We start from the raw sequence: 48,401 nt of genomic DNA on the forward strand, positions 1-48,401 counted from the left end.
GCAGGCCACCGGCATCGGACCGGCACGTTCCGGCTTCGCCCACACCATCAGGCGACACCAGAACCACACATAGACTCACGAACCGCCCACTCAGAGCATGATGAGCAGACGTGTCTCCGGCTTGAGCTTCCTATTCACCGAACGACTCTGTACGTACACCTCCAACTTGGGGTTGTTCCCCGCCTTCACGGAGACGGTCCCCTGGACATCCGTGCCGAACAAAAGGCTGCGTGCCGCGTCGCCCGTATAGGCGCGGTCGGTGTCCTTCTCGACCACGATGACTTCCTTGTTCTGCTGAACCTGAGCCCGGGCGCCCAACTGGTAGTAGCACGAACCACGTTCGTACGTCACGCCCGGATGCGAGTTGACGAAGGGGCGAATCTCGACCTCCTTGTCGACTTTCAGGAGCCGGTACTTGTCAGCCGGAATCGGTTCGAGGTTCGCCCGCACCTCGTCAACCGATATGTCCTGGCCAACGGCGAACAGGTTCTTCGTGCCGCGCACCCCCTGCTCTCGCCCGCGGAGGAAGCTGGTGGCGGCAGCGCGCACGGTACCGATCGCCTCCTCGACGCCCTTCTGGGAATCCGCATCCCAGATGGCGATGTTCCCGGCCGGGAAACCGTAGTTCTGGGCGGTGCGCTTGGCCAGGGAGTTGGGAACGAGGATCGCGGAAGTCCAGTGGCCCGGAAGCCCGCTCATCTTCGCCGCGATCTTGTCGAGCCAAGGGCCAAGGATGGCCATGTCGCCGTCGTGCCGCCTGTCGCCGCCGGAGGCGTTCTCCTCACCGTCCGTCACGACGATCTGGAGGAAGCTGTGCTCGCCGTATTCCTCCCAAATATGGCCCAGGTCGTCCAGGGACTTCAGAGAAGCCTCGATGAGGGCCGTAGCGCCATTGTTGACCTGGTACAGCCCCCGCATGGACGGCAGATGCTTCACGTCCATGTCCCAGACCAGGTTCTCCACCTTGTGGTCGAAGGAGTAGAGGCTGATCCGTGTCTCGTGGCCGAGGCTGTCCGACTCGGCCTTCAACCCCGCCACGAACTCGTCCACAACTCGAATGAGTTGACTCTGGTGCGGACGCATTGAACCCGAACAGTCCACTACCAGCGCGACGTGATTCACCTTGTGCTGGATCTTGTTTGCGGACACGTTTGTGCTCCCCCTCCGAGGCTCCCCGAGTGATGTCTTCACTTTATGGGGAGGCACTGACAACGGCGTTTGACGCTCATTCACCTGCCTGCATCTAGTGCTGGATTCCTCATCGGATGTACACATACCGGCGTCGTAGTTGGCGGGTGGGCGGGGCTGGCCGACCCCAGATCCAGGGCCTGGCACGGGCGTTGAGTTGCCGGGTGGCCACGGCCGTGGCTGCGTGATGTCGTCGGGGTTGGCGAAGGACCGCCCGGCCAGGGCGGTCTTGCGGAAGATCTGCCACCAGCCTTCCTGCATGTTCAGCCAGCACGCGCCGACCGGGATGAACGCGTGGCGGATCCGGGGGTGGTCCTCCAGCCAGGTCCGGGTGGACAGGTTGTTGTGGGAGGACAGGTTGTCGGTGACGATCCAGATCTCGCCGGTCGGGTCGGCGTCCTCGACCAGTTGCAGGAATTGCTGGTAGAAGACGCTGTTGCGGGAGGAAGCGGCCATAGTGATCTGCTGGCCGTCCCGGACACGTAAGCCCCCGTAGACCCAGGCCTTCTGCGGCCCGCGGCTGTAGTCGATCTCGGACTTGATCCGGTGCCCGTCCGGTGACCAGCCCGGCGCGGGCGGGAAGGTTCGCGGGATCACCGGCCCCAGCTCGTCGGCGCAGATGACGGTGGGGATCCGGTGTCAGGGCGCGAGTACCGATCCATTGCCGGACCGGAGGGCGCTCCCCTCCTCCATGCTCGCGTGCCGTCGGTTCACCCTCGCAGCCCCCTTCGCAGCAACCTCCGGTCAGGGTGCGGGAGTCGACTGCGAAGACGTACGCGGCGGAACACAAAGCCGGGGCGCTCCTGGCGCGTGCCACAGTGGTCCTCTCCCGCACGCGTGCCCGACGCACCGCCGCTCGTCCACGCCGACAGCTTCGACATACCGGTTCTCTTCCGCGACGGGCCCGCGGACAAGCCCCGTACGCAGTGGCGTACTGCCAAGCACGCACCGTGGAATGGAGCGGACGGCTTGCCTGCGGCCGACGGCTGGTACGCGCCGACGTCCACGTGGCGGGAGATCATCAAGGCCGCCACGGAGGTCGGCCGTGACGTCACCCCGCAGCTGCAGAACCAGCCTCGGTATGCGCGCGGGGAACTCGTCGCCCGAGTATCCCCCGCTGTACGCCTATCTCGGGATGCACGACGTCACCCCCAGACACCCCGTGCCGGACACAGTGGGCCGGCGCCTGACCCTAAATCCGGTCTAGGCGTACGGCACCGAGCGGACCGCGAAGAACGCCGCCGCCTACCGGCTAGGCATGACGATGGCCGAGTGGGCGTGCCGCTCTCTGCTGGGCCTCGCGCAGGCCGAGCATCTCGAACTCGGCGGCCCCGTACCCGCCTTGCACAACGCGTTCAAGAACCCAGGCGCAAAGCTGCCCGATCTGTGGGGTCGACATGAGACGGAGGGCATGTACTGGCTGATCGAGGCCAAGGGCGGCAACGTCGGCGTGGGTGTGCTCCGCAAGGGGTGGGCGCAGCTGGAGTCCGGCAGCAAGATCCTCAGCCCGTACGCCCACCGCGCCGTCCTGGTCGGCGCCTCCGTACGACCGGGGGGAGACCTCTTCCTCACCATCGACCACGACCTCCACCCCGGCAAACTGCCGTTCCCGCCCCCCGTTACCTTTTTCGTGGCTCCGCAATGGGGCCTCCGGCCTTCGGGTCCGGCATGACTTCCGCCCCTTGTTGCGGTTGATGATCCGGGGGGTGGTGTCACCGGGTCCGGAGGCATCGACGGACCGCTGATGAGGGGCTTGAGCACCGGCTTCACCCGGGCCGGAAGAGCTCTCCGTAACGTGGGTGTGGCAGCTCGATGCCGAGGCAAGGCCGGACGAAAGCGTGAGCGGAGGGGCTCGCACGTGATCGACACCGAAGACATCGACGTCTTCCTCGGCCTGGACGTCGGCAAGGGCGAACACCACGCCACCGCCGTCACCCCGGCCGGGAAGAAGGCCTTCGACAAGCGACTGCCCAATACCGAGCCCAAGCTCCGCGAGCTGTTCGCCAAGCTGCAGGCCAAGCACGGAACGGTGCTGGTCGTGGTCGACCAGCCGGCCTCGATCGGGGCCCTGCCGCTGGCGGTCGCGCGGGACATGGGCTGCCCCGTGGCCTACCTTCCGGGCCTCACGATGCGGCGGATCGCCGACCTCTACCCCGGCGAGGCCAAGACGGATGCGAAGGACGCATTCATCATCGCCGACGCGGCCCGCGCGATGCCGCACACCCTGCGGGCGATCGACGGCGAGGACGAGACGATCGCCGAGCTGGAGATGACCGTCGGGTTCGACGACGACCTGGCCGGCGAGGCCACCAGGGTCGCAAACCGGCTCCATGGCCTGCTGACCCAAATCCACCCTTCGCTGGAGCGGGTGCTGGGGCCGCGGTTGCAGCACCCGGCGGTGCTGGCCTTGCTGGAGCGGTTCGGGTCACCGGCCCAGATCCGCAAGGCCGGACGGCGGCGGCTGGTCACGCTGTTACGGCCGAAGGCCCCGCGGATGGCCGAGCGACTGGTCGAGGAGATCTTCACCGCTCTGGACGAGCAGACCGTCACCGTTCCGGGCACCGAGGCAGCCGCTCTGATCGTCCCGAGCCTGGCCGGATCCCTGGCTGCTGTCCTTGACCAGCGCAAGCTGCTGGCCGGGCGGATCGAGGAACTGCTGGAGGCTCACCCTCTTTCGAAGGTCCTGACGTCGATGCCAGGGGTCGGCGTCAGGACCGGAGCCCGGATCCTGATCGAGGTCGGTGACGGCAGCACGTTCCCGACCGCCGGCCATCGCCGCCTACGCCGGTCTCGCCCCGGCAACCCGCAGTTCAGCGTCCTCAATCCGCGGCGAACAGCCCTCGAGGAGAGGAAACAAGCAGCTCAAGAGAGCCTTCTTCCTCTCCGCGTTCGCCGCCCTGGGCGAACCAGCATCGCGGGCCTACTACGACAAGAAGATCGCCCAGGGCAAGCACCACACGCAGGCCCTGCTCTGCCTCGCCAGACGACGGGCAGACGTCCTCTTCGCGATGCTCCGCGACGGAACCTTCTACGAACCTCAACCCGCCAAGTCAGGCTGAATCGCCGAGAGCCCGCCGTGCTTCAGCCCACAGCCGCTCGAACTCCTCCGCGGAGATCTCGGCCGCCTGCGGCTGGTCCTGCCAGCCGTCCATGGGACCTTCGGCGAGAACGCCGTACTGCCGTTCATAGCGGAACATCGCCGCGAGATCTGCATGATCACGCAAGTGCAGCACCTCTTCCAAGGAGGCTGCTGTCACCGGACGCGAGTCCTGCCCCCGGACCTCAACCTGTCGCGCTGCCCAGCCTTCGTCATCGGCCTCGAAATACAGCCACAGATCTTCGTCCTCGTAGTAGGTGCGGAACCAGGTCGTCATGCCGCCATCCTGACCCACGACCTTGACCAAAGAGATAGGGGCACCCCCCCCGGTCCGATGAAGACGGGGGATCGGCGAGGCCGGGAAATCTTGAGGACCACCTCGGCGAGAGCGACGACGCGCTCATCGGCGCGGCCCGCGCCCAGATGCTCACCTACCTCGCTCTGAGCTCCGCGCCCGCCTCGCTGCTGCGGACCGTGCCCGTGCCCGCCGACCGCACCTCCCGCCGCCGGCGTACCGGATTGACCACGCCCCTGGAGCAGGACGCCCTTACCCAGGCCCTACGGGCCGACGCCCGCGGCGCAGAGACCCAAGCCGAGCAGCACATCCTCCGCGCGGGTGTTCGCTCGATGGGTTTGGACGACTTCCTCACCTGCCGCATTCCCGGGACCGAGGTCCACCTCGGCATGTCCCGCCGCCTGTTCGCCGCCTGCGAGCGCCTCCATCAAGAGGACCTGGTCATCGCCCGGCGCACCCCAGGACTTCGTGCCGAGGACCAGCAGCCCGACACCGAGCACATCAGCGAGGAAGCGCAGGAGGAAATGCGCCTCACCCGCCGACGGATCTTTCGCGAACAGCAGGAAGAAGCCCGCCCACGACTTCGCCCGATGCTCCGCGATGCCTACGAACAGGGCTCGACGAGCGAGTGGAGTGATCTTCTGCACCGCCACCAGGAACCGCAGCTCGATCTCAGAGGGCGGTTCGTGAGTCTTTGAGTGTTTCTGTCGTCGCCTGATGGTGTGGGTGCGGGCGGAATCCGCTGGTCCACAACTGGTGGTCTGTTGGGGTGGTGGGGTGAGTGAACGCATGCCGTACCCAAGCGACTTATCGGATGGGCAGTGGTTGTTGATTGAGCCGGTGATCACGGCGTGGAAGGACCGGCACCGCTCGGTCAGTGGTCACCAGGGCGCCTATGCGATGCGGGAGATCGTGAACGCGATCCTCAATCAGGGCCGGACCGGCTGCCAGTGGGCTTACCTCCCACACGACCTGCCGCCGAAGAGCGCGACGTACTACTACTTCGCCGCCTGGCGGGACGACGGGACTGACCAGGTCATTCATGAACTCCTGCGCTGCCAGGTCCGTGAGAAGGCTCGCCGATTAGAGGACCCGACCCTGGTGGTGCTGGACACCCAGAGTGTCCACGCGGCTGCCGGGGTCCCCGCCTCCACGACCGGCCGGGACGCGGCGAAAAGGGTGCCGGGCCGCAAGCGGGGACTGGCCGTGGACGTGCTGGGCCTGGTCATCGCCGTCACCGTCCTCGCCGCGAGCGCGCACGACAACGCCGCGGGCATCACGCTGCTGGACCAGGTCGCCGAGCACACCGGCGGGACCGTCGAGAAGGGCCTGGTCGACCAGGGCTTCAAGAACCAAGTCGTCATCCACGGCGCCGGCCTGGGCATCGACGTCGAGATCGTCGAACGCAACCCGCAGGACAAGGGGTTCGTGCCGCAGCCGAAGCGGTGGAGGGTCGAGATCTGTCAAGCACAGTGCACTCATGGAGTCTGATGCTCTGCTGTGCCGACAGGCTCGGCCCAGATGCGGCGGCTGTACCAGCCTGGCGGGCGTGTCCGGCGTTCGCGGAGTTCGGTGAGTTTTTGCTGGTCGGCATGGGCGATGAGGCGGTGGGGCCAGCGGCTTTCCCGGCGGGTGGTGATCCAGCCGCGGTTGATCCAGGCGTAGAGGGTGGAGGTCGTCATGTCCAGTTCGGCGGCCAGGTGCTTGAGCCACCACTCGTTGGGGCCGGGTTCCTCGCCGGGTGGTGCGGGGCGGTGTCGGTGGACACGGCCTGCGGGGCAGTCCAGGCGGCGCATGAGGTCGCGGACGGTGGCTGCCGCGATGCGTTTGCCGCCTTTCGCGGGCCGGAAGCCCTCGGCTTCCAGGTGGTCGGCGATCCTGCTGGGGCCGATGCCCTGGCCTGCGAGTTCGCGGATCCGGGCGGTCAGTTGGGGGTAGTAGCTGAGCTGCTCCAGTCGCTGGACCGGGCGGACGAGTTGTCCCGAGGTGGTGGTGCCGCCGGCCCAGACGATCGTGATCTTCACCTGCTCGCTGGTGCCGAGCACGGTGACGATGACCTTGTCGATGACCGCGCGGATGATCTCCTTGCGGTCCGCGCTCGTGGTGCTGTGCGCCCGCCATAAACCCTCGATGTCGCCGGCCAGAGTCGTGATGGTCTGCCGCTCAGAGGGAGTGAGGATGTGCGGACTGCTGCGGGTGAAGCGGTCGTATTCCTCGCCGAGCCGTTGCTGGACGGCGAGTGCTTCCTCCCACTCCTTCTCCAACTGGCGCACGACCAGGCGGTTCTCCGGCTCGGCGAGATGATGGCTGCGGCGGGCCCGGTCTGCGTTGTGCGCGGCACGCTCCAACCGCTGCGACCACAGCTGTTCCAGTTCGGCCCGCTCGGCCAGGACCTGGTCGGCCGCACGCAGGGACACCTCGACGGCGGCGGGCGTGAGGGCGGCGAGGACCTCCTGTTCGACGAAGGCATCCACGCAGGCGGAGTTGAGCAGCTGGCAGTCTTTCTCCGCGCCGTAGTTGGTCTTGTCGCGGGCGCACACGTATTCGGGCAGGGCCTTGCTGTGCTGGGTGTGGTAGCGCACGCTCATGCGCCGATGGCAGCGTCCGCAGTGCACCAGCCCGGCCGCGAGCGCGGGGCCGCCCCGGATGGCGCCCATGGCTTCGGCGCGGGCGCGGTTGGCCGCCAGCTTCACCTCGTTCGCCTCGAACTGGGCGACAGTGATGTAGGCGGGCAGGACATTCGGGATCATCACATGCCATCCGTCCCGGGCGCGGACGACCCGTCCGGTGCTCGGCCGGGCCGGGTCCTGGCGGCGCGGGTCGACCCGACGCCGCCCATAGGCATAGATACCGGCATAGGCGGGATTGTGCAGCAGGTTCTGCAGCGTCATCCGGTTCGGCCTTCGCCATTCCAGAGTGCCCTTGTCCGGACCCTGGCGCAGCCGGATACCCAACTGGATGTCGTGGTCCACGAGATAGCGCAGCACACCGTGCAACGTGCCGAGCCGCTCGAACTGCGAAGACCAGACGGATCACAGTCTGCACCTGCTCGTCCGGATCAAAAGCGACCTCCCCCGACGGGCGCCGGACATAGCCGCTGGGCAGGGCGAAGGCCAACTCGCCGCGGCGGGCCTTGTTCAACCGCCCGCTCCACATCCGTTGCTTGATCAGGTGCAGTTCGGCCTCGCTCATCGTGCCCTTGAGCCCCAGCAGCAGCCTGTCGTTGTACTCGGCCGGGTCGTAGACACCGTCGGTGTCCGCCAGTACCGCACCCGACAGGGCGCACAGCTCGATCAGCTGGTACCAGTCCCTGCCGGAGCGGGCCAGCCGGGACATCTCGATCCCCAGCACGAGACCGACGTGGTCCAGCCCGATCTCGGTGACCAGACGCTGAAAGCCCGTGCGGGCGACCGCACTCGACCCCGACCTGCCCAGGTCCTCGTCGATCACCAGGACCCGGTCCGCCTGCCAGCCGAGCGCGACCGCCCGGTCCACCAGGGCGTACTGCAACCGGGTCGATTCCTGGTGGTCGACGAGTTGCTGGCGGGTGGACTGGCGGACATAGATCACCGCGAGCCGCTGCAGATGACGGTCGTCAATCTTGCTGCCGGGACGCTCCCACGGCATCACCGAGGCCATCGCTGGTCCCGCTCACTCGCCGTCGCGGCGGCGGACAACGCGCGGCTCGCCAGCCGCATCAGCTGCCCCACCACCGCCTGCCGGTTCACCTCGGGCAGCGCCGCCCACACCTGCCCATCCGGCACCACCGGAATCGTTCTCTGGGGCCGACGTCACTGTCGTCGCGCATGACGACCTGTTCCCCTCGTCGCTCAGCCCGCCCCGCAACCGTGGCGCCACAGCGACCAACCGCAGCAGGCCCTCACGGCCGATTATCGGCGTCCGCTCACTGCTTTGACTATCCATAAGCGCAGTGTGCTTGGGCGATGGAGCAGACCTACGGGATCCTGATACTGCACCGGCGCCTGGTCCGCGACTACGAACACCGCCCGGCCTCCTCCGCCTCCCGCGTCTATTGGGCCATGACCCACGTCATGGCCCGCCGGCTCACCGGCGCGAACACTCCCACCTGGCGCGACCCGCAGACGGTGACCGCGTGAACATCCAGCCCCTGCTCGACACGCTCGGCATCCAAGAGGACGCCGCCCGGGCCCTGGCCGACGACCTCCGCACACAGATCACCGAACTGCAGGCGCGGCTGCGGGAAGCCGAGACCCACCTCGAGCACCTGGCCATCACCTGCAAGACCGTCACCGCCCTCAGCGAACGGCTCCCCGCCCACCCGGACTCGCCCGACCTGCCCGAGCACCCGGACTACCCCCGCATCCTCGCCGTCTTCAACGAGGCCACCGGCCCCCTCCGGGCCCGCGATGTCTGCGAAGCCCTCGACCACGAACTGCTGCCGAAGAACATCGAGGGCACCCGCGCCAAGCTGAAACGCCTGGTCAAGCTCGATGTCCTCGCCGAGGTCGACGCCGGCAGCTTCACCAGGAACCACTAGCCGACCGAGCACCGCGATCAACAGCCCTGACTCTGTCTCACCCGCGAACGACACACTCCACGAACCGCCTCCCGATAGGTCAGATAAGGCAGGCGTCGAGCGTTACTGCGCACCGCTTGACGGCGATCGAAAGCGGGCCACGATCTGGTGTGCGTACTGATCCTCCGGGCCGAAGTCCTGGACTGCTCGATGGGCCTCCTGGGCCCGATGTGTCTCGCACAGCAGCCGAGCAAGGACGTACAGAGCGTCACGGTCACCATCTTTGGCGCGGCTGCGCAGCGCCGCCTCCATCCCCCGCTCGCGAAGCGATCTGTTGAGTCTCCGACGTGCATGGACATCCGTAAGAGCGAGTTCCGTGAGTTCGGAGAACCGCTCCGCACGGGCGAGCAAATCCATGTGCCACAGATGGTTGTCGTGCATGTAGTGATCGGTGGAGTAGCACTCGGCGCGAGCGCTTACCAACGCGATAGCCGCATCCCAATCCCGAAGCTGTTCCGCTGCCCGGGCCTGCTCGAACCACTCCACGGGACGAGTATCGCGTAGCGCTGTCTCGTACAGCGTGGTGGGAATGGTCGCCGATGAAGGTCCGCGAGGCCCATGCGCCTACCGTCGCCTGTCAAATGCTCTCAAAACGACCTCTCAGGGGAGACGACGATCTCCTCGAAGCCGCAACGCCCGAGACCTACCTGGCCGTCAGCTGGCACAATCTGCCGCCGAGTCGCACCTGAGCAGGGCAGCCGGCCCGGATCGGCTCGGAGAGCGATTCAAGGGAGGCATCGGCCTGGCAGCCAGGTCGTCCGCGACCCGTTCGAATCCCTGACGACAGGCGGCCACGCCGCTGCGCCTTCGCCGCGCGGAACGGCTCACGCGGCCCTGACCTGAGCCGGGCGGGCCTCCTCGCTTGGTGCGGCCGGACATCGCTCGTACGGTCGTGGATGCCACAGAACTACCCGAGGAACGACAGCCGGATCTGACGGTTGTGATTCGAGACGTTGGTGTCCACCAAACTCCGTTAAGACAACCTCAGCGTACCCGGACGTCGCTGAGCCCCGGCAGGTCGGGCTCTCCCTCGGCTACTTCATCGTTCGTGAGTGACAGCTTGCGGCGGGTTCGGTCGAAGAGCTTCGCGGCCGGCTCGGATTCGAGAGCCTGGATCTGTTCGGCGGCCACCGCGAAGTGAGACCCAAGTGCTCAGCCCGGGGCCCGGAGCGAGTCGAGAGCCGCATCGACGGTGCGGCTCAGGGAACGTGCGTCGCCGCCCGCCCGCGACCGCACGTTCACCCCGTAAGCGAGCAGCGCGAGCAGCTCAGCCGCCGAGGCCGGATCGACAGAATCCGCCAACTGTCCATCCTTTCTTGCCATTTCGAGCGCGGAGCGGAGCGCGTCGCACAGCCCCTGGTGGTGTCGGTCGAGGACGGCCCGCACCTCCAGGTCGTCGCTCTCCGCGCCCGCGTGCGCGTTGGACACCAGGCAGCCCCAGCGCGCGTGCTCTCCCGACGTGCGCGCGGTGATCAGGCCGCGGAAGAAGTCCGCGACCGTGGGCAGCCCCCGCCCGTCCTCTGCGAGCTGCCGGAAGACGGGCTGCGAGCGAGCCGCCACATAGCGGTTCAGTGCGGCGAGGTAGAGCTGCTGCTTGCCGCCGTAGGTGGAGTAAAGGCTGGAGCGGTTGAGCCCCGTGGCGTTCACGATGTCCTGCACTCCGGTGGCCGCCACGCCCTGCTTCCAGAACAGGCGGACCACGGTCTCCAGGGTCGCGTCCGGATCGAAGTGCTTGATGTCCGCCATGCCTCACCTCGCCACCATCTTGGAACAGTGGTTTCAAGATACCGCCCCGACCGCTATCTTGAAACGAGCGTTCCAAGTTCTCGGGGGCGGGCCCTTCACACCTGCCCCCCGCCGCACGGGAAGGACACCGCCCAGTCATGGGTCCAGGTGCTGTTCTCGGGACGGAGGGGACGGTCGGGCGCGAGCGCCACGACCGTCCCCTCCGTCGTGACAGGGCTCAGCGGCCGCGCTTATGCGGTTGCGGCACCTCCAGTTCCTCCAACTGCGGCTCGTCCCCGTCCTGGATCCGCCGCCAGGCCTCGCGGTAGAGAGCGGCGACGGGCCGGGTGGGCACCACGACGCCCAGGACGGACTTCCCGCCCTCGAGCAGGTCGTACATCGGCAGCTTCCACCGCTCCAGCGGCAGGTGCGGGATCTCGAGCCGGGTCCAGCCGCCGGGCAGGAACAGCGAGCGTCCGGCCTTGGAGCGGTTGCCCTCCACAACGAGGTCGGTGGCGGCGAGTTCGGCACGGGCGGCACGGAGCCGGGCCGTTCCGCCGCGCTGCTTCGTCCAGCCGGTCCAGCGGGCGGTGTTGCGGTCGGTGGGGTCCGGCATGGCGAGCAGCATCAGATAGATGACGGCGGCGTCCTCGCCGATGCCGTACCGCTTGGCCACCTCCGTGACGAGGCCGGGTACGGAGCGTGCGGGATCCTGCGGCCACCACTGTCCGTCGGCGTCGCGCTCACCCGCCACCGGGTTCCCGGGGTCGGCGAGCAGTTCGGCGAACGGCTGGTCGTGGACCAGGCGCAGCGCGGTCTCCTGGGCGTTCGGCCGTTCACCGGTGAACAGCGCCGACAGGTGCGGGTCGGTTCCGGCCGCGTCCAGCAGCGCGGGCCGGATGGCGGCGACAGGCTCGGCTCCCCCGGTGCCCAGCACGACCGCGCCATAGCGTACGAAGTCCTCGCCGGACTCCGTGGGATCTCCGGCGGCCCGCCGGTACGCCTCCCAGTCGGTCCGCCGATCGACACCGATCAGCAGCCCCGGGTGGGCCAGCCGCTCGCGCAGCGCGGTCAGTACGCCGGGCAAGGTGGCGCGGATCGGGTCGCCGGACGGGAGACGGTGGGCGAGCCATGCGGCCAGGGCCACCGCGCCCTTCAGGACGGTGCCGTCGAAGCCGGGTGTCTTCTCGGCGGACTGCGGGGAGTAGCGGCCGAACGTCCAGGTCAGGTCCTGGGCCAGCCGGGGCTCGGCGGTCACGTCGAGGAAGCCGCGCAGTGCCTCGGCCGGTGCCCATCCCGGGGAGTCCACCGTGCGGGCCGCGTCGTGGAGCAGTTCCTCGGGAATGGGCGTGCGCCGGCCCAGCCGCTCGTTCCAGACCTCGGCGGCGCGGGCGGCGTCGGGGCCGTCCGTCCACAGCCGGGACGGCTCGACGGGGAGCAGCGCCGCCACGACCGCCCGACGGGCGCCCGGGTCGAGGGAGCTCAACTCGTCCTCGGCGACGCGCGCGTCGGCCGTCTTCACGCCGATCGTCCTCAGCGTCGCGGAGGGCACCGCCTCGCGGTTGTCGTCGATCATGGGCATACCGGCGACCACCAGCCGGGCCATGGTCGGGGTGACGCCGGTGAGCCGGGCGAACTCCTCGGCGGCCGCCGGGAACCAGGGCGCCGGGCCGCGCTGGGCGAGCTCGGCGCGGAACGCCTCGACCCAGCCGGGCGCCCGCGTCGGCTCCGGGACGAACGGCTCGTCGGAGACGAGGGAGTACGGCGCCGGTACCTCGAACCGGCCGGACGGGTCGTGGTGGATGGCTCCGTAGTGCAGGCCCCGGGTGTCGTCGGCGTACCACCCGCGGACGAAGTCGTACCAGATCTCGGGAAAGGCGAGGAACGCGCCGCCGTCGAGATCGAGCACGGTCGCCCTCGTGGCACCACGTATGGCGTCGGGCCCCTCGAACAGACCGCGGTCGAGTCGCAGCCCGACCCGGCGCCAGTGGCCGGGGTCCGGCTCGGTGAGTCCCTGCGCGTCCAGTTCCGCGAGGAACGCGTCCAGCGCCCGCCGATGTTCCTCCATGGTGGCCTGTGAGCTGGCCCGCAGTGCCAGTACGGCGGGCAGCTCGGGCAGGGCCAGCGCGTTCAGGTGCGCCAACGACTCGTTCTTGACGAGCTCGAGGTGTGTGCGGCCCGCGGGCGCCGGTTGGGCCAGGCCCCGCATCGACCGGCCGAGCAACTGGGGCAGGTCGAAGAGGTACTGGCAGGAGTCGTAGAAGTGTCCGTAGAAGGTCGTGCGGCTCCTGTTCGCGGTGAGGCCGACGCCGTTCAGCGCCGAGGCGAGCAGGCGGTCGCCCACCTTGGGCCGTGGCTCCTCCGGGACGTTCCCCGTGCCGGCCGATTTGAGCCGCGCGCGTGCCGCGTCCAGGACGCGCTGCTGCTCGGCGGCGTACCGCACCACCCCGGTGATACCCGCGCGCAGTGCCTCATGGCCGACCTCGGGCAGCAGCGTCCGGACCAGTCCGGGTACCAGGTCCTGGTCGTCCGTCCTCGGCTCATCCTCGTTCCCGGCGTCCCGCGGCCGCTCCGCGACGGCCCCGGTGAGCAGGGCCGCCGCGGTCTCCTCGTCGATCCGGCGGAGCGCCGCGGAGCCCTGCGGGTCGCGGGGCTGAAGCAGATGCCAGTAGCGCAGGGGCGGCAGCAGCGCGGTACCCGCGGCAAAGGGGCCGGGACCCTGGGCCTGCCCGACCTCGGTGACCACCGTGCCGTCCGCGTCCAGCAGTTGGATGCCGAGCCAGTTACCGGTCACGGCCAGCGGCCGGTCGGCGCCGGGGAACCAGAGCGCGTGCAGTGGAACCTTGTCCCTGTGGGACGGCACGACGACCGAGCGGCCGGCCAGGTCCTCGCCCCGCCGCGAGCCGTCGGGCAGCTTCACCACGCGCCAGCCGAGGATTCCGTCGACGGGCGCGCACATCGGCCCCGGTACGGCGGAGGGAGCGGGCCGCAGCCAGCCGGACTCCAGAGCGCTTCCCTCCGGTGCGGTGCGCACGCCCTCACCGAACCACTCCGGCTCTCCGGGTTCCCCCAGCGTGTCCCCGGCCGGGTCGTAGGCGTGCCACGCGCTGTGCCCGTCCTTGGCCCAGTCCTTGACCCACACCCAGTACGACGTGCCGTCCCCGATCACCTGCCGCCGCTGCGGCACGACGGTGTCCCCTCGGCGCAGCACTCCGTGACCGGTGGTCCGGCCGCCCCCGGGAAGCGGGAGGGAGGCGGGGGATATGTCACCGCTTATCCCGTTTTCCCCGTCCACCTTGCTGAAGTAGGAGTGGTGCGCGGAGCCTCCGACCTGCATCGGCGCCGAGTCCGCGGTGGGGTGCCAGTAACCCTGCCCGCCGAAGGTGGACGAGTACCACCAGACGAACAGTTCGCCGTCCACGTACTGACAGCCGACCCTGTGGAGCCCGTAGTCCGGGACGTCCGGCGGGAGGCACAGCTCGTGCGTGAGGACCGTGCCCTCCGCTCCGATCACGCGGACCTGCCTACCGACCCGCACGATGAGGTACGGCCAGGCGTCGTTGACCTCGACCCGCTTGGCCCGGTCGGGCGAACCCACCGCTTCCTCCCAGGCGGGCCAGCCCAGTTCGTCGAGGATGCCGGTGCGCAGGGCGCGGGCCAGCGCCGGAACCATGCCGGTGGCCAGTGCTTCCCGTACCGCCTCCTCGGCGACCGCCAGCACCTCTCCCGGCAGCCAGCTCAGCGTGCGCAGGGCGCCGGGGAAGCTGGAGATTCCGGGCAGTTCCGAGGTGATGTACGTCCGGCTGACCTCCCCCACCCATTCGGCGAGCATCGGTCGCCCACCGGGGGACTTGGCCAGGGCGAGGACGGTCTCCTTGTGGTTCGCCCTGGCGTCCTCGGGGCAGCCGCGCCGGAAGGCCGGGCGGAAGCGGGTGTGGGCCTCCAGCGCGACGAGATCGCGCCGGTCGTCGCAGGCCGCCCACGCGTTCAGGCCGAGCCTCTGCCTCTCCTGGGGTTCCGCCACCGGTATGCGCAGGGACAGGAGCTGGTCGAGGAGGTTCACATCACTGACCGGAGGCGGCAACGTGCCGCCGGTGGCGTCCAGTTCGGTGCGCAGCGTGTCGGCCATACGATCGACGAGCGGATACAGCTCCGCCGGGGCGAGGTGATTGTTGTCCGCGCGGCACAACTGGAGGAACCTGCGCGTCCATCCGGCCGTACCGTCGGGGGACCGTACTTCGGCCGGGAGCGTGCTGTCGCACAGCCCGGCGGTGGCGCCGGACTCCTCCAGCAGGTCCAGCCACCGGGACAGTTCCGCGCCCTCCCACTCCGTGGGCATCAGTCCCAGCAGGGTGCCGCGGAAGGCGGGCTCCCGCCGGGTCAGTTCCAGCAGGGCGGCGCGGTGCGTCTTCCACCAGCCGAGCGGCGCCTTGACCGTGCCGGGCAGCACCAGCATCTCGCGCAGATAGGCGATCTCCTCGGCGAGGGCGTTCCTGCCCGCGACCGCCTTCGCCAGCCGGCGCAGATCCGTCGCGCCCGGGCTCGACGGAGGCAGTCCATGTGCCGCGAGCCGGACGAAGAGCCCGCGCAGGTGACGGAACGCCGTCGCGACCGGGACCCGGGACGACAGTCCCTTGGCGTAGCCGGAGAGGACCTTCGTCGGCATGGCGTCGGCCAGGGCGAACTCAAGGAAGACGGCGTCCATGCGCGCCTCGTCGAACGGCAGCCCGTGTGCCGTCTCGGCCTTGCGCGCGTTGACGAACATCTGGGACGCGTACGCCTTCTCGCTGGCGGCCAGGAACACGCGCCCCGCCTGCTCGTAGAAGGTCGGCAGGAAGTGCGGTACGGACCCCGCGAGCCGTTCGCCGATCGACTCGTAGGTCGCACGGGCCCTCTTCGGGCTCGATCTCGCCTTCCGCGCCACCTTGTTCATCTCCTCGACCAGGGACATGGCGAGGTGACCGTCCGAGGGGTGACGGACCAGCACCCATTCGGGGAAGCCCAGGGCCCGGGGCCGGCCGAGACCGACCTCCACCGGCTCGCCGTCGGGTTCGAGGCCGAGGAAGCCGGGGCGCGGGCCCTCGGACTGTTCCGTGGCGGTCAGGCGTACGACGATCCGGCCGTCCAGGCCCGGATGCCGGTAGGTCTGGGTGAACATGGGCACGGCGCGGTCGCCCGCCCCGGTGGTGTCCGGCGGCAGTACCGCACCGGCGCGCAGCAGTTCCTCAGGGTCCGCCGGCGCCGCGTTCCGCGTCGTCGGGTCGTTCATGCGTGCGTGCCTTTCGTGGGTGTGCGTACCGCCGTGTCGTTCGCGTTCACGCGGCGCCGTCCGTGGTCACGGTGCGGTCGGCATGCAGGGCCGCGGCCATGCGCATGCCCTCGGACCAGGCCACGGGGCCGACCTCGGTCAGTGGCAGGCGCCGGTGACCGTCCTCGTCGTTCCAGGTCAGCCTGCCGGTCCAGGCCTTCTCCTCGGTGTAGGGATTGCTCATGCCGACCGAGGCCGTGACGATGCGCCCGGCGTCCCTGATCCGGTCCACGACGCTACTGCCGGAGATCTTGTAGCCAAGGGACGTGGCACGGACGGAGAGGTGGAACCACGAGCGGTACTCGGCCTCGGCGAACTCGGTGATCGCGTCAGTTCCACTGTCGATCCCGTCGGGTTTGTGCCAGGTGGCGCGATGGATCTGCTCGACACCCTGAACGACGCCCAACTCGGCCGCGAAGGCACGGAGTTCCTCCAGGTCCGAGAGGAGGACCGGATGGGGCATCGTCACCGTGCGGGGAGTCAGGCGAACGGTCTCGCCGTCCAGGTTCACCACCCGCAGTTCACCCGAGTCGTCCGCGTCGCGCAGAAATCCGACCTCGTCGGGGTTGTCCCCGACGATGACGATGTCGCGCAGCGCCGACTGCCATGCCTCGTCGGGCCAGAGCCGGGCCAGCAGCCCGGTCGGCACCGGCAGCGAGGACACCATCCAGATGTCGACCTGTGCCGCGCACTCGGCGGCATGCCATTCCAACCACTCGGCGAACCGCTGAAGTTCCTGTACTTCGGGGCGGTCCCGTATCTCCTCCGGCACGGCCCCCGCCCGTCCGGGCGGGGCCTCTGCCGATGCGGACCGGGACCGGGCCACCACCCGCCCCTCCACCAGAGCGACTTCATATGTGTCGCCCGCTGCCAGCCAAGCCATCCGTTCCTCGCCTCTCCCACCGCTCGGAATCCGGCACAGCGCGTCCGGCGGCCCGGATCGGCACGCCCCGCTGTGACGATGGCGAGACTAGGGGCACCCACCGACAATCCGCGGGTACCTCTTGCTGACGACTCTCGATGCGCTTGGAACCGCCGGACTGCATCAGCTGCAGATAGTCGATCACGACCAGCCGGAGATCATTGCGCTGCTTGAGGCGGCGGCACTTGGCACGGATTCGCGGAGCAAGCCTGGACAGAGCCAGCCGCGTCGCAGCAGGGGCCAGATGCCTTCGACCAGGTCGAGGTCGGGGGCGTGGGGTGGCAGGTAGTCAATGGTCAGCCAGTCCCGGGGCGGCGAACTCTCGCAGTCCTGCAGCCTTGCGGGCGTTGAGATTGTCCCGGACGACGATCGGTCCGCCGAGCTGAGTGTGGGCGGCGATGAGCAGGTCGCGGTAGTCACGCCAGGTACCGATCGCCCTCCAGGAACGGTCGGTCCAAGGAACACTCGACGTCCCGCGAGGCCATCATCGATCCGGGCGGCGTCTCGTTTGGTGTGGCCGGAAGTCGCTCCTACAGTGACGGCGTATGTGCTCCTACCCCAGGAACGACAACCGCACCTGACGGTTGTGATTCGAGACGTTCGTGTCGACCAGGCACACGGACTGCCAGGTGCCCAGCTCCAGGCTCCCGCCGATCACGGGGAGCGTGGCGTGGGGCGGGACGAAGGCGGGCAGCACGTGGTCGCGGCCGTGACCGGCGCTGCCGTGGCGGTGCTGCCAACGGTCGTCCGCGGGGAGCAGGGTGTGCAGCGCGGCCAGCAGGTCGTCGTCGCTGCCAGCGCCGGTCTCGATCACCGCGATGCCGGCGGTTGCATGCGGTACGAACACATTGAGCAGGCCGTCGCGGCCACCGGCGGTCTCCCTCAGGAAGGCCTCGCAGTCGCGGGTGAGGTCGATGACGGTCTCCCGGGAGCCGGTGGTGACGTTCAGGACACGTGTGGTGAAGGCATCGGACATGTCCCCATCCTCGCGCAACGGCACGGAGCCGGGCGTACGTCGAAGGCCGAGGGGTGCGTGCGCGCGGGGCGCGCGCTCGCTGGCTGTCGAGGGGGGCTCGGCTCTGGGGAAGATCCCGGACTCCCCCGGAGTTGGTAGAAACGTGAACGACATCGAGGCGCGTGGCGCGGTACAGCAGGTGGACGTGGTCGTCATAGGCGCTGGGCAGGCGGGTCTGTCCAGCGCCTATCACCTGCGCAGGACGGGGTTCGAGCCGGACCGTGACTTCGTCGTCCTCGATCACTCGCCGCGCCCCGGTGGCGCCTGGCAGTTCCGGTGGCCGACCCTCACCTACGGCAAGGTGCACGGGATGCATGCGCTGCCGGGCATGGAACTGACCGGCGCCGACCCCGCGCGCCCCTCGTCGGAGGTCATCGGCGCTTACTTCGACACCTACGAACGGGCCTTCGATCTCCAGGTGCGGCGGCCTGTGGACGTACGCGCGGTGCGCGACGGGGACGCCGGGCGGCTGCTCGTCGAGACCTCGGCGGGCAACTGGTCGGCGCGGGCGCTGATCAATGCGACCGGCACCTGGGACCGGCCGTTCTGGCCGCACTACCCCGGGCAGGAGACCTTCCGCGGGCGGCAGCTGCACACCGTGCAGTACCGCGGTCCGCAGGAGTTCACCGGGCTGCGGGTGATCGTCGTCGGCGGTGGGGCGTCGGGGACTCAGCACCTCATGGAGATCGCGCCCTATGCGGCCGCGACCAGTTGGGTCACTCGCCGCCCTCCGGTCTTCCGCGAGGGACCCTTCGATGAGAACGTCGGGAGGTCGGCCGTCGCACTTGTCGAGGAACGGGTCCGGAAGGGGCTTACGCCCCGGAGTGTCGTGTCGGTGACCGGTCTGCCGCTGAACGATGCGATCCGGCAGGCCCGCGCGGACGGCATCCTGGACCGGCTGCCGATGTTCGACCGGATCACCCCGCACGGTGTGGAGTGGAACGACGGACGCCGCATCGACGCCGATGTGATTCTGTGGGCGACCGGATTCCGTGCCGCGATCGACCATCTGGCACCGCTGCAACTCAGGGGGTCGGGTGGCGGTATCCGTATGGAGGGCACCCGCGTGGCCGCCGATCCGCGCCTTCATCTCGTGGGGTACGGGCCTTCGGCGAGCACCATCGGCGCCAACAGGGCAGGTCGAGCCGCTGTCCGGGACATCAGACGGCTGCTGGCCCGGGACGCGATCGATGTCGCGGCGTGAGGCCTGACGCTCGCGGGCAAGGTCGAGCCTGGTCATGAGAGCCGGTCCCAGTCCGGCCCGGATCGCGGGCCGGGTACCGGGACCCGCAGACCCTCGCTCAGCCGCTCTGCGCCGGGCCCCGGCTCTGGTGGAGTCGGTTGAACTCCTCGACGTTCCTCTGCTGTTCCTCGAAGTTCGTGGTGAAGCGGGTGTCGCCCGGCTTGACCGTCACGAAGTACAGCCAGTCGCCCGCCGGTGGGCTGATCGTCGCCAGCAGCGCGTCCTCGCCGGGGTTGGCGATCGGCGTGGGAGGCAGCCCCATGCGGATGTAGGTGTTGTAGGGGCTGTCGATCTGAGTGTCGTTCTCGCTGGTCCGCAGCGTGCTGCGGTTCAGCGCGTAGTTGATGGTGGCGTCCATCTGCAACGGCATGCCGCTGTTCAGCCGGTTGTAGATGACCCGGGCCACCTTGCCCATGTCGTCCTTGGTCTCGGCCTCGGCCTGGACGATGCTGGCGATGGTGATGGTCTGATAGAGGCTCATCGGGTTGCGCTGGGGACCGGCGGTCAGCTGGTCGCCGTTGAACTTCTCGTTGGCCGTCCTGACCATGTACGACAGCACCGACTCGGGGGTCGACTTGCTGTTCAGGGGATACGTGGCAGGGAAGAGGTAGCCCTCAGGGTTTCCCTTTGCGTCGGGGGGAAGGTGCAGTTTGGCCTTGGGAATCGACTTCTTGGTGGTGCCTGCCGGCACGCCGAGGGCGTTGTCGATCGCGGCGTACACCTGACTGGTGCGCCATCCCTCAGGGATCGTCAGAGACGCGGGCCGGGTACTAACGATGTCCGTGCGCAACAGCGGAACCGCCACGGCGGCGGCCACCACGCAGGCTCCGGTCGCAATGAGGACGATCCGGCCCCGGCGCGTCAGTCGGGTCCTTCTCCGTCGCGGAGTGTTGATCTGCATGCGGGCACGCTAACCCGCACATTGCAACAAACCCGGCATATCTTCATCTTGTCGGCTCCAGTTGGGCGTCTCGGTGGACGAGGGCGGCGTAACGGCCGTCCTGCTCGAGCAGCTCGTCATGGGTGCCGCTCTCCGCCACGCGCCCGGAGTCGAGCACGACGATCTGGTCGGCGGACCGGATCGTGGACAGCCGGTGGGCGATGGTGATGGTGGTCCGGTCGGCGGACAGAGCGTCGATGGCGTCCTGCACCGCATGTTCGGTACGGGTGTCCAGGGCGCTCGTGGCCTCGTCGAGAATCAGCACGGGTGGGTCTCGCAGGATGGTGCGGGCGATGGCCAGTCGCTGCTTCTCCCCTCCGGAGAAGCGGTGGCCGCGTTCGCCGACGACCGTGTCATAGCCGTCGGGCAGGGACGCGATGTGGTCGTGGATCTGGGCGGCCTTGGCTGCCGCGTACAGCTCTTCGTCCGTGGCGTCGGGCTTGGCGAACCGCAGGTTCTCGGCGACCGATGCATGGAAGAGATATGTCTCCTGGGAGACGACGCCGACTGCGCGGGCGAGCGTGTCGAAGTCCAGGTCTCGCACATCGACGCCGTCGATGGCCACTCGGCCGCCCGTGACGTCGTAGAGCCTGGGCACCAGATAGCTGAGAGTGCTCTTGCCCGCGCCGGTCTGGCCCACGACGGCCAGGCTGCCGCCTGCGGGGACCGTCACGTCGATGCCGTCGAGGACGGGCCCGCTCTTGTCGTCGTAGCGGAACTCGACGTCCTCGAAACGGACCTCACCGACGATCTTGTCGAGGTGGACCGGGCTCTCGGGCTCGGTGATGTCGACCGGCAGGTCGAGGTACTCGAAGATGCGCTGGAAGAGCGCGAGCGAGGTCTGTATCTGGACGCCGGTGGACAGCAGGCTCACCGTGGGGCGGAACATGCCCTGCTGGAGGGAGACGAAGGCGACGAGGGTGCCGATCGAGACGGAGGGACCGCCGAGCTGGGATGCGATGCCCGCGGCCCAGTAGATGACGGCCGGCATGGCGGCCATGACGATCGTGATGACGGCCATGCGCCAGCGCCCCGCCATGTTCGACTTCACCTCGAGGTCGACCAGTTGCTCGGACTCGTCCGCGAAGGACCGGGTAAGGGACTCGGCCCGGCCCATGGTGCGGCCGAGGAGAATGCCGCTGACGGAGAGGGACTCGGTCACGGTGGCGGCCATCGCGGCCATCTGCTTCTGCCGCTTGGTGGCGATCTTCTTGCGCTCGCGGCCGACTCGCCGGCTGATCCACACGAAGACCGGGAGCAGGAGCAGCGACACGACGGTGAGACGCCAGTCGAGGGCGAGCATCGCGACGATGCTCGCGACGACACTGGTGAGGTTCGAGACGAGCGAGGTCGCGGTGGACGTGACCGTCGCCTGCATGCCGCCGATGTCGTTGGCGATGCGCGACTGGACCTCGCCGGTCCGGGTTCTGGTGAAGAAGGCGAGGGACATGCGCTGCAGCCGGCCGTAGACAGCCGTGCGCAGGTCGTGCATGACGCGCTGGCCCACCGTGGTGGAGATGAGGGTCTGCAGGACGCCGAAGACGCTCGTGACGACGGCACTGAGGATCATGCCGAGCGCGAGCAGGCTCAGCAGACCCGTACGGCCCTGCGGGATCGCGGTGTCGAGGATCTCCTTCAGCAGGAAGGGTGTGGCGATCGAGACCAGCGATGAGGCGCAGACGAGCAGCCCGACGACGGTGAGGCGGCCTTGATAGGGCCGGAAGAGCCGGAGGATGCGGCGCACCTGTCGCGGCTGGTCCGGATCGGGTGTCGGGGGTGTCCAGGTCGGTTCGTCGGGATGCATGGGCTCCTACGGGTGTGCGACTGAGGGCGCCGGCCTGGACAGACCGACGGCGGCGAACGAAGGGAGCATAGCTCATTGTTACCTATACTCACAATGAACGAGGTCCTGATATCGTTCCCGCTATGACCACCCCGGACGCCGACGGCCTGCTCGCCGAGCAGCTTCTGCGGCTGACCCGCCGTGTGCACCGCATTCAGAAGCGCCATCTGGAGCAGTGCGGGCTGGGTATCACGCCCGCTCAGTCCCGATTGCTGCGCACCCTCGTGCACTACAGTTCCCCGCCCCGTATGGCCGATCTGGCCGAGCGTCTGGAGGTGGTGCCGCGCGCCGTGACGACGCTGGTGGACGGCCTGGAGGCGGGCGGACAGGTGCGCCGCGTCCCGGATCCCACCAACCGGCGGGTGATTCGGATCGAGCTCACGGAGGCCGGTCGCCGAGCGCTGCGGGAGCTGCGCAACGCGCGCCGGGCCGCTGCCGAGGACATCCTGGCTCCGCTGACGGGCGAACAGCGGGAGATGCTCACCGGTCTGCTGTCCGCGCTGATCGACGGGGTGCCTCACACCGAGGGGCGCCGCTGCTGACCCCGGTGGTTGACACAACGCACGGCGAAGGGCCCGGCGCAGTGGCCGGGCCCTCGGTTTCACGGATTTCCTCGACCCGGCTGGGCGGCTCGGTCGCTCGGCTGGTCTCAAGCGCGCCTCTCAACCCGCCTTGGGCGCAGCCTCCTTGGCCGTGCCCTCGACGGACGGCGGCCCGGCCTGCTCGGGCACGCCGGTCGCCGCGTCCTTCGCCGCGACCAGAGAGCCGTCGCCGTCTGCCTTGCCCGCCTCACCTGCGTTGTCTGCCTCGTCCGTCGCCTCCGGCGCGGAACCGAGGTCGCCGTCGAGCACCTTCTTGGCCCACTCCTGGTCGAGCACGCCTTCCCACCGGGACACCGCGAAGACAGCCACGCAGTTGCCGAGCAGGTTGGTTACGACACGCATCGAGTCCATGATGCGGTCCACTCCCAGCAGCAGGGCGACGGCTCCGGCGGGGATGGCCCCCAGCGAGGAGGCGGTCGCGGACAGGGCGAGGAAGGCCGAACCCGGGATGCCCGCCATGCCCTTGCTGGTGAGCATGAGCACCAGGATCACGGCGATCTGCTGGCTCAGACTGAGGTCCACGCCCACGGCCTGAGCGATGAACAGCGTGCCGATGGACAGGTAGAGCGAGGCGCCGTCGAGGTTGAAGGAGTACCCCGTGGGCAGCACCAGGCCCACGGCGTCGTCGCGAGCGCCGGCCTTGCGCAGCTTCTGCATCACGCGCGGCATGACGGACTCGGTGGAGGCGGTGCCGAGGGCGAGGAGCATCTCCTCACGGATGTAGCGCAGGAACTTCCAGAGGCTGAGCCCGGTGACCATCCGGAGGGCGACGGCGAGGAGTGCGATGAACGACGCCGCGGCCGCATAGCACAGGATGATCAGCTTGGCGTACGTCTCGATCACGCCGAGCCCGTACTGGCCGATCAGGACGGCCATCGCGCCGAACACCGCGATCGGCGCCAGCCGCATGACGAAGCCGACGATCGCGAAGATGATCTCCTGGGCCTGCTCGATGGCGGGCAGGACCTGCGGCACCTTGGTGTGGCCGAGGTGCAGCAGCGCGGCACCCACCAGGCAGGCCAGGATGAGCACCTGGAGCAGGGAGTTCTCGGCGAAGGCCCCGATGAAACTCGTCGGGAGCGCGTTCAGGACGAACGCGGTCGTCGAGGGCAGTGAACCGCCGCCCGTCTTCGCGTCGACCGCCGAGGTGTCGAGCGTGGACGGGTCGACGTTCATCCCTGAGCCGGGCTGGACGATGTTGGCGGCGAGGAGCCCGATGAGCAGGGCAAGTGTACTCGCGACCTCGAACCAGATCAGGGCCTTGAGCCCGATCCGGCCGAACGCCTTCAGATCACCGGCCTTGGCGATGCCGACCACGACCACGCAGAACACCAAGGGCGAGATGATCGTCTTGATGAGCCGGGTGAAACCGTCGCCGAGCGGCTGAAGATCCGTGGCCACGTCGGGCCACAGCTTTCCGACGACGATTCCCAGCACAAGTGCACAGGCGACCTGTGCAAACAGAGAGGTGCGCAAGATGCGTGCGACGCGTCGCGGCGGGGACGGAAGTGACGGCGACACGGGGGACTCCTTACGATTTCTGGGATGCGGAAACGTTCTTCCGCGGCGCGTCACTATTCCGGAGCACGCACCTCCGTAAGGAACCTCCGTGTCACATCGACGTAAATCCTGGCGTCGCCTCTGACTTGACGCCCCGTCAGCGAGTTGCCGACGGCGAGGAACGGGACCGCGACAACCGCGCCCCGCTTGGGCACGGCGGCGCATACCGTGATCGTCGTTGTTGCCGTCTCCGCGGCAGCACTAGAGAGCCCGGGGCTTCTGGACGATGCCCGGGGCGAGTTGCGAGAGGAACGACGGTTCGGCGGACGTGAGAGCTACGCCTTGAGCTCCGTCTTGTCGCCCATCACGATGACCGGGTGCTGATCCGGGTCCAGGGTGCGCAGCAGGTACCTCATGGCCGACTTGGACACGCTGACGCAGGCCGACGTTCCGCTGCCGTGGTCCATGTGCAGCCAGATGCTGCCACCCTTCGACTGGCCTTCGGGCCGCGTCGGGTCGTTGGGTGAGGTGCCTTGGACGCGGTTGTAGTCGATGGCTATCACGTAGTCGAAGTCGTGCCAGTGCGACTTGGCCCAGTAGTGCGGGGCCTGGAAGGACGCGGACTGGGTGTAGGGCAGCTGCGCGCCGGGGTCGGACAGGACGCCGCCGGCGTCGGTGAGCGTGAAGACACCGACCGGGCTGCGCTTGTCGCCCTCGTGGTGGTCGGTGGTCCAGCCCTTCTTGCCGTTGTGTGCGTCCCAGCTGCGGGTCATGTCCCAGGTGGTGCCGTGTTTCGTGTAGAGAACGACGGTCGAGTCCGCCGAGTCCTTGCCCTCCCCGTAAACGGCGACGACCTGGCGACTCTTGGCGGGTATCTGTGACTGCAGCTGGTCACCCACATCGGGGATGCGCTTCAGGTTTGCGGTCTGCGCGCCGGCGCGCTGCGCTGCTCCCGGGGTCGCGCTCTCTTCGGCGCTCTCCTTCTTTGCGCTCTTCGCGTCCCCCGAGCCTCCGCATGCCGTAAGGGACATGAGAAGGACACCACAGGCCGCTCCCGCAACCACCGTTCGTACCGCACCAGCTCCACGCATGGGCTCCATGCTCGCACCACGTATCGCACGAACGTGCCCCACCCCAGCGTTCGGGCTCCCATGCAGGCCGATTCTTTGCCCTTCGGCGAAAAACCGTTTGCCTCGCGGCATGGCCGGACGCGAACCTTTCACGGTTTGCTCCCACCCCCCGCGGCATCCATCTTCCATCTTCCCTACCTATTCGCCCGTTTCACCCGTTTTCATCTCTTTTAAGCCTGGGACGTCATGCAGATTCGAGACCTTCCGTTTTCCGACCCGGGTGCACCTGACGCGCGTTCGGGCCCCCGGTTCCTGCTGTGGCTCGGCCGGAACCAGCTCGGCGGGCAGCTGAAGTCGCTGGCGTGGGGCCTGCTGCACTTCCTGGCCGTCTCAGCGCTGCCCTACACCGTCGGCTACGCCGTGCAGGCAGTGGTCGACCGCTCCGGAGCCCGGCTCGCACTGGCGGGCGCGGTGATCATGGTGTGCGGCATCGGCATCGCGCTGGGCGACACCATGCTGCACCGGACCGCGGTCACCAACTGGATCACCGCCGCCGCCCGCGTCCAGCAGTTGCTGGCCCGCAAGACCGCACAGCTGGGATCCGCGCTCACCCGCCGCGTCGCCGCCGGCGAGGTCGTCGCCGTCTCCACGGGCGACGTCGAGAAGATCGGCTGGTTCGTCGAGGCGCTGTCGCGGTTCGCCGCGGCCGCCCTGACCGTCGTCGCGGTCTGCGTCGGCCTCGTCGTGTACCAGCCGGCGCTCGGCGTCGTCGTCGCGGTCGGCATGCCCGTGCTGGCGCTCGCCGTACTGCCACTGCTGCCGCGTGCCACGCGCCGCGCCGACCTCCAGCGGGAGAAGGCCGGGCGCGCCACCGAGCTGGCCTCGGACACCGTCGCAGGTCTGCGCGTGCTGCGCGGCATCGGCGGCGAGGAGCTCTTCCTCGACCGCTACCGCCGCGCATCGCAGGAGGTGCGTCACGCAGCCGTCCGCAACGCGCGCATGTGGTCGCTCATCTCGGCCATCCAGGTACTTCTGCCTGGGCTGCTGCTCATCGCGGTCATCTGGTACGGCGTCGGACTGGCCCAGGAGGGCCGCATCACCGTCGGCGAGCTGGTCACCGTGTACAGCGCTGTCACGCTGCTGGCCTACCCGCTGCGCCACTTCGAGGAGATCGCGATGGCGTACTCCTTCTCGCGTCCGTCCGCGAAGCGCGCGGCGCGTGTGCTGTCGCTGGAGCGGGTCACGCCGGAGGGCGGTTCGCTTGAGGCCGAGGTGCCGTCCGGCGACCTGTACGACCCGGCGACCGGGCTGCTCGCGCCCACCGGCCGGCTCACCGCCGTCGTGTGCGGCGACCCGGACGCGGCCGGCCGGCTCGCGCAGCGGCTCGGCGGGCACGCCCCGGTCGACACCTCCGAGCTGCCGTCGGTGCTGCTCGGCGGGGTACCCCTGGACGAGCTGCCGCTGGACGCCGCCCGTACGGCGGTGCTCGTGCAGGACAAGGATCCGGTGCTCCTGTCCGGCACCCTGCGCGAACTGCTCGACGTACCGGCGTCCGGAGCCGTCAGCGCCAAGGCCGCACTGGCCGCCGCCCAGTGCACGGACGTTCTGGACGCTCTCGTCCAGGGCGCGCTGGACGCGGCCGACCCGATGGACGCCCGTATCACCGAGCGCGGACGCTCCCTCTCGGGCGGGCAGCGCCAGCGGCTCGCCCTGGCCCGGTCCCTGATCACCGACCCCGAGGCCCTGGTCCTGGACGAGCCGACGTCCGCGGTCGACTCGCACACCGAGGCACACATCGCGGACGGCATCCGGAAGCTGCGGGAGGGCCGCACGACGGTCGTCTTCACCTCATCCCCGCTGCTCCTGGACCACGCCGACCGGGTCGTGCTGGTCCATGAGGGCGCGGTCTCCGCCGTCGGGGTGCACCGGGAGCTGCTGCTCGGCGAACCCCGGTACCGGGCAGTGGTGACCCGGGAGACCGATGCCGAGGCCGCCGAACGGGAGCGTGCGGACGGACCGGATGCCGGGCCGGCACCTCGGCGCCCGCAGGCGGAAGTGGAGCGGGCGCGGCTTGACGCGCTGCACGACATGGACGAATTGCAAGAGATCGAGGAGACCGCATGATCGGCTTGGCGCCACCGGCGTACGATCCGGCAGCCCCGACGACGGCGAACACCCTGCCGGTCGGTGCCCCCGCGACCGTACGCGCCTACGTGGGCGAGCTGCTGCGACGGCACCGCCGGGCGTTCGTGCTGCTCGTCACCGTCAACGCGGTCGCCGTGATCGCGTCGATGGCCGGCCCCTACCTGCTCGGCTCGCTCGTCGAGAACGTGACCGACGGAGCGCGCGAGCTTCATCTCGAGCGCACCGCCGCGCTCTTCGCCCTCGCACTGGCCGTGAACGCGGTGTTCGTGCGGGAGGTACGGCTGCGCGGAGCCACGCTCGGCGAACAGATGCTCGCCGGACTGCGCGAGGACTTCCTCGTGCGGTCCGTGGGCCTGCCGCCCGGGGTGCTCGAGCGCGCCGGCACCGGCGACCTGCTCTCACGCATCACGACGGACATCGACCGACTCGCGAACGCCATGCGGGAGGCCGTGCCCCAGCTGGCGATCGGCGTGGTCTGGGCCGCGCTGCTGCTCGGCGGCCTCGCCGTGACCGCGCCGCCGCTCGCCCCAGCCGTGCTCCTCGCGGTGCCGCTGCTGGTCGTCGGCTGCCGCTGGTACTTCAAGCGGGCCCCGTCGGCGTACCGCTCGGAGGCCGCCGGATACGCCGCCGTGGCCGCGGCGCTCACCGAGACCGTCGACGCGGGGAACACCGTGGAAGCGCACCGGCTCGGCGCACGCCGCGTCGCGCTGTCGGACCAGCGGGTCAAGGAGTGGACGGCCTGGGAGCGGTACACGCTGTACCTGCGGTCGGTCCTCTTCCCCGTCGTCAGCATCACGCACGTGACGGTGCTCGCCTCGGTGCTCATGGTCGGCGGCGTCTTCGTCCTCCAGGGATGGATCAGCGTGGGGCAGCTGACGACGGGCGCACTCATCGCGCAGATGCTGGTCGACCCGGTGGGTCTGATCCTGCGCTGGTACGACGAGCTGCAGGTGGCACAGGTCTCGCTGGCCCGGCTCGTCGGCGTGCGCGACATCGAACCGGAGGCGGGCGATCCGTCCGTGGCGCCAGAGGGCCGCGACGTGCGTGCGGACCAGGTGCACTTCGGTTACCGCGAGGGAGTCGACGTGCTGCGCGAGGTGTCGCTCGCGGTCGAACCCGGCACACGCATCGCGCTGGTCGGGCCGTCGGGAGCCGGCAAGTCGACGCTCGGCCGGCTGCTCGCCGGGATCTACGGGCCGCGCACGGGGCAGGTCACGCTGGGCGGCGCGGAGCTGTCGCGGATGCCGGCCGAGCAGGTGCGCGCGCATGTGGCCCTGGTCAACCAGGAGCACCATGTGTTCGTCGGCTCGCTGCGGGACAACCTGCTGCTGGCCCGCACGGACGCGCAGGACGCGGAGCTGTGGGCGGCGGTCGGCGCGGTCGACGCGGACAGCTGGGCGCGTGCGCTCGACGACGGCCTGGACACCGAGGTCGGCTCGGGCGGTGTCGCGCTCACCCCGGCGCAGGCGCAGCAGATCGCGCTCGCCCGGCTGGTCCTGGCCGACCCCCACACCCTGGTGCTCGACGAGGCCACGTCGCTTCTCGACCCACGGGCGGCGCGCCACCTCGAGCGGTCGCTGGCCCGCGTCCTCGACGGCCGCACCGTGGTGGCCATCGCGCACCGGCTGCACACCGCGCATGACGCGGATGTGATCGCGGTGGTCGAGAACGGCCGGATCAGCGAGCTCGGCAGCCACGACGAGCTGGTGGCGGCGGACGGGGCGTACGCGGCGCTGTGGCGGTCCTGGCACGGGTGACCGCACGGCGGGACCGCCGGCCTCTTCCGTGAACCGCAGCCCGGCCCGGTGGGTCGGGCTGCGGCCTTGTTCGGGCTGCGGCCTCGTTCTGGGTGACTGAGATGACGTCGAGCTGACTCAGATGACGTGGAGCAGGACTCAGATGACGTTCAGCGCGGCCGCGCAACCCACCCCACCGAGCACCATGAACGCCGGCATCAGCACCCTCAGCTCGACCCAGCTGCCGGCCCGGAACCGCATCGGTCCGGGCGGCCCCACCGGGTACCAGCGCTTGCGTCCTATGGGTATCGGCCAAAGGATCGGGCAGCCGGACACCGTCAGGGCGTCCCCGATGTCGTGCACGAGCGCGCCCAGCACGATCGGCAGGCCGAGCCACAGGTACTGCTGGCCCGGCGCGGTGAACAGCCAGTCCGCACCGTTGCCCGGCTTGTCCAGTATCCCGGCGAGGATCCAGGCGCTGGTCGCGGCCAGCAGCCAGACCAGCACATCGGCGCTCGAGCCGCGGGTGGCCCGCCACAGCAGGCCCTCGATGGCCAGCACCAGGTGTGCGAAGAGGATCACGAGAACCCCCCAGCGGCCTCCCGTGATGGCCAGGACCGAGGCGCCCGCACCGATCAGCACCGCCCACAGCCAGGTGTGCGTCAGAGTGCGGTGCCCGCCGGAGCGGCGCGGGTCGCCCGGCTTCCTGGTCGACTTGTAGACGGCGTAGGACAGCTTGTCGACGATCTCGCACAGCCACCGCGACAGGGGGCCGAAGGCCCGCGAGATGGTGGCCGCCTTGTGATCCAGATCGGGCGCCAGCGCGGCTCCCGCGCAGATCAGCGCCCCGACGAGCAGGACCGGCCAGGGCATCGGGTGCCCCGCGGCGGCCGCCGCTGCACCCACCCCCAGCCAGGCCGCAGCCCCTGACAGTGAATGTGCCGGTCCCATCATGGCTGCATCCCGCCCCGTTCCTCTTGCCCGCGCGGTGAGTTGTCCGCACACGCTGACGCTTTGTCGGCGCCACAGCGTAGCGTTTGCGATCTTCGTACGAGCGACCGATTCCCTCATCGGGTGCGAAGGCAGGCAAGATGGGGGCGTGACCCTCATCGATCAGCTGCCAGCGACCGCCGACCCCGATGCCCTGTACGAAGCCTTCGAGTCGTGGGCCGGAGAACGCGGCCTCACGCTCTATCCACACCAGGAAGAGGCGCTGATCGAGGTCGTCTCGGGTGCGAACGTGATCGTGTCGACGCCGACCGGGTCCGGCAAGAGCATGATCGCGGCGGGAGCGCATTTCGCGGCGCTCGCGCGCGACGAGGTCACTTTCTACACGGCGCCGATCAAGGCGCTGGTCTCGGAGAAGTTCTTCGAGCTGTGCAAGCTCTTCGGCACGGAGAACGTGGGCATGCTGACCGGCGACGCCTCGGTCAACGCCGACGCGCCGGTGATCTGCTGCACGGCCGAGGTGCTCGCGTCCATAGCGCTTCGCGACGGCAAGGACGCGGACGTCGGCCAGGTCGTGATGGACGAGTTCCACTTCTATGCGGAGGGCGACCGCGGCTGGGCCTGGCAGATTCCGCTGCTGGAACTGCCGCAGGCGCAGTTCATCCTGATGTCGGCGACGCTCGGCGACGTCTCGATGTTCGAGAAGGACCTCACGCGCCGCACCGGCCGCCCGACCGCGGTCGTCCGCTCGGCGACCCGCCCGGTCCCCCTCTCGTACGAGTACCGGCTGACGCCTCTCACGGAGACGCTCACCGAGCTCCTCGAGACCAAGCAGGCCCCCGTCTACATCGTGCACTTCACGCAGGCCCAGGCCGTGGAGCGGGCGCAGGCGCTGATGAGCATCAACATGTGCACGCGTGAGGAGAAGGACCAGATCGCCGAGCTGATCGGCAATTTCCGCTTCACCACCAAGTTCGGCCGCAATCTGTCCCGTTACGTACGGCACGGGATCGGTGTGCACCACGCGGGCATGCTGCCCAAATACCGGCGGCTGGTGGAGAAGCTGGCGCAGGCAGGCCTGCTGAAGGTGATCTGCGGTACGGACACGCTCGGCGTCGGCGTCAACGTCCCCATTCGCACGGTGCTGTTCACGGCCCTCACCAAGTACGACGGCAACCGGGTGCGAACACTGCGGGCCCGCGAGTTCCACCAGATCGCGGGGCGCGCGGGACGGGCCGGCTTCGACACCGCGGGCTTCGTCGTGGCCCAGGCGCCCGAGCACGTCATCGACAACGAGAAGGCTCTCGCCAAGGCGGGCGACGACGCGAAGAAGCGCCGCAAGGTGGTCCGCAAGAAGGCCCCCGAGGGGTTCGTCGGCTGGACCGAGAACACCTTCGAGAAGCTGATCGCCTCCGAGCCGGAGCCGCTGACCTCCCGCTTCCGGGTCACGCACACCATGCTGCTGTCGGTGATCGCCCGGCCGGGCAACGCCTTCGAGGCGATGCGGAGCCTCCTCGAGGACAACCACGAGCCGCGCAAGCAGCAGCTCAGGCACATCCGCCGTGCCATCGCGATCTACCGGTCGCTGCTGGACGGCGGCATCGTCGAGAAACTCGACAAGCCCGACGCCGAGGGCCGCATCGTGCGCCTGACGGTGGATCTGCAGCAGGACTTCGCGCTCAACCAGCCCCTGTCGACCTTCGCGCTCGCGGCGTTCGAGCTCCTCGACCCGGACTCCCCCTCCTACGCCCTCGACATGGTGTCCGTCGTCGAGTCCACGCTCGACGACCCGCGTCAGATCCTCGCGGCCCAGCAGAACAAGGCGCGCGGCGAGGCCGTGGCCGCGATGAAGGCGGACGGCGTCGAGTACGAGGAGCGCATGGAGCGGCTCCAGGACGTCTCGTACCCGAAGCCGCTCGAGGAGCTGCTCTTCCAGGCGTACAACACGTACCGCAAGAGCCATCCGTGGGTCGGCGACCATCCGCTGTCCCCGAAGTCCGTGATCCGCGACATGTACGAACGGGCGCTGTCGTTCACGGAGCTCGTGTCCGTCTACGAGCTGGCGCGGACCGAGGGCATCGTGCTGCGCTACCTCGCCGGCGCCTACAAGACCCTCGACCACACCATCCCGGACGACCTGAAGTCCGAGGACCTCCAGGACCTGATCGCCTGGCTGGGCGAGATGGTCCGCCAGGTCGACTCCAGCCTCCTCGACGAGTGGGAGCAGCTCGCCAACCCCGAGGAGATGACGGCCGAGGAGGCCCAGGAGAAGGCCGACCAGGTCAAGCCGGTCACCGCCAACGCGCGCGCGTTCCGCGTGCTCGTGCGCAACGCCATGTTCCGCCGGGTCGAGCTCGCCGCCCTCGACGATGTCGAGGAACTGGGCGAGATGGACGGCGAGTCCGGCTGGGACACGGACGCCTGGGGCGAGGCCATGGACAAGTACTGGGACGAGTACGAGGACCTCGGAACCGGGCCCGACGCACGCGGTCCCAAGCTGCTGCTGATCGAGGAGGAGCCGGAGAACGGGCTGTGGCGCGTGCGCCAGATCTTCGACGACCCCAACGGCGATCACGACTGGGGCATCAGCGCCGAGATCGACCTTGCGGCCTCCGACGCGGAGGGCCGCGCCGTCGTCCGCGTCACCGATGTCGGCCAGCTGTAGGTCCGGGGCAGTACCAGTCCCCCCCCCGGGCCGGAGTGCGAGCGCACCTCCCCTTGTGAGCACAGGAGACAACACCACATGACGAACCCAGCGGAGCGGCTCGTCGATCTGCTCGATCTCGAGCAGATCGAGGTCAACATCTTCCGCGGCCTCAGCCCGCAGGAGTCCCTGCAGCGCGTCTTCGGCGGCCAGGTCGCCGGCCAGGCGCTGGTCGCGGCGGGCCGTACCACGGACGCGGACCGCCCGGTGCACTCGCTGCACGCGTACTTCCTACGTCCGGGCCGCCCCGGCGTGCCGATCGTGTACCAGGTCGAACGGATCCGTGACGGGCGTTCCTTCACCACGCGCCGGGTCACCGCCGTGCAGCAGGGCCGCACGATCTTCAATCTGACAGCCTCCTTCCACAAGCCCGAGGAGGGGAGCTTCGAACACCAGCTGCCGCCGGCCCGCAAGGTTCCCGACCCCGAGTCGCTGCCGCCGCTCGCCGACGAGATCCGCAGTCATCTGGGTGCGCTCCCGGAGTCCCTGGAGCGCATGGCGAGGCGGCAGCCCTTCGACATCCGCTACGTGGACCGGCTGCGCTGGACCCCCGAGGAGGCCGCAGAGGCCGAACCGCGCAGCGCCGTGTGGATGCGCGCTGTCAGCCCGCTGGGCGACGACCCGCTGGTCCACACCTGCGCACTCACGTACGCGAGCGACATGACGCTCCTCGACGCCGTCCGCCTCCCCGTGGAGCCGCTGTGGGGTCAGCGCAACTTCGACATGGCGTCGCTGGACCACGCCATGTGGTTCCACCGCCCGTTCCGCGCGGACGAATGGTTCCTGTACGACCAGGAGTCCCCGATCGCGACGGGCGGCCGCGGCCTCGCCCGGGGCCGCATCTACAACCTCGAGGGCCGGCTGCTGGTCTCGGTCGTGCAGGAGGGCCTGTTCCGCAAGCTCGGCTGACCTGGGCAAGAGGTACGTCCTCGATCCGCAGCGAAGCGGGGCAATCGAACATAGGATGGACGTCGCTCGTACGGATGCACACGGGCGCAGCGGCTCATCAGGCCGCGGCGACGATCAGCTCCGGGTGGGAGACGCATGGCACAGGCCGCCGACGCAAGCCGGACCATCATCCTGACCGTGGACGACGACCCTGGCGTGTCGCGGTCCGTGGCCCGTGACCTGCGGCGACGCTACGGCGAGTCGTACAGGATCGTGCGCGCCGAGTCCGGGCAGTCGGCGCTCGACGCCCTGCGCGAGCTCAAGCTGCGGGGCGACCTCGTGGCCGTGATCCTCGCCGACTACCGGATGCCGCAGATGAACGGCATCGAGTTCCTGGAGCAGGCCCTCGACGTGTACCCGGGCGCGCGCCGCGTGCTCCTGACGGCCTACGCGGACACCAACGCGGCCATCGACGCGATCAACGTCGTCGACCTCGATCACTACCTCCTCAAGCCCTGGGATCCGCCCGAGGAGAAGCTCTACCCCGTTTTGGACGAGCTGCTGGAGGCCTGGCGGCACGCCGAGCACCGGACGGTGCCCGTCACCAAGGTCGTCGGGCACCGCTGGTCGGCGCGCTCCTCCGAGCTGCGGGAGTTCCTGGCCCGCAACCAGGTGCCGTACCGCTGGTACTCGTCCGACGAGCCGGAGGGACGACGGCTGCTCTCCGCCGCCGGCGTCGACGGCCTGCAGCTTCCCCTCGTGATCACTCCGGACGGCACGCCGCTCACCGCGCCCGACGAGCAGGAGCTCGCCGCGCATGTGGGCCTCGCGACGACGCCGGCGGCCGACTTCTACGACCTGGTCATCATCGGCGGCGGGCCCGCCGGCCTGGGAGCAGCCGTGTACGGCGCCTCGGAGGGCCTGCGCACCGTCCTCGTGGAACGCTCGGCGACCGGCGGCCAGGCGGGCCAGAGCTCCCGGATCGAGAACTACCTCGGCTTCCCGGACGGAGTCTCCGGGGCGCAGCTCACGGACCGGGCCAGGCGCCAGGCGTCGAAGTTCGGCGCGGAGATCCTGACCGCGCGCGAGGTCACCGGACTGGAGATCTGCGGCGCGGCACGCGTCGTCCGGTTCTCGGACGGGTCCACGGTCGCCGCGCACTCCGTGATCCTCGCGACGGGTGTGTCGTATCGGCAGCTGGAAGCGCCCGGCGTGGCCGACCTGACCGGCTGCGGGGTGTTCTACGGCTCGGCGCTGACCGAGGCACCCGCATGCCAGGGCCATGACGTGTACATCGTCGGAGGCGCGAACTCCGCCGGACAGGCCGCCATGTATCTGTCCCGCGGCGCCAAATCGGTCACGATCCTGGTGCGCGGATCCTCCTTGTCCGCTTCGATGTCGCACTACCTGATCCAGCAGGTCATGGACGCGCCCACGATCTCGGTGCGCACCACCACGGTCGTCGAGGCCGCCCATGGCTCGGACCATCTGGAGCAGCTCACCCTCCGCGACACGACGACCGGACACACCGAACTCGTGGACGCCCAGTGGCTGTTCGTGTTCATCGGCGCGGCCCCGCTGACCGACTGGCTGACCGGCACGGTGCTCAGGGACTCCCGCGGGTTCATTCTGACCGGTCCCGATCTGACCCCCGACGGGCATCCGCCGGCGGACTGGGAGCTGGACCGGCCGCCGTACCACCTGGAGACGAACGTCCCCGGCGTGTTCGTGGCGGGCGACGCACGCGCCGAGTCCGCCAAGCGCGTCGCTTCCGCCGTCGGAGAGGGAGCCATGGCCGTCATGCTGGTGCACCGGTATCTGGAGCAGTCGTGAACGCGCAGCCTCTGCCGTGCAGCCAGGAGGAGCTCGGCTCGCTCTTCCTGTTCGAGAAACTGACCCCCGATCAGCTCGCGCGGCTGTGCCGGGAAGGCCGCGTGGAACGGTTCGAACCCGGGCCCGTCTACACGGAGGGCGAACCGGCCACCTGCTTCTACGTATTGCTCTCGGGCAGCGTCGTCCTCTCGCGCCGTGTCCGGTCCTACGACGTGGAGACCGGCCGAAGCTCCACTCGCGGCGTGTACTCGGGAGCCTTCCAGGCCTACCTCGGCGACCGGGTGCCGCAGGTGTACAACAGCTCCATGCGGGTCACCGAGCCCTCGCGGTTCTTCGTACTGCCCGCGGACTCGTTCGCCGACATCATGCGCGAATGGTTCCCCATGGCCGTACACCTGCTGGAAGGGCTCTTCTTCGGCACCAAGAACTCCCAGGAGGCCATCGGCCAGCGAGAACGGCTCCTGGCTCTCGGCTCGCTCTCCGCCGGCCTGACCCATGAGCTGAACAACCCCGCCGCCGCAGCGGTGCGGGCCACATCGGCGCTCCGGGAGCGGGTCGCCCACATGCGCCAGAAGCTCCGCGCCATCGCCGGCGGCCCGTATCAGCGCGCCAGCCTGGAAACGCTCATCGAGGTCCAGGAACGCACCGCCGAGCGGGTCGCCAAGACCAACAGCCTCAGCCCGCTCGAGGCCTCGGACCGGGAGGACGCCATCGCCGACTGGCTCGACGACCACGGCATCTCCGGCGGATGGGACCTCGCCCCGACGTTCGTCCAGGGCGGCCTCGACACCGACTGGCTGGACCAGGTTGCGGCGACCGTGGACGAGGGCACTCTCGAGGGCGCCGTACGGTGGCTGAACTACACCGTCGAAACCGAACTCCTCATGAACGAGATCGAGGACTCGACCACTCGCGTCTCCGATCTCGTCAACGCGGCCAAGCAGTACTCGCAGCTCGACCGGGCGCCCTACCAGGTCGCCAACGTACACGAACTGCTCGACAGCACCCTGCTGATGCTCTCCGGGAAGATCGGCCCCCACATCACCGTCGTCAAGGACTACGACTGCGCCCTGCCGAAGATCCCGGCCTACCCCGGCGAGCTCAACCAGGTGTGGACCAACCTCATCGACAACGCGGTCTCCGCGATGAACAGCGCCGGCGCCGACACCGAGGGAACGCTGACCGTCCGCACCGCACTCGAAGGCGACCATGCCCTGATCGAGTTCGGCGACACGGGCCCCGGCGTGCCCGAGGAGATCCGGAACCGTATCTTCGACCCGTTCTTCACCACCAAGCCGGTGGGCGAGGGCACCGGACTCGGTCTGGACATCTCCTGGCGCATCGTCGTCAACAAGCACAACGGTGACCTCCGGGTTCAGTCCGTCCCCGGCGACACCCGCTTCCAGGTGCGCCTGCCCCTGACCGCCGCAGGCCCCGACGCCCCACAGGAGCCATCATGAGCACCACCAAAGGAATCGACCCCTCTGTTCCACCGAGCGGTACCGGATGCGCCGAGTGCGACGCCGCCGGCGGATGGTGGTTCCACCTGCGGCGCTGCGCGCAGTGCGGCCACATCGGCTGCTGCGACTCCTCACCGTCGAAGCATGCGACCGCCCACGCGCGGGCCACGGGGCACCCGGTGATCCGCAGCTTCGAACCGGGCGAAGGCTGGTTCTGGAACTACGAGACCTCCGAGATGTACGAGTCGGGGCCGCAGTTGGCTCCACCCGAGAGCCACCCTGCCGATCAGCCCGCACCCGGCCCCGCGGGACGGGTACCGGCGAACTGGGCGGACAGTCTGGACTGACAGGGCTGGGCTGACGAGTCCGACAGGGCTGGACTGATGAGTGCGCGGGTCAGGTGCCGGTGCCGCGTTTGCGGCGCATCCACCTCAGCAGGCGCCTCGACTGCTGGGCATCGGGCGGGCCGCCCAGCACTTCGGATCCCTGGCTCGCCCCTTGCTCCGGTCGTCTCGGAACAGGGATGGCCGTCCCTGATGCCGGCCGCGGGGCAGGCCGGTCCTGCCGGGCTTCAGCGAGGGCGAGCGAGAGGTTCGCACGCACCCAGAGGATCTCGTCCGGGTCGTCCGCCGTCGTGATCCGCTCGGTCAGCTGCGCCGCCGGTGAATCGGGCGCACCGTGACCCGGCGCCCGGGGCCTCAGCCGGTTCAGATAGGAGCGTTCATAGGGGTCCGGGACGAGTTCGGCGACCTGGACCGGGTCGAGCAGCGAGGTCACGATCGCGGCGCGCTCCCATGTGTCCTCCGTCCCACGCAGCAGGAACCCGATGTGACGGCCGCGCCAGTTCCGGGCGCGCAAGTCCACGCCTGCCGCGAGCTGATCCCGCAGCGCAGTGGCGACACGGCCGCTGAGCAGCGGGGTGTTGGCTGTGTTGTCGGCGAACTGCTGCACATCGTGCGCCAGATACAGCCAGACCACAGCCCTGTACCGGTTCAAGTAAAACTTCACGGGCGCCACGAGTCCGAGGCGGGCCAGCTTCGTGAACCTCGCCGAGCTGATGCCGATCAGCTCGGCTCCCTCGGTCGTGCCCACGACTCTGATCTGCTGCCGCAGCGCGTCGGGGAACCCTTCGGCGGCGCGCACGCGCTCGATCTCATCCGCGGTCACGCGGCGCCGCCCGCCGGCTCCGTCCGGCACGGTGCGAATACGTCCCAGCAGCACCGCCAGCTCGAACTCGCTCCGCTTCAAGCCGAGTTCGCGGGATGCGCGACTCTGCGTCACCGACGGCCGGTCACTGTACGCACGGTCCGATGCCGCCGCCGTCGTCGTCAGCGTGTTGCCTTTCATGCCGGTTCTCCCCCGTGAGAAGTGACGTCAGCAGCGCCTGGTGACTGCTGCCGGGGAAAACCGTAGCCCGGCCCCCGCCATCTCCGCCGAGCCTGTGGATAACTCTGACGGCAAGCACTCATGCCCAGGTCAGAGGCCATAGACTGGGGTCAGCGGTCATTGGCCGGGGCGGGGGGCAGACGCCTTCGGGTCAGAGGTCGTCGGCAGACGAGCCTTCCGGGCGCCGGGCGTCCACGGCGAGGTGCTCTCCGACGCGGTTGACGAGCAACGCCATCTCGTAGGCGACCTGGCCGATGTCGGCCTCCGCGGACGTCAGCACGCACAGGCAGCTGCCGACGCCCGCCGCCGTGACAAAGAGCACCGCCTCATCGAACTCGATCATCGTCTGGCGCACGTCGCCCGCGCCGAAGTGGCGGCCCGATCCCTTGGCAAGACTGTGCAACCCCGATGAGACGGCCGCCAGGTGCTCGGCGTCCTCGCGCCTGAGTCCGGTGCTCGAACCCGTGACGAGACCGTCGTTGGACAGCACCAGCGCATGGTGCACCGAGTCGACCCGTTCCGTCAGGTCGTCCAGCAGCCGGCCTAGTTCCCCGTTCCGCGCCATGATCCGTTCTCCCCGTTTCCGATGCGGTCGCCTCCCGTCCGGAGGGCCCGAGCCGCCAGCCTTCCCCACCGCCCCCATCCGGGCAAGCAGGATGGGGGCATGGCACAGAGGATGGCTGACGATGAATGGCGGGCCTTCGTCTCGCACGGCACCCGCACCGGCAAGCTCTCGACCGTTCGCGCCGACGGCGGTCCGCACGTGACACCGGTCTGGTTCGTACTGGACGGGGAAGATCTGGTGTTCAACACCGGGCGGGAGTCGGTGAAGGGACGCAATCTGACGCGCGACGGAAGGGTTGCGGTGTGCGTGGACGACGACCGTCCGCCGTACGCTTTCGTCGTACTGCGCGGGCACGCGGAACTGTCCGAGGACCTCGACGAGGTGCGCCGCTGGGCGACGCGGATCGGCGCGCGCTACATGGGCGAGGACAGGGCCGAGGAGTTCGGTGCCCGCAACGGCGTGCCCGGCGAACTTCTCGTGCGGGTGAGGATCGATCAGGTGGTCGCCCAGTCCGGCGTCGCGGACTGACCCCTCGCCGGAATGAGTCGCTCGCATCACCCTCGGCCGTCGTCACCCGACCGAGTCGAGCAGCCGGGCGGTGTGCATCCGCCCGGCGTACTCGACCAGCCGGATCAGCACTTCCTTCCCGGAGTCGCGGTCGCGGGCGTCGCACAGCACCACCGGCGCGCCCCGGTCGAGATCGAGGGCCCGTGACACGTCCTCGGCACCGTAGGTGCGCGCGCCAGGGAAGCAGTTCACCGCGACGACGAACGGGATGCGGCGGTGCTCGAAGTAGTCCACGGCGGGGAAGCAGTCCTCGAGCCTCCGGGTGTCCGCAAGGACGACAGCGCCGAGCGCGCCTTGCGACAGCTCGTCCCACAGGAACCAGAAGCGGTCCTGGCCCGGTGTGCCGAAGAGGTAGAGAGACAGGCCCGACCTGATGGTGATGCGGCCGAAGTCCATGGCGACGGTCGTCGTGGTCTTCTGGTCGACACCATCGGTGTCGTCGACCGACTGGCCGGCCTGGCTCAGCTGTTCCTCGGTACGCAGCGGCCTGATCTCGCTGACCGCTCCGACCAGGGTGGTCTTGCCCACTCCGAATCCGCCCGCGACCAGGATCTTCAACGCCATGGGGGCCGTCGTCCCGCCCGCGGTCTCAGAGCGCTCGGAGCCCATTGATTACCTCCCGGAGGATCTTTTCGTCGGGGAGCTGGGCGGGCGGCACCGGTCGGCTGACCGTAATGCAGCCCAGCTCCAGGAGGTCGCCGAGCAGCACCCTGACCACGCCCACGGGCAGATCGGCACCGGCGGCCAGTTCCGCGACCGACTGGGTGTCGATGCGGCACAGTTCGATCAGCGCACGGTGCTCAGGACCGAGAGCCGTTTCGTCGTAGCGCGGCGCGTTCTCGTCGAGCGTGATGAGCGCGATGAGGTCGAAGTACGCCCCGTCCGGGCCCGGCCGGGTCCGGCCGCCCGTCATCGCGTACGGGCGGACGAGGGGGCCCGCGTCGTTGTCGTACCACCGGTTGCCGGGCTGCCCGGGGGCGCCCGGCCTGTCCTCGTTCATGTGCGTCGCCGTTCTCGGTCATCCGCCGGCAGGCGGGCGTGCGGGCACGCGCGCGGGGGTGTGCAGATGCTCGCCGACCCGCTTCACCAGCCGCGCCATCTCGTAGGCCACGAGACCGATGTCGGCCGTCGCGGCGGTGAGGACGGCGAGGCAGGAACCGCTGCCCGCTGCGGCGACGAACAGGAAGCCCTCGTCCAGCTCGACCATGGTCTGGCGTACTCCGCCGATGCCGAACTGGCGGCCGGCGCCCTTGGCGAGGCTGTGGAAGCCGGAGGCCACGGCGGCCAGATGTTCGGCGTCCTCGCGGGTGAGAGCGGTCGACGCGCCGACGGCCAGGCCGTCGTTCGACAGCACCACGGCGTGCCGGACCTCGGTGACGCGGAGGACCAAGTCGTCCAGCAGCCAGTCCAGTTCGCCGGACCGCTGAGCGGTCCCCGTGCTCGGGTCCTGGATCATGCGTGGTCTCCTTCGCTGCTGTCTGCGCCCGGCCCGGAGCCGGGTCTACGGGGGGCGGAGCCGGTGCCGGGCGGCCGGCCGCCGCCGCGCGCCCAGCCGTCGCGGTACGCCGCCATGCGCTGACGCACCTGCTCCGGAGTGCGCTCGTGGTTGTTCTGGGGGCTCGTGTTCGGTGCTGGTTCCTCGGCGCGGTGCTCGCGCAGCTGCGGCGCCAGGCTCGCCTGGCGGACGCGCCGGGGCAGTCCCTCCGGCCCGTCCGCGCGGGAGTCGTCCCCCGGGGACGGCCGGTGCAGGCGGAGGGTGGCGACGCCCGGTGGGGGCGCCGGCTCTGACGATGTGCCGGGCGTCTCGCGGGCGGCCGGCACGGGTGCGACGAGGGCGGGGCGGGGCGGCGCCTCGGCCGGGGCCGAGGCGTGGTCGGTGTGCTGCAGGCCCGGTTCCTGCACGCGCGCGTAGTGCCTCTCCTCGCCCGCCCCTGTGTCTGTTGTGAGGGCTGTGGGCTGTTCGGTGGTGCCGGTATGCAGCAGCGCGGTGGGCAGCAGGACGACCGCGGTGGTGCCGCCGTACGGGGAGGTCCTCAGGTGCACTTTGATGCTGTGGCGGGCTGAGAGCCTGCTGACCACGAAGAGCCCGAGCCGGTCGCTGTCGAACAGATCGAGCGCCTCGGACTGGGCGATGCGCCGGTTGGCCTCGGCGAGGGTGTCCTTGCCCATGCCGAGTCCACGGTCCTCGATCTCCAGGGCGTAGCCGTTGCCGACAGGCTCGCCGTTGATCCGCACCTTGGTGTGGGGTGGCGAGAACTGGGCTGCGTTCTCTACGAGTTCGGCAAGGAGGTGGGTGAGGTCGGCCACCGCTGAACCGGTCACGGAGGCATCGGGGAGGTGTCGTACCTCCACGCGCGCGTAGTCCTCGATTTCGGAGACCGCCGCGCGCACCACGTTGGTCAGCGAGACGGGCATCCGCCAGGCCCGGCCCGGCGCGGATCCCGAGAGGATGATCAGGCTCTCCGCATGCCGCCGCATTCGGGTGGTCAGGTGGTCCAGGCGGAACAGGTCGCCCAGCTCGTTCGGGTCCTCGGCCCTGCGTTCCATGCTGTCGAGGAGGCTGAGCTGACGGTGGACCAGGACCTGGCTGCGACGGGCCAGGTTGACGAAGACTCCGGAGATGCCGCTGGCGAGCTCCGCCCGCTCGATGGCGGCCCGCAGAGCGGCCCGGTGGACCGTGCCGAGGGCTTCGGAGACCTGGCCGACCTCGTCCTCGGCGGGCGGCCCCGGCGGTGCCTCGGCGCGGATGTCGATCTCCTCGCCGGAGCGCAGCCGCCGCATGGCGCCCGGGAGTTTGCGGCGGGCGATCTCCAGGGCGCTGTTGCGCAGGCTGACGAGTTCGACGACGAGGCCGCGGCCGATGCGTACGGAGATCACGAGGGAGGCGGCGACCGCGGCGAGACCCAGCAGGACTGCGGCGCCTGCCGAGGTCAGGACGCCTCGGGTGAACGGGTCGGCCCTGTCCGCGGCCCTGCGTGCCGCATCCGACTGGATGGTGCGGACCTCGTCCTGCACGGTGGCGTGAGCCGAGTCCCACGAGGTCGCCGGGGCGGCGGCCATCGCCTTGCTCCCGGCCGGCGCGGCGAGCACCTTGTCCTCGACGGAGGTCGTCGCGGCGTAGGCATCGCTGTCCGCGAGGTCTCGCCAGGCGGCACGGTCGGGTCCGCGCAGGTCCGCGGCCGCCGAGTCCGTCAGGGTCCGCCGGGTGTCGACGGCCCCGATGAACAGGCGAAGCCGCTCACCGTCGAGGGAACCGGTGAGACGCGCACTGGACAGCAGTGCGTCCTCGCGTGCCAGCATCTCGCCGGCCTGTGAGAACTCGAGCAGCACGCGCGCGTCGGAGCCCAGTTCGGCGTCCTGGATCCCGGTCAGGGAGCCGCCGACACCGAAGGCGTTGGAGATGGTCTTGGTGTACTGCTCGTACGCCGGGTCCCAGCCTGTCCGGCGCTCCAGCACAGCGGTGCGCAGTGCGCGCAGGCGCTCGGCCCCGTCGACGAAGGTGCCAAGACGTTCCGCCACGCCCGTGGGGAGGTCGGCACCGTCGGCGACGGTGTGGTGGTCGTCGAGCCGCAGCCCGGCCACCGCGCGGTCGGTCAGTCCGGCCAGTTTCCTGAGTTCGTCCGCGCGTCCGGCGGCGGGCCGCGTCGCGTACCGCACGGCGGCGGATCGTTCCGCCTGTAGGGCGGCGACCGCGTCGGCGACCGGTGCACGCACCTCGGTGTCGACGCGCTGCAACTGGCGCAGCCGTGCGACGTCCTGGGCTGTGCTGACGGTGGCGTACGCCCACAGCGCCAACAGCGACATGACCGGCACCATGAGCAGGCAGACGATCTTCGCCCGTACGGTGCGCGGCCGCATCCGCCATCCTCCCGCGCGCGCGGGAGACCAGGGAGCGCGCGGTGGCGCCCCGCCGTCCGCGTCCCGGCCGGGATGCTCGACGGCGGGTGGTCCGGCGTGGGCGCGGCGGCCGCGCGCAGGGGGCGCGGAACGGGGCGGTGCGGCGGTCGTCTGGTTCCTTCGGGGTGTGCGCATGGCCTCCTCGCTCGGAAGGATTCGGGGGCGTGCCTGCCGGGCCGTGCTGGCCGGGCGTGCCTGCCGGACCGTCGTCGGCCCGGACCGCCGCTATCGGGCGACGCTCTCGACCGGCCGCTGGGCCGATGCGGAGGCCTCGCGCTCCCCCGCCGTGGGGGACAGCGCGACGAACGCCGAGGTCAGGAACAAGTACGAACCGAGGCCCACGGCGAGGGGGAAGACGAACTGCATGACCGTGGCCCCGGAAAGTGCCGCGCTGGAGGGGGCGACCTGCACGCTCACGGCCATCATTCCGGTGTAGTGCATGCTGCTCACCGCCCCGCCCATGACGAGGGAGGCGACGGCGACCGCGATGGGCGACTTGATGTTGAGCCCCGCCCAGAGGGCCGCGGTCGCCGCGACCACGGCGATCACGACGGAGAGCGCGACGAGCAGCGGGTTGTAGTCCACATCGCCGTGCAGCCGCAGGGCCGCCATGCCGAGGTAGTGCATGCTCGCGACGCCGAGTCCCGTCGTCAGGCCGCCCAGTGCGAGCGCCCGGCCGCGGTCGCGGCTGTAGCCGACGGCGAAGACGCCGGCGCCGACGACGACCATCGCGACGATCAGGCTGAGGATGGTCAGCGGCACGTTGTAGCGGATCTCCGTGCCGCTGACGCTGAAGCCGAGCATCGCCACGAAGTGCATCGTCCAGATACCTGTGCCGATGGCGGAGGCGGCGGTGATGAGCCAGTTGCGACGGGAGCGTCCGGTGGCGGCGAGTGCGCGGACGGTGCAGCGCAGGCCGAGCGCAGCACCGATGCACGCCATCACGTATGACAGCACGGGGGTAAGCCAGCCGAAGGCGGCGTGGTCCAGGTGTCCCATGGCCCAGGGACGCTAGCCCCGGCCGGGTCGCACAAAAGGCGAACATTTCGAAAGGTGCTGGAATATGACAGAGAGATGTACCTGAACGATCGCGTCACGCTCGAACATGTTGCATGGTCCCCGTGTGCACGGAGTGGAGGATCATGGGTGCATGACCGACGACCACACAGGGGTTCAGGAGTTCTTCGCGGCCCGCGCGGCCGGCTGGGACGCGCGCTTCCCCGATGACGGTCCCGCCTATCGCGCCGCTGTCGACGAGCTCGGACTGCGCCCGGGCAGTCGTGTCCTGGACGCGGGATGCGGCACGGGACGCGCCCTGCCGGCGCTCCGGGACGCCGTGGGGCCCTCCGGGGTGGTGCTCGGTGCCGACCTGACACCGGCGATGCTGGAGGCCGCCGTGCGGGCCGGCAGGGACCACGCAGGGCTTCTTCTGCTCGCCGACGCCGCACGGCTGCCGCTGAGAACGGAGTCGCTCGACGCAGTGTTCGCGGCAGGCCTGATCGCGCATCTGCCGGAACCGGCCGAGAACCTGCGGGAGTTGGCACGCGTGGTCCGCACCGGCGGCCTGCTCGCCCTGTTCCACCCCATCGGCCGGGCGGCGCTGGCCGCGCGGCAGGGCCGCCGGATCACCCCGGACGACCTGCGGGCCGAGAACAATCTCGGCCCGCTGCTGGAGAGCTCGGGCTGGCGTATGACGTCGTACGTCGACGAGGACACCCGGTTCATGGCACTGGCCGTGCGTCAGGCGTGAGACCACGAGGTACAAATGCGGGGGCGTCGATCTATGGTGGCGGTCCGACAGGGGGAAGGTGGCCACATGTTTGACAGGCTCCGCAAGTTCTTACGCGGCGAGACGGCAGAACCGGTGCAGAAACGAACGCACAACGTCTTCGAATCGGCGGCCGCCTACGTCTCGGCGTGCGCCGAGGACGACCAGGACCAGATGGACGAGGCGGCTTCCTGGGTGTCACCAGAAGCCCTGTCCTTCGGCGTCAGAGAACTGGCGTGCCGCGCGGTCGTCGCACTCGCCCGCGAGCGCGACGAGTCCCCTCAGACCGTCGCTCGTACCCTCCTCGGCCTGCCCGCCGCCTGACGTCGGTGCGGGCCGGGTCCGCGCACACCGGAGCGGCGCTCACGGGGTGCCCGTATCGACCGCGTGGACCAGCCGTTCGCGGATCTCGCGCACGGTGCGCGGACGGTTGCAGGCCGGCCCGTACGCGCGCGTGGTCAACCGCCTTCTTGCACGAATTGCGGCACGGCAGGCTGACGAAGTGCGTGCGTGATCCGGACATGTCCGTGATCGTGAGCCGACCTGCGGCGGCCGCGATCGAATTCCTGTCCATAGGCCCTCGACGTGCTCGTCCGCCAATGGTTAGGGTGCGCCGACGAACGAAGCGATGGGGAGGCTGGGATGGCCGGGACGGACGAGGCCGTCGCCGCTGCCGAGGACGACGCGCTCTACGTACTGACAGCGGTGCTGCTCACGCCCGCTCAGTTCCCGAGCGTGCTGGGCGACGACTATCCGGAGGCGTGCGCGGCACTGGACCTCGCACCTCTCGCCGACGGCTACGGCCTGGTGCTCGGGCAGGACGGCGCGGGCGCGCGCTGGACCGTGGTCGTCGACGACGTGTCACTGGTGGCCGTCGCGATCGCGTCCTGGGACTGCGGCATGGAGTACGACCTGTCGCCCGACGAGCGCACGGTGGTGGCCGCGTTGCCGGGCTGGCCCCTCGCGGTGGCCGTCGCGGCGCCCGGCGTGCCCGAACCGCACGATCCCGAGCCTGACCCCGAACTCACCGTCCGGCCGCCGCTCTCGCCGCCCGACACCAGCACCTGGGGAGCGGCCCAAAGGCGGCTCGGAGCCGACGAGATCGCGCTCCAGTGGGCGGCCTGGCGGGAGCAGATCGACGACGCCGACTTCGCCCCCGCCGGCGCACCCGACAGCGATGGCGCGGAGGAGCCGGCCGCGGAAGCCGGCCAGGAGGACGGCGGGCACAAGCCGCACAGCGGCGTACGGCGGGTCCTCGCGGAGGCACGTTCCTACCTGGACACTCCGCCGCCTCTGGGACGTGTGCGTTCCTCCTTCGCCTCCGGCGAGGCGCGCACGCTGCGTGCCGACGGACCGGGCTGGTCACTGGTCGCCCGGACCGACGACATCGCGTTCGTGCTGCTCGACGACGAGCCCGGAGAGGTGCTGCCGGTCGGCCGGGGACCTGAGCTTCCCGGACTTCTCGAGGCGCTCGACAAGATGGCCGTACGTCCCTCCTGAGGCATCCCGGGGCGCGCACCGCGGAGAACCGGGGATACGCGCCCCACATACAACGCCACTGGCCCATATGGTCCGCACCCATAGCTGCCTTCCGGCGACAACAGCACGATGAGGCCGCCCACCCGCCGCTTCGTTCCGTCGTGTCACGGAGGCTCTCATGCGTGTGTCCAGAGGTGTTCCGCCGCGTGTGTCCAGAGGTGTTCCGCTGCTCGCCGCAGCTGTGCTGGCGGTGATCTCCTCAGGCCCGGCCGCGGCGGGGTCCGCATCCGGCCGCCCGGCGGACTCCGGCGGTGCTCACTGCGCCCGGCAGGAACAGGTCCAGGTCCCCGGCGCCGCGCACCAGCAGCTCGCCTGCCTGCCCGACCTGACGACGGCGGCGCTCGCCGGAACGCCGTACACAGACACGGCTGACCAGGCAGGACTCACCGCGGCGGGCACCCGCAACCCGTCCGGGGTCCCCGGGCTGCAGATCGACGGGCACTTCCCGGACACCTCGCACTTCAACGCCACACACGGCTGGCAGCACGACGCACAGTTCGTGATCCGCCTGCCCGACCGCTGGAACGGAGGGCTCGTGGTCACGGGGGCGCCCGGCACCCGCAAGCAGTACGCGACGGACAAGGCCATCTCCGACCAGGTGCTTGCCCTGGGTTATGCGTACGCGGCCACCGACAAGGGCAACAGTGGGCCGGACTTCTACCGTGACGGCAGGCGCCCCGGCGATGCGGTGGCCGAATGGAACATGCGCACCACCCAGCTCACGCGCGCCGCTCGGCAGGCGGTGGCCAAGCGGTACGGCCAGGCCCCGCGGCGTACCTACATGACCGGGATCTCCAACGGCGGCTATCTGACGCGCTGGCAGCTCGAGAACCACCCGGAGCTGTACGACGGCGGGGTCGACTGGGAGGGCGCGCTCTGGACCGCGGAGGGCCCGAATCTGCTCACTTCCCTGCCCTCGGCGGTGGCCCGGAGCCTGGGGAAGGCCCGGGACGAGGATCTGTACGCGGTGGGGTTCGCGCGGGGGTCCGAGTTCCTGTGGCCGTACCACGAGAAGGCGTACTGGGGGGTGACGCAGAAGATCTACCGTGCAGAGTTCGACCCGTCGTACGACACCGCATGCCCAGGCCCCTCGGCCGGTTCGACGGCGGAGCAGATCCTGGCGCCGTGTGCCTCGGACGCGGCGTACGACTACGCGTCGCGCCCCGCGTCCGTCCACCGTGCGGTCGCACGCGTCGCGCTGACGGGCCGCATCGGCAGGCCGCTGATCACGCTGCACAGCGATCTCGACGCGCTGCTGCCGAAAGCCGCCGACTCCGATGTGTACGCCCGGATGATCGACGGCAGGGGCCGTGCCGGTCTGCACCGGTACTACACCGTCGAAGGCGGCACGCACACCGACGGCCTGTACGACGCGTATCCGGACCGGCTGCGGCCCATCCTGCCGTGCTACCGGGCGGCCTTCGGTGCGCTCACCGCCTGGGTCGAGGACGGATCCGTGCCGCCCGCGGACCGCACCATCGGCCGTCCTGCGAGCGGCGACGTCGTCAATTCCTGCACGCTCTAGGTGTATTGCCCCGCAGGGTTGTTGACTCGGGTGATGGGCGGCTGGCCTCCGAGTGCGGTGTGGCAGCGATGGTAGTTGTAGTCGTGGAGGAAGCTGTCGAGGGCTGCGCTGCGTTCGTCGTTGCTGGTGTAGGG

At 69.7% G+C, this 48,401-nt stretch carries 39 protein-coding genes and 7 pseudogenes; 20 read left to right on the forward strand and 26 right to left on the reverse strand.

What is annotated here, in order from left to right:
• Positions 1-90 precede the first annotated feature (90 nt).
• Together ACWD4J_RS40000 and ACWD4J_RS40005 are read right to left on the reverse strand one after the other, a co-directional pair.
• A complete protein-coding gene (locus ACWD4J_RS40000) occupies positions 91-1,149 on the reverse strand; it encodes a vWA domain-containing protein (RefSeq protein WP_356332458.1) in 1,059 nt (352 codons plus the stop codon).
• Between the two features lie 288 nt (positions 1,150-1,437).
• Positions 1,438-1,785, reverse strand: a pseudogene (locus ACWD4J_RS40005) (transposase); the annotation flags it as partial.
• A gap of 661 nt (positions 1,786-2,446) precedes the next feature.
• Here ACWD4J_RS40005 and ACWD4J_RS40010 point away from each other — a divergent pair.
• Positions 2,447-2,860, forward strand: coding sequence for a hypothetical protein (locus tag ACWD4J_RS40010; protein ID WP_451400476.1), 414 nt, complete (start codon positions 2,447-2,449; stop codon positions 2,858-2,860).
• A 186-nt stretch (positions 2,861-3,046) separates the two neighbouring features.
• Positions 3,047-4,247 (forward strand): annotated as a pseudogene (locus ACWD4J_RS40015) (IS110 family transposase).
• Here the strand turns inward: ACWD4J_RS40015 and ACWD4J_RS40020 are convergent.
• On the reverse strand, positions 4,239-4,562 hold the full coding sequence (locus ACWD4J_RS40020) for a hypothetical protein (protein ID WP_267009341.1): 324 nt from the start codon (positions 4,560-4,562) through the stop codon (positions 4,239-4,241). The pseudogene ACWD4J_RS40015 and the gene ACWD4J_RS40020 sit on opposite strands and share 9 nt — an antisense overlap.
• 203 nt (positions 4,563-4,765) lie before the next feature.
• Here ACWD4J_RS40020 and ACWD4J_RS40025 point away from each other — a divergent pair, with 203 nt between their 5' ends.
• Positions 4,766-5,278, forward strand: coding sequence for a hypothetical protein (locus ACWD4J_RS40025; protein ID WP_451400477.1), 513 nt, complete (start codon positions 4,766-4,768; stop codon positions 5,276-5,278).
• A 79-nt stretch (positions 5,279-5,357) separates the two neighbouring features.
• A pseudogene (locus tag ACWD4J_RS40030) lies at positions 5,358-6,038 on the forward strand (IS5 family transposase); the annotation flags it as partial.
• Positions 6,039-6,058: 20 nt separating this feature from the next.
• Here the strand turns inward: ACWD4J_RS40030 and ACWD4J_RS40035 are convergent.
• Both ACWD4J_RS40035 and ACWD4J_RS40040 read right to left on the reverse strand, forming a co-directional pair.
• A complete protein-coding gene (locus ACWD4J_RS40035) occupies positions 6,059-7,567 on the reverse strand; it encodes a recombinase family protein (protein WP_451400478.1) in 1,509 nt (502 codons plus the stop codon).
• Between the two features lie 190 nt (positions 7,568-7,757).
• A pseudogene (locus ACWD4J_RS40040) lies at positions 7,758-8,219 on the reverse strand (recombinase family protein); the annotation flags it as partial.
• Positions 8,220-8,518: 299 nt separating this feature from the next.
• Here ACWD4J_RS40040 and ACWD4J_RS40045 point away from each other — a divergent pair.
• Both ACWD4J_RS40045 and ACWD4J_RS40050 read left to right on the forward strand, forming a co-directional pair.
• Positions 8,519-8,698, forward strand: a pseudogene (locus ACWD4J_RS40045) (IS5/IS1182 family transposase); the annotation flags it as partial.
• Positions 8,695-9,099 (forward strand): hypothetical protein, encoded by a 405-nt coding sequence (locus tag ACWD4J_RS40050; RefSeq protein ID WP_451400479.1) that lies wholly within the window; start codon positions 8,695-8,697, stop codon positions 9,097-9,099. The pseudogene ACWD4J_RS40045 and the gene ACWD4J_RS40050, both read left to right, overlap by 4 nt.
• A 102-nt stretch (positions 9,100-9,201) precedes the next feature.
• Here the strand turns inward: ACWD4J_RS40050 and ACWD4J_RS40055 are convergent, their stop codons facing one another.
• From ACWD4J_RS40055 to ACWD4J_RS40090, 8 genes and pseudogenes are all read right to left on the reverse strand, one after another.
• The gene (locus ACWD4J_RS40055; protein WP_451400480.1) at positions 9,202-9,624 is read right to left on the reverse strand and encodes a hypothetical protein; all 423 of its coding nucleotides are present in this window, start codon (positions 9,622-9,624) and stop codon (positions 9,202-9,204) included.
• Between the two features lie 498 nt (positions 9,625-10,122).
• Positions 10,123-10,269 (reverse strand): hypothetical protein, encoded by a 147-nt coding sequence (locus ACWD4J_RS40060; protein ID WP_451400481.1) that lies wholly within the window; start codon positions 10,267-10,269, stop codon positions 10,123-10,125.
• Positions 10,270-10,290: 21 nt separating this feature from the next.
• A complete protein-coding gene (locus ACWD4J_RS40065; protein ID WP_451400482.1) occupies positions 10,291-10,884 on the reverse strand; it encodes a TetR/AcrR family transcriptional regulator in 594 nt (197 codons plus the stop codon).
• A 217-nt stretch (positions 10,885-11,101) separates the two neighbouring features.
• Positions 11,102-16,132 carry a DNA-binding protein gene (locus ACWD4J_RS40070; RefSeq protein ID WP_451400483.1) on the reverse strand — a complete coding sequence of 1,677 codons (5,031 nt, stop codon included), beginning with the start codon at positions 16,130-16,132 and terminating at the stop codon, positions 11,102-11,104.
• 46 nt (positions 16,133-16,178) lie between these two features.
• A complete protein-coding gene (locus ACWD4J_RS40075) occupies positions 16,179-17,054 on the reverse strand; it encodes a DUF4132 domain-containing protein (RefSeq protein WP_451400484.1) in 876 nt (291 codons plus the stop codon).
• A 115-nt stretch (positions 17,055-17,169) separates the two neighbouring features.
• Positions 17,170-17,289 (reverse strand): annotated as a pseudogene (locus ACWD4J_RS40080) (DnaB-like helicase C-terminal domain-containing protein); the annotation flags it as partial.
• A gap of 20 nt (positions 17,290-17,309) precedes the next feature.
• Positions 17,310-17,517, reverse strand: a pseudogene (locus ACWD4J_RS40085) (transposase); the annotation flags it as partial.
• Positions 17,518-17,646: 129 nt separating this feature from the next.
• On the reverse strand, positions 17,647-18,069 hold the full coding sequence (locus ACWD4J_RS40090) for a secondary thiamine-phosphate synthase enzyme YjbQ (protein ID WP_451400485.1): 423 nt from the start codon (positions 18,067-18,069) through the stop codon (positions 17,647-17,649).
• Positions 18,070-18,211: 142 nt separating this feature from the next.
• On the opposite strand from ACWD4J_RS40090, the gene ACWD4J_RS40095 reads away from it, so the two are divergent.
• Positions 18,212-19,312, forward strand: a complete 1,101-nt coding sequence (locus tag ACWD4J_RS40095; RefSeq protein WP_451400486.1) for an NAD(P)-binding domain-containing protein — start codon at positions 18,212-18,214, stop codon at positions 19,310-19,312.
• 97 nt (positions 19,313-19,409) lie between these two features.
• Here ACWD4J_RS40095 and mltG read toward each other — a convergent pair whose 3' ends face one another.
• Together mltG and ACWD4J_RS40105 are read right to left on the reverse strand one after the other, a co-directional pair.
• Positions 19,410-20,252: an endolytic transglycosylase MltG gene (mltG, locus tag ACWD4J_RS40100; protein WP_451400487.1), complete on the reverse strand. Its 843-nt coding sequence runs from the start codon at positions 20,250-20,252 to the stop codon at positions 19,410-19,412.
• 43 nt (positions 20,253-20,295) lie between these two features.
• Positions 20,296-22,095, reverse strand: coding sequence for an ABC transporter ATP-binding protein (locus tag ACWD4J_RS40105; RefSeq protein ID WP_451400488.1), 1,800 nt, complete (start codon positions 22,093-22,095; stop codon positions 20,296-20,298).
• A gap of 122 nt (positions 22,096-22,217) precedes the next feature.
• Between ACWD4J_RS40105 and ACWD4J_RS40110 the strand changes: the two genes are divergently transcribed.
• Entirely contained in the window at positions 22,218-22,676 is a 459-nt protein-coding gene (locus tag ACWD4J_RS40110; protein ID WP_451400489.1) for a MarR family winged helix-turn-helix transcriptional regulator, read from the forward strand.
• A 120-nt stretch (positions 22,677-22,796) separates the two neighbouring features.
• On the opposite strand, the gene ACWD4J_RS40115 is transcribed toward ACWD4J_RS40110, so the two are convergent.
• Positions 22,797-24,257 carry a cation:dicarboxylate symporter family transporter gene (locus tag ACWD4J_RS40115; RefSeq protein WP_451400490.1) on the reverse strand — a complete coding sequence of 487 codons (1,461 nt, stop codon included), beginning with the start codon at positions 24,255-24,257 and terminating at the stop codon, positions 22,797-22,799.
• Positions 24,258-24,571: 314 nt separating this feature from the next.
• Positions 24,572-25,327, reverse strand: coding sequence for a hypothetical protein (locus ACWD4J_RS40120; protein ID WP_451400491.1), 756 nt, complete (start codon positions 25,325-25,327; stop codon positions 24,572-24,574).
• Positions 25,328-25,552: 225 nt separating this feature from the next.
• On the opposite strand from ACWD4J_RS40120, the gene ACWD4J_RS40125 reads away from it, so the two are divergent.
• A complete protein-coding gene (locus ACWD4J_RS40125) occupies positions 25,553-27,430 on the forward strand; it encodes an ABC transporter transmembrane domain-containing protein (protein WP_451400492.1) in 1,878 nt (625 codons plus the stop codon).
• Positions 27,427-29,208, forward strand: a complete 1,782-nt coding sequence (locus ACWD4J_RS40130; RefSeq protein ID WP_451400493.1) for an ABC transporter ATP-binding protein — start codon at positions 27,427-27,429, stop codon at positions 29,206-29,208. Before ACWD4J_RS40125 ends, ACWD4J_RS40130 begins: the two co-directional genes overlap by 4 nt.
• 138 nt (positions 29,209-29,346) lie before the next feature.
• Here ACWD4J_RS40130 and ACWD4J_RS40135 read toward each other — a convergent pair whose 3' ends face one another.
• Entirely contained in the window at positions 29,347-30,141 is a 795-nt protein-coding gene (locus tag ACWD4J_RS40135) for a metal-dependent hydrolase (RefSeq protein WP_451400494.1), read from the reverse strand.
• 145 nt (positions 30,142-30,286) lie between these two features.
• Between ACWD4J_RS40135 and ACWD4J_RS40140 the strand changes: the two genes are divergently transcribed.
• The 5 genes from ACWD4J_RS40140 (at position 30,287) to ACWD4J_RS40160 (ending at position 37,367) form a co-directional block, all read left to right on the forward strand.
• Positions 30,287-32,800, forward strand: coding sequence for a DEAD/DEAH box helicase (locus ACWD4J_RS40140; RefSeq protein WP_451400495.1), 2,514 nt, complete (start codon positions 30,287-30,289; stop codon positions 32,798-32,800).
• 78 nt (positions 32,801-32,878) lie between these two features.
• On the forward strand, positions 32,879-33,748 hold the full coding sequence (locus ACWD4J_RS40145; protein WP_451400496.1) for an acyl-CoA thioesterase: 870 nt from the start codon (positions 32,879-32,881) through the stop codon (positions 33,746-33,748).
• A 135-nt stretch (positions 33,749-33,883) separates the two neighbouring features.
• Positions 33,884-35,560 (forward strand): FAD-dependent oxidoreductase, encoded by a 1,677-nt coding sequence (locus tag ACWD4J_RS40150; RefSeq protein WP_451400497.1) that lies wholly within the window; start codon positions 33,884-33,886, stop codon positions 35,558-35,560.
• Entirely contained in the window at positions 35,557-37,020 is a 1,464-nt protein-coding gene (locus tag ACWD4J_RS40155; RefSeq protein WP_451400498.1) for an ATP-binding protein, read from the forward strand. Before ACWD4J_RS40150 ends, ACWD4J_RS40155 begins: the two co-directional genes overlap by 4 nt.
• Positions 37,017-37,367: a UBP-type zinc finger domain-containing protein gene (locus tag ACWD4J_RS40160; protein WP_451400499.1), complete on the forward strand. Its 351-nt coding sequence runs from the start codon at positions 37,017-37,019 to the stop codon at positions 37,365-37,367. The genes ACWD4J_RS40155 and ACWD4J_RS40160 overlap by 4 nt, the downstream gene beginning before the upstream one ends.
• A 49-nt stretch (positions 37,368-37,416) precedes the next feature.
• Here ACWD4J_RS40160 and ACWD4J_RS40165 read toward each other — a convergent pair whose 3' ends face one another.
• Positions 37,417-38,367 carry a DUF6397 family protein gene (locus ACWD4J_RS40165; protein WP_451400500.1) on the reverse strand — a complete coding sequence of 317 codons (951 nt, stop codon included), beginning with the start codon at positions 38,365-38,367 and terminating at the stop codon, positions 37,417-37,419.
• 190 nt (positions 38,368-38,557) lie between these two features.
• Positions 38,558-38,971, reverse strand: coding sequence for a roadblock/LC7 domain-containing protein (locus ACWD4J_RS40170; RefSeq protein WP_451400501.1), 414 nt, complete (start codon positions 38,969-38,971; stop codon positions 38,558-38,560).
• A 99-nt stretch (positions 38,972-39,070) separates the two neighbouring features.
• Between ACWD4J_RS40170 and ACWD4J_RS40175 the strand changes: the two genes are divergently transcribed.
• Complete coding sequence (locus ACWD4J_RS40175) at positions 39,071-39,499, forward strand: PPOX class F420-dependent oxidoreductase (RefSeq protein WP_451400502.1); 429 nt, start codon at positions 39,071-39,073, stop codon at positions 39,497-39,499.
• A gap of 42 nt (positions 39,500-39,541) precedes the next feature.
• On the opposite strand, the gene ACWD4J_RS40180 is transcribed toward ACWD4J_RS40175, so the two are convergent.
• From ACWD4J_RS40180 to ACWD4J_RS40200, 5 genes are all read right to left on the reverse strand, one after another.
• Complete coding sequence (locus tag ACWD4J_RS40180; protein WP_451400503.1) at positions 39,542-40,147, reverse strand: GTP-binding protein; 606 nt, start codon at positions 40,145-40,147, stop codon at positions 39,542-39,544.
• Entirely contained in the window at positions 40,128-40,538 is a 411-nt protein-coding gene (locus tag ACWD4J_RS40185) for a DUF742 domain-containing protein (RefSeq protein WP_451400504.1), read from the reverse strand. Before ACWD4J_RS40185 ends, ACWD4J_RS40180 begins: the two co-directional genes overlap by 20 nt.
• Before the next feature lie 18 nt (positions 40,539-40,556).
• Positions 40,557-40,994 (reverse strand): roadblock/LC7 domain-containing protein, encoded by a 438-nt coding sequence (locus ACWD4J_RS40190; RefSeq protein WP_451400505.1) that lies wholly within the window; start codon positions 40,992-40,994, stop codon positions 40,557-40,559.
• Positions 40,991-43,570 carry a sensor histidine kinase gene (locus ACWD4J_RS40195; RefSeq protein ID WP_451400506.1) on the reverse strand — a complete coding sequence of 860 codons (2,580 nt, stop codon included), beginning with the start codon at positions 43,568-43,570 and terminating at the stop codon, positions 40,991-40,993. Before ACWD4J_RS40195 ends, ACWD4J_RS40190 begins: the two co-directional genes overlap by 4 nt.
• Positions 43,571-43,660: 90 nt before the next feature.
• Positions 43,661-44,434: an MHYT domain-containing protein gene (locus ACWD4J_RS40200; protein ID WP_451400507.1), complete on the reverse strand. Its 774-nt coding sequence runs from the start codon at positions 44,432-44,434 to the stop codon at positions 43,661-43,663.
• A 151-nt stretch (positions 44,435-44,585) separates the two neighbouring features.
• On the opposite strand from ACWD4J_RS40200, the gene ACWD4J_RS40205 reads away from it, so the two are divergent.
• The 4 genes from ACWD4J_RS40205 (at position 44,586) to ACWD4J_RS40220 (ending at position 48,267) form a co-directional block, all read left to right on the forward strand.
• Complete coding sequence (locus ACWD4J_RS40205; protein WP_451400508.1) at positions 44,586-45,185, forward strand: class I SAM-dependent methyltransferase; 600 nt, start codon at positions 44,586-44,588, stop codon at positions 45,183-45,185.
• 66 nt (positions 45,186-45,251) lie between these two features.
• On the forward strand, positions 45,252-45,527 hold the full coding sequence (locus tag ACWD4J_RS40210) for a hypothetical protein (RefSeq protein WP_451400509.1): 276 nt from the start codon (positions 45,252-45,254) through the stop codon (positions 45,525-45,527).
• A gap of 318 nt (positions 45,528-45,845) precedes the next feature.
• Positions 45,846-46,703 (forward strand): hypothetical protein, encoded by an 858-nt coding sequence (locus tag ACWD4J_RS40215; RefSeq protein WP_451400510.1) that lies wholly within the window; start codon positions 45,846-45,848, stop codon positions 46,701-46,703.
• A gap of 157 nt (positions 46,704-46,860) precedes the next feature.
• Complete coding sequence (locus ACWD4J_RS40220) at positions 46,861-48,267, forward strand: tannase/feruloyl esterase family alpha/beta hydrolase (RefSeq protein ID WP_451400511.1); 1,407 nt, start codon at positions 46,861-46,863, stop codon at positions 48,265-48,267.
• Here the strand turns inward: ACWD4J_RS40220 and ACWD4J_RS40225 are convergent.
• Positions 48,264-48,401 (reverse strand): integrase core domain-containing protein (locus ACWD4J_RS40225; RefSeq protein ID WP_451400512.1); only part of this gene is annotated, 138 nt, incomplete at its 5' end. The genes ACWD4J_RS40220 and ACWD4J_RS40225 overlap by 4 nt on opposite strands.

This window comes from Streptomyces sp. NPDC002577, from assembly GCF_053594815.1.

What these genes read in the sequence shown, in the direction of transcription:
- ACWD4J_RS40010 (WP_451400476.1), top strand. Translation starts at nt 2,447, where the DNA reads ATGACGATGGCCGAGTGGGCGTGCCGCTCTCTGCTGGGCCTCGCGCAG.
- ACWD4J_RS40020 (WP_267009341.1), bottom strand. Translation starts at nt 4,562, where the DNA reads ATGACGACCTGGTTCCGCACCTACTACGAGGACGAAGATCTGTGGCTG.
- ACWD4J_RS40065 (WP_451400482.1), bottom strand. Translation starts at nt 10,884, where the DNA reads ATGGCGGACATCAAGCACTTCGATCCGGACGCGACCCTGGAGACCGTG.
- ACWD4J_RS40070 (WP_451400483.1), bottom strand. Translation starts at nt 16,132, where the DNA reads ATGAACGACCCGACGACGCGGAACGCGGCGCCGGCGGACCCTGAGGAA.
- ACWD4J_RS40075 (WP_451400484.1), bottom strand. Translation starts at nt 17,054, where the DNA reads ATGGCTTGGCTGGCAGCGGGCGACACATATGAAGTCGCTCTGGTGGAG.
- ACWD4J_RS40090 (WP_451400485.1), bottom strand. Translation starts at nt 18,069, where the DNA reads ATGTCCGATGCCTTCACCACACGTGTCCTGAACGTCACCACCGGCTCC.
- mltG (WP_451400487.1), bottom strand. Translation starts at nt 20,252, where the DNA reads ATGCAGATCAACACTCCGCGACGGAGAAGGACCCGACTGACGCGCCGG.
- ACWD4J_RS40105 (WP_451400488.1), bottom strand. Translation starts at nt 22,095, where the DNA reads ATGCATCCCGACGAACCGACCTGGACACCCCCGACACCCGATCCGGAC.
- ACWD4J_RS40110 (WP_451400489.1), top strand. Translation starts at nt 22,218, where the DNA reads ATGACCACCCCGGACGCCGACGGCCTGCTCGCCGAGCAGCTTCTGCGG.
- ACWD4J_RS40120 (WP_451400491.1), bottom strand. Translation starts at nt 25,327, where the DNA reads ATGCGTGGAGCTGGTGCGGTACGAACGGTGGTTGCGGGAGCGGCCTGT.
- ACWD4J_RS40125 (WP_451400492.1), top strand. Translation starts at nt 25,553, where the DNA reads ATGCAGATTCGAGACCTTCCGTTTTCCGACCCGGGTGCACCTGACGCG.
- ACWD4J_RS40130 (WP_451400493.1), top strand. Translation starts at nt 27,427, where the DNA reads ATGATCGGCTTGGCGCCACCGGCGTACGATCCGGCAGCCCCGACGACG.
- ACWD4J_RS40135 (WP_451400494.1), bottom strand. Translation starts at nt 30,141, where the DNA reads ATGATGGGACCGGCACATTCACTGTCAGGGGCTGCGGCCTGGCTGGGG.
- ACWD4J_RS40145 (WP_451400496.1), top strand. Translation starts at nt 32,879, where the DNA reads ATGACGAACCCAGCGGAGCGGCTCGTCGATCTGCTCGATCTCGAGCAG.
- ACWD4J_RS40150 (WP_451400497.1), top strand. Translation starts at nt 33,884, where the DNA reads ATGGCACAGGCCGCCGACGCAAGCCGGACCATCATCCTGACCGTGGAC.
- ACWD4J_RS40160 (WP_451400499.1), top strand. Translation starts at nt 37,017, where the DNA reads ATGAGCACCACCAAAGGAATCGACCCCTCTGTTCCACCGAGCGGTACC.
- ACWD4J_RS40165 (WP_451400500.1), bottom strand. Translation starts at nt 38,367, where the DNA reads ATGAAAGGCAACACGCTGACGACGACGGCGGCGGCATCGGACCGTGCG.
- ACWD4J_RS40170 (WP_451400501.1), bottom strand. Translation starts at nt 38,971, where the DNA reads ATGGCGCGGAACGGGGAACTAGGCCGGCTGCTGGACGACCTGACGGAA.
- ACWD4J_RS40175 (WP_451400502.1), top strand. Translation starts at nt 39,071, where the DNA reads ATGGCACAGAGGATGGCTGACGATGAATGGCGGGCCTTCGTCTCGCAC.
- ACWD4J_RS40180 (WP_451400503.1), bottom strand. Translation starts at nt 40,147, where the DNA reads ATGGGCTCCGAGCGCTCTGAGACCGCGGGCGGGACGACGGCCCCCATG.
- ACWD4J_RS40185 (WP_451400504.1), bottom strand. Translation starts at nt 40,538, where the DNA reads ATGAACGAGGACAGGCCGGGCGCCCCCGGGCAGCCCGGCAACCGGTGG.
- ACWD4J_RS40190 (WP_451400505.1), bottom strand. Translation starts at nt 40,994, where the DNA reads ATGATCCAGGACCCGAGCACGGGGACCGCTCAGCGGTCCGGCGAACTG.
- ACWD4J_RS40195 (WP_451400506.1), bottom strand. Translation starts at nt 43,570, where the DNA reads ATGCGCACACCCCGAAGGAACCAGACGACCGCCGCACCGCCCCGTTCC.
- ACWD4J_RS40200 (WP_451400507.1), bottom strand. Translation starts at nt 44,434, where the DNA reads ATGGGACACCTGGACCACGCCGCCTTCGGCTGGCTTACCCCCGTGCTG.
- ACWD4J_RS40205 (WP_451400508.1), top strand. Translation starts at nt 44,586, where the DNA reads ATGACCGACGACCACACAGGGGTTCAGGAGTTCTTCGCGGCCCGCGCG.
- ACWD4J_RS40210 (WP_451400509.1), top strand. Translation starts at nt 45,252, where the DNA reads ATGTTTGACAGGCTCCGCAAGTTCTTACGCGGCGAGACGGCAGAACCG.
- ACWD4J_RS40215 (WP_451400510.1), top strand. Translation starts at nt 45,846, where the DNA reads ATGGCCGGGACGGACGAGGCCGTCGCCGCTGCCGAGGACGACGCGCTC.
- ACWD4J_RS40220 (WP_451400511.1), top strand. Translation starts at nt 46,861, where the DNA reads ATGCGTGTGTCCAGAGGTGTTCCGCCGCGTGTGTCCAGAGGTGTTCCG.